The 55,461-nt window shown below is 71.7% G+C and carries 53 protein-coding genes, 9 tRNA genes, 1 pseudogene and 1 riboswitch; of the genes and pseudogenes, 37 read left to right on the top strand and 26 right to left on the bottom strand.

All coding sequences use genetic code 11. The features are described from left to right. Positions 1-427: 427 nt before the first annotated feature. From HCC30_RS28650 to HCC30_RS14730, 6 genes are all read right to left on the bottom strand, one after another. The gene (locus HCC30_RS28650) at positions 428-1,855 is read right to left on the bottom strand and encodes a histidine kinase (protein WP_206323837.1); all 1,428 of its coding nucleotides are present in this window, start codon (positions 1,853-1,855) and stop codon (positions 428-430) included. A 482-nt stretch (positions 1,856-2,337) separates the two neighbouring features. Next, on the bottom strand, positions 2,338-3,144 hold the full coding sequence (locus tag HCC30_RS14750) for an ABC transporter permease (RefSeq protein ID WP_169442970.1): 807 nt from the start codon (positions 3,142-3,144) through the stop codon (positions 2,338-2,340). After that, the gene (locus HCC30_RS14745) at positions 3,141-4,154 is read right to left on the bottom strand and encodes an ABC transporter ATP-binding protein (RefSeq protein ID WP_169442969.1); all 1,014 of its coding nucleotides are present in this window, start codon (positions 4,152-4,154) and stop codon (positions 3,141-3,143) included. The genes HCC30_RS14750 and HCC30_RS14745 overlap by 4 nt, the downstream gene beginning before the upstream one ends. A gap of 178 nt (positions 4,155-4,332) precedes the next feature. Next, positions 4,333-4,405 (bottom strand) — tRNA-Gly (locus HCC30_RS14740). A 75-nt stretch (positions 4,406-4,480) separates the two neighbouring features. Then, a tRNA-Gly gene (locus tag HCC30_RS14735) sits at positions 4,481-4,552 on the bottom strand. Positions 4,553-4,710: 158 nt separating this feature from the next. Next, on the bottom strand, positions 4,711-5,028 hold the full coding sequence (locus tag HCC30_RS14730) for an Lsr2 family protein (protein ID WP_169442968.1): 318 nt from the start codon (positions 5,026-5,028) through the stop codon (positions 4,711-4,713). A gap of 359 nt (positions 5,029-5,387) precedes the next feature. Here HCC30_RS14730 and purS point away from each other — a divergent pair, with 359 nt between their 5' ends. Genes purS through purL form a run of 3 tightly spaced genes read left to right on the top strand, consistent with a single transcriptional unit; the run spans position 5,388 to position 8,592 of the window. Next, positions 5,388-5,645 (top strand): phosphoribosylformylglycinamidine synthase subunit PurS, encoded by a 258-nt coding sequence (purS, locus tag HCC30_RS14725; RefSeq protein WP_169442967.1) that lies wholly within the window; start codon positions 5,388-5,390, stop codon positions 5,643-5,645. Further along, on the top strand, positions 5,642-6,319 hold the full coding sequence (purQ, locus tag HCC30_RS14720) for a phosphoribosylformylglycinamidine synthase subunit PurQ (RefSeq protein ID WP_169442966.1): 678 nt from the start codon (positions 5,642-5,644) through the stop codon (positions 6,317-6,319). The genes purS and purQ overlap by 4 nt, the downstream gene beginning before the upstream one ends. Continuing rightward, positions 6,319-8,592, top strand: a complete 2,274-nt coding sequence (purL, locus tag HCC30_RS14715) for a phosphoribosylformylglycinamidine synthase subunit PurL (protein WP_169442965.1) — start codon at positions 6,319-6,321, stop codon at positions 8,590-8,592. Before purQ ends, purL begins: the two co-directional genes overlap by 1 nt. Positions 8,593-8,667: 75 nt before the next feature. Here purL and HCC30_RS14710 read toward each other — a convergent pair whose 3' ends face one another. Beyond that, positions 8,668-9,168 carry a PH domain-containing protein gene (locus HCC30_RS14710; protein ID WP_169442964.1) on the bottom strand — a complete coding sequence of 167 codons (501 nt, stop codon included), beginning with the start codon at positions 9,166-9,168 and terminating at the stop codon, positions 8,668-8,670. Positions 9,169-9,418: 250 nt separating this feature from the next. On the opposite strand from HCC30_RS14710, the gene HCC30_RS14705 reads away from it, so the two are divergent. The 3 genes from HCC30_RS14705 to purM all read left to right on the top strand — a co-directional run bounded on the left by HCC30_RS14705 (position 9,419) and on the right by purM (position 13,192). Continuing rightward, complete coding sequence (locus HCC30_RS14705) at positions 9,419-10,273, top strand: maleylpyruvate isomerase family mycothiol-dependent enzyme (protein ID WP_169442963.1); 855 nt, start codon at positions 9,419-9,421, stop codon at positions 10,271-10,273. 109 nt (positions 10,274-10,382) lie between these two features. Continuing rightward, positions 10,383-11,945, top strand: coding sequence for an amidophosphoribosyltransferase (gene purF, locus HCC30_RS14700; protein WP_169442962.1), 1,563 nt, complete (start codon positions 10,383-10,385; stop codon positions 11,943-11,945). A 176-nt stretch (positions 11,946-12,121) separates the two neighbouring features. Further along, positions 12,122-13,192, top strand: a complete 1,071-nt coding sequence (purM, locus tag HCC30_RS14695; protein WP_169442961.1) for a phosphoribosylformylglycinamidine cyclo-ligase — start codon at positions 12,122-12,124, stop codon at positions 13,190-13,192. Between the two features lie 172 nt (positions 13,193-13,364). Here the strand turns inward: purM and HCC30_RS14690 are convergent, their stop codons facing one another. Then, positions 13,365-13,622, bottom strand: coding sequence for a DUF3073 domain-containing protein (locus HCC30_RS14690; RefSeq protein WP_169442960.1), 258 nt, complete (start codon positions 13,620-13,622; stop codon positions 13,365-13,367). A 341-nt stretch (positions 13,623-13,963) separates the two neighbouring features. Continuing rightward, the gene (locus HCC30_RS14685) at positions 13,964-15,094 is read right to left on the bottom strand and encodes a Glu/Leu/Phe/Val dehydrogenase (protein WP_169442959.1); all 1,131 of its coding nucleotides are present in this window, start codon (positions 15,092-15,094) and stop codon (positions 13,964-13,966) included. Between the two features lie 266 nt (positions 15,095-15,360). Between HCC30_RS14685 and HCC30_RS14680 the strand changes: the two genes are divergently transcribed. Further along, a complete protein-coding gene (locus HCC30_RS14680) occupies positions 15,361-16,236 on the top strand; it encodes a hypothetical protein (protein ID WP_169442958.1) in 876 nt (291 codons plus the stop codon). 503 nt (positions 16,237-16,739) lie between these two features. Next, positions 16,740-16,946, top strand: coding sequence for a developmental transcriptional regulator BldC (gene bldC / locus HCC30_RS14675; protein WP_033321412.1), 207 nt, complete (start codon positions 16,740-16,742; stop codon positions 16,944-16,946). 631 nt (positions 16,947-17,577) lie between these two features. Here bldC and HCC30_RS14670 read toward each other — a convergent pair. The 3 genes from HCC30_RS14670 to hrpA all read right to left on the bottom strand — a co-directional run bounded on the left by HCC30_RS14670 (position 17,578) and on the right by hrpA (position 22,392). Continuing rightward, complete coding sequence (locus tag HCC30_RS14670; protein ID WP_169442957.1) at positions 17,578-17,757, bottom strand: DUF6274 family protein; 180 nt, start codon at positions 17,755-17,757, stop codon at positions 17,578-17,580. 304 nt (positions 17,758-18,061) lie between these two features. Continuing rightward, positions 18,062-18,136: transfer RNA gene (locus HCC30_RS14665), tRNA-Asp, on the bottom strand. Positions 18,137-18,261: 125 nt separating this feature from the next. Continuing rightward, the gene (hrpA, locus tag HCC30_RS14660; RefSeq protein ID WP_169442956.1) at positions 18,262-22,392 is read right to left on the bottom strand and encodes an ATP-dependent RNA helicase HrpA; all 4,131 of its coding nucleotides are present in this window, start codon (positions 22,390-22,392) and stop codon (positions 18,262-18,264) included. Positions 22,393-22,648: 256 nt separating this feature from the next. Here hrpA and HCC30_RS14655 point away from each other — a divergent pair, with 256 nt between their 5' ends. From HCC30_RS14655 to HCC30_RS14635, 5 genes are all read left to right on the top strand, one after another. Next, positions 22,649-23,044: a hypothetical protein gene (locus HCC30_RS14655; RefSeq protein ID WP_169442955.1), complete on the top strand. Its 396-nt coding sequence runs from the start codon at positions 22,649-22,651 to the stop codon at positions 23,042-23,044. Positions 23,045-23,334: 290 nt separating this feature from the next. Next, a complete protein-coding gene (locus tag HCC30_RS14650; RefSeq protein WP_346776634.1) occupies positions 23,335-23,808 on the top strand; it encodes a hypothetical protein in 474 nt (157 codons plus the stop codon). A gap of 109 nt (positions 23,809-23,917) precedes the next feature. Continuing rightward, the gene (locus tag HCC30_RS14645) at positions 23,918-24,748 is read left to right on the top strand and encodes a thioredoxin domain-containing protein (protein WP_169442953.1); all 831 of its coding nucleotides are present in this window, start codon (positions 23,918-23,920) and stop codon (positions 24,746-24,748) included. Next, a complete protein-coding gene (locus HCC30_RS14640; protein WP_169442952.1) occupies positions 24,745-25,668 on the top strand; it encodes a cytochrome c biogenesis CcdA family protein in 924 nt (307 codons plus the stop codon). Before HCC30_RS14645 ends, HCC30_RS14640 begins: the two co-directional genes overlap by 4 nt. 73 nt (positions 25,669-25,741) lie before the next feature. Beyond that, complete coding sequence (locus HCC30_RS14635; RefSeq protein WP_169442951.1) at positions 25,742-26,836, top strand: DUF3533 domain-containing protein; 1,095 nt, start codon at positions 25,742-25,744, stop codon at positions 26,834-26,836. 90 nt (positions 26,837-26,926) lie between these two features. Here the strand turns inward: HCC30_RS14635 and HCC30_RS14630 are convergent. Both HCC30_RS14630 and HCC30_RS14625 read right to left on the bottom strand, forming a co-directional pair. Then, positions 26,927-26,987 (bottom strand) — tRNA-Ser (locus tag HCC30_RS14630). Positions 26,988-27,113: 126 nt separating this feature from the next. Next, on the bottom strand, positions 27,114-27,635 hold the full coding sequence (locus HCC30_RS14625) for a hypothetical protein (RefSeq protein ID WP_169442950.1): 522 nt from the start codon (positions 27,633-27,635) through the stop codon (positions 27,114-27,116). Between the two features lie 183 nt (positions 27,636-27,818). On the opposite strand from HCC30_RS14625, the gene HCC30_RS14620 reads away from it, so the two are divergent. Then, positions 27,819-28,601 (top strand): NUDIX domain-containing protein, encoded by a 783-nt coding sequence (locus tag HCC30_RS14620; protein ID WP_169442949.1) that lies wholly within the window; start codon positions 27,819-27,821, stop codon positions 28,599-28,601. On the opposite strand, the gene HCC30_RS14615 is transcribed toward HCC30_RS14620, so the two are convergent. Then, positions 28,585-29,682, bottom strand: coding sequence for an XRE family transcriptional regulator (locus tag HCC30_RS14615; protein WP_240979598.1), 1,098 nt, complete (start codon positions 29,680-29,682; stop codon positions 28,585-28,587). The two genes, HCC30_RS14620 and HCC30_RS14615, sit on opposite strands and share 17 nt — an antisense overlap. 730 nt (positions 29,683-30,412) lie before the next feature. On the opposite strand from HCC30_RS14615, the gene HCC30_RS14610 reads away from it, so the two are divergent. The 17 genes and pseudogenes from HCC30_RS14610 to HCC30_RS14540 all read left to right on the top strand — a co-directional run bounded on the left by HCC30_RS14610 (position 30,413) and on the right by HCC30_RS14540 (position 41,938). After that, positions 30,413-30,625: a hypothetical protein gene (locus HCC30_RS14610; protein ID WP_169442947.1), complete on the top strand. Its 213-nt coding sequence runs from the start codon at positions 30,413-30,415 to the stop codon at positions 30,623-30,625. A gap of 174 nt (positions 30,626-30,799) precedes the next feature. Beyond that, on the top strand, positions 30,800-31,057 hold the full coding sequence (locus HCC30_RS14605) for a DUF6284 family protein (protein ID WP_169442946.1): 258 nt from the start codon (positions 30,800-30,802) through the stop codon (positions 31,055-31,057). Continuing rightward, entirely contained in the window at positions 31,054-31,248 is a 195-nt protein-coding gene (locus HCC30_RS14600; protein WP_169442945.1) for a hypothetical protein, read from the top strand. The genes HCC30_RS14605 and HCC30_RS14600 overlap by 4 nt, the downstream gene beginning before the upstream one ends. Then, complete coding sequence (locus tag HCC30_RS14595; protein ID WP_169442944.1) at positions 31,245-31,706, top strand: Pycsar system effector family protein; 462 nt, start codon at positions 31,245-31,247, stop codon at positions 31,704-31,706. The genes HCC30_RS14600 and HCC30_RS14595 overlap by 4 nt, the downstream gene beginning before the upstream one ends. Beyond that, positions 31,703-32,776 carry a conjugal transfer protein gene (locus HCC30_RS14590; protein ID WP_169442943.1) on the top strand — a complete coding sequence of 358 codons (1,074 nt, stop codon included), beginning with the start codon at positions 31,703-31,705 and terminating at the stop codon, positions 32,774-32,776. The genes HCC30_RS14595 and HCC30_RS14590 overlap by 4 nt, the downstream gene beginning before the upstream one ends. Next, positions 32,773-33,207 (top strand): annotated as a pseudogene (locus tag HCC30_RS28645) (DNA cytosine methyltransferase); the annotation flags it as partial. The gene HCC30_RS14590 and the pseudogene HCC30_RS28645, both read left to right, overlap by 4 nt. A gap of 408 nt (positions 33,208-33,615) precedes the next feature. Then, positions 33,616-33,780, top strand: coding sequence for a hypothetical protein (locus HCC30_RS28640; protein ID WP_240979629.1), 165 nt, complete (start codon positions 33,616-33,618; stop codon positions 33,778-33,780). Further along, positions 33,777-34,100, top strand: coding sequence for a hypothetical protein (locus tag HCC30_RS14580; protein ID WP_169442941.1), 324 nt, complete (start codon positions 33,777-33,779; stop codon positions 34,098-34,100). The genes HCC30_RS28640 and HCC30_RS14580 overlap by 4 nt, the downstream gene beginning before the upstream one ends. 16 nt (positions 34,101-34,116) lie before the next feature. Next, positions 34,117-34,497, top strand: coding sequence for a DUF6251 family protein (locus tag HCC30_RS14575; protein ID WP_240979597.1), 381 nt, complete (start codon positions 34,117-34,119; stop codon positions 34,495-34,497). A 20-nt stretch (positions 34,498-34,517) separates the two neighbouring features. Beyond that, the gene (locus HCC30_RS14570; RefSeq protein ID WP_169442940.1) at positions 34,518-34,685 is read left to right on the top strand and encodes a DUF6257 family protein; all 168 of its coding nucleotides are present in this window, start codon (positions 34,518-34,520) and stop codon (positions 34,683-34,685) included. 90 nt (positions 34,686-34,775) lie between these two features. Further along, the gene (locus tag HCC30_RS14565; RefSeq protein ID WP_169442939.1) at positions 34,776-36,992 is read left to right on the top strand and encodes a DUF3631 domain-containing protein; all 2,217 of its coding nucleotides are present in this window, start codon (positions 34,776-34,778) and stop codon (positions 36,990-36,992) included. Between the two features lie 176 nt (positions 36,993-37,168). Continuing rightward, positions 37,169-37,303, top strand: coding sequence for a hypothetical protein (locus HCC30_RS29015; RefSeq protein ID WP_277347990.1), 135 nt, complete (start codon positions 37,169-37,171; stop codon positions 37,301-37,303). 44 nt (positions 37,304-37,347) lie between these two features. Then, positions 37,348-37,554: a hypothetical protein gene (locus tag HCC30_RS14560; RefSeq protein WP_169442938.1), complete on the top strand. Its 207-nt coding sequence runs from the start codon at positions 37,348-37,350 to the stop codon at positions 37,552-37,554. Positions 37,555-37,634: 80 nt separating this feature from the next. Then, positions 37,635-38,519 (top strand): bifunctional DNA primase/polymerase, encoded by an 885-nt coding sequence (locus HCC30_RS14555; RefSeq protein ID WP_169442937.1) that lies wholly within the window; start codon positions 37,635-37,637, stop codon positions 38,517-38,519. Between the two features lie 3 nt (positions 38,520-38,522). Then, positions 38,523-39,998 (top strand): ATP-binding protein, encoded by a 1,476-nt coding sequence (locus tag HCC30_RS14550; RefSeq protein ID WP_169442936.1) that lies wholly within the window; start codon positions 38,523-38,525, stop codon positions 39,996-39,998. Positions 39,999-40,532: 534 nt separating this feature from the next. Then, positions 40,533-40,730, top strand: a complete 198-nt coding sequence (locus tag HCC30_RS14545) for a helix-turn-helix domain-containing protein (protein WP_169442935.1) — start codon at positions 40,533-40,535, stop codon at positions 40,728-40,730. Next, positions 40,730-41,938, top strand: a complete 1,209-nt coding sequence (locus HCC30_RS14540; protein ID WP_169442934.1) for a site-specific integrase — start codon at positions 40,730-40,732, stop codon at positions 41,936-41,938. Before HCC30_RS14545 ends, HCC30_RS14540 begins: the two co-directional genes overlap by 1 nt. 89 nt (positions 41,939-42,027) lie before the next feature. On the opposite strand, the gene HCC30_RS14535 is transcribed toward HCC30_RS14540, so the two are convergent. From HCC30_RS14535 to HCC30_RS14520, 4 genes are all read right to left on the bottom strand, one after another. Beyond that, positions 42,028-42,101 (bottom strand) — tRNA-Phe (locus tag HCC30_RS14535). Between the two features lie 20 nt (positions 42,102-42,121). After that, positions 42,122-42,196, bottom strand: a tRNA-Asp gene (locus tag HCC30_RS14530). A gap of 36 nt (positions 42,197-42,232) precedes the next feature. Next, a tRNA-Glu gene (locus HCC30_RS14525) sits at positions 42,233-42,305 on the bottom strand. A 113-nt stretch (positions 42,306-42,418) separates the two neighbouring features. Then, on the bottom strand, positions 42,419-44,005 hold the full coding sequence (locus HCC30_RS14520) for a metallophosphoesterase (protein WP_240979612.1): 1,587 nt from the start codon (positions 44,003-44,005) through the stop codon (positions 42,419-42,421). Positions 44,006-44,267: 262 nt separating this feature from the next. Between HCC30_RS14520 and HCC30_RS14515 the strand changes: the two genes are divergently transcribed. From HCC30_RS14515 to HCC30_RS14490, 6 genes are all read left to right on the top strand, one after another. Continuing rightward, entirely contained in the window at positions 44,268-44,630 is a 363-nt protein-coding gene (locus tag HCC30_RS14515; protein ID WP_346776643.1) for a metallopeptidase family protein, read from the top strand. Positions 44,631-44,686: 56 nt separating this feature from the next. After that, positions 44,687-45,139, top strand: coding sequence for a CrcB family protein (locus tag HCC30_RS14510; RefSeq protein WP_206323859.1), 453 nt, complete (start codon positions 44,687-44,689; stop codon positions 45,137-45,139). Next, positions 45,136-45,510 carry a fluoride efflux transporter CrcB gene (gene crcB / locus HCC30_RS14505; protein WP_169442932.1) on the top strand — a complete coding sequence of 125 codons (375 nt, stop codon included), beginning with the start codon at positions 45,136-45,138 and terminating at the stop codon, positions 45,508-45,510. Before HCC30_RS14510 ends, crcB begins: the two co-directional genes overlap by 4 nt. 86 nt (positions 45,511-45,596) lie before the next feature. Continuing rightward, the gene (locus HCC30_RS14500) at positions 45,597-46,202 is read left to right on the top strand and encodes a hypothetical protein (RefSeq protein WP_169442931.1); all 606 of its coding nucleotides are present in this window, start codon (positions 45,597-45,599) and stop codon (positions 46,200-46,202) included. Between the two features lie 318 nt (positions 46,203-46,520). Further along, positions 46,521-48,482 carry a DEAD/DEAH box helicase gene (locus HCC30_RS14495; protein WP_240979596.1) on the top strand — a complete coding sequence of 654 codons (1,962 nt, stop codon included), beginning with the start codon at positions 46,521-46,523 and terminating at the stop codon, positions 48,480-48,482. Positions 48,483-48,544: 62 nt separating this feature from the next. After that, positions 48,545-48,617, top strand: a tRNA-Lys gene (locus HCC30_RS14490). A 635-nt stretch (positions 48,618-49,252) separates the two neighbouring features. On the opposite strand, the gene HCC30_RS14485 is transcribed toward HCC30_RS14490, so the two are convergent. The 7 genes from HCC30_RS14485 to HCC30_RS14455 all read right to left on the bottom strand — a co-directional run bounded on the left by HCC30_RS14485 (position 49,253) and on the right by HCC30_RS14455 (position 55,238). Further along, positions 49,253-50,263 carry an aldo/keto reductase gene (locus HCC30_RS14485; RefSeq protein ID WP_169442929.1) on the bottom strand — a complete coding sequence of 337 codons (1,011 nt, stop codon included), beginning with the start codon at positions 50,261-50,263 and terminating at the stop codon, positions 49,253-49,255. Between the two features lie 238 nt (positions 50,264-50,501). Continuing rightward, a tRNA-Met gene (locus HCC30_RS14480) sits at positions 50,502-50,575 on the bottom strand. 48 nt (positions 50,576-50,623) lie between these two features. Further along, positions 50,624-51,364, bottom strand: coding sequence for a hypothetical protein (locus HCC30_RS14475; RefSeq protein WP_169442928.1), 741 nt, complete (start codon positions 51,362-51,364; stop codon positions 50,624-50,626). After that, positions 51,361-52,179, bottom strand: a complete 819-nt coding sequence (locus tag HCC30_RS14470) for an ABC transporter ATP-binding protein (RefSeq protein ID WP_169442927.1) — start codon at positions 52,177-52,179, stop codon at positions 51,361-51,363. The genes HCC30_RS14475 and HCC30_RS14470 overlap by 4 nt, the downstream gene beginning before the upstream one ends. Then, the gene (locus tag HCC30_RS14465) at positions 52,176-53,126 is read right to left on the bottom strand and encodes an iron ABC transporter permease (protein ID WP_169443124.1); all 951 of its coding nucleotides are present in this window, start codon (positions 53,124-53,126) and stop codon (positions 52,176-52,178) included. Before HCC30_RS14465 ends, HCC30_RS14470 begins: the two co-directional genes overlap by 4 nt. Before the next feature lie 116 nt (positions 53,127-53,242). Next, entirely contained in the window at positions 53,243-54,199 is a 957-nt protein-coding gene (locus tag HCC30_RS14460; protein WP_169443123.1) for an ABC transporter substrate-binding protein, read from the bottom strand. Between the two features lie 88 nt (positions 54,200-54,287). Further along, a riboswitch (cobalamin riboswitch) is annotated at positions 54,288-54,366 on the bottom strand. 77 nt (positions 54,367-54,443) lie between these two features. Further along, on the bottom strand, positions 54,444-55,238 hold the full coding sequence (locus HCC30_RS14455; protein WP_169442926.1) for a hypothetical protein: 795 nt from the start codon (positions 55,236-55,238) through the stop codon (positions 54,444-54,446). Positions 55,239-55,461: the final 223 nt, after the last annotated feature.

Raw genomic sequence — 55,461 nt, 5'->3', positions numbered from 1 at the left:
TGGGGAGTTGCGGATGCCGTCGGGGTGGTGGGGCGCTCGTCGGGTTTCTCGCCTTCGGCCAACGGGGCGGCCTTGTCCGGTGAGGGGCGGTCCGGGGCTGTGGGCGGCCTCGTGCGGGTGAAGTGCCCGTCCCGGCCGTCGGCCCTTTCGGCTCGGGGCAACGGGGCGGCCTCGTCCGGCGGGCCGCCCGGGTTTGCGGATGCCCTCGTGCTGGTGGAGTGCTTGCCGTGGTCGTCGGACTTCGCGGGTCGGGGCGACGGGGCGGCCACTTCCTGCGGGGATCGGGACGCCCCCGAGCCGGCGGAGCGCTCGTCCCGGGCGTCGGCCTTCGCGCCGCGGGCCAACAGGGCCGCCTCGTCCGCGTGTTGAACCGGACGGCCTCGTGGCTCGCCGGTCCGGGTGGGCTCGGTGGGGCTGGTGGGGTCGGTCACTGTGTCTTCTCCGCTGGTTCCACTGCGTCCGGGGCCGTCGACGCATCCTGTCCCCCGGGCACGTCCAGAGGCACCTCGGCCGTGAGCCGGAAGACCTCCGTGCCCGGAGCGGGGCCCGTGCCGTCGGTACCCGTGGCCACCGTGAGGGTGCCGCCGAGCGAACCGATACGTTCCCGCAGCCCCGCGAGCCCCGAACCGCCCTTCCCCGTACGGCCGGTGAGCCTGCCCGTCGCCCCGGGGCCCGGCTTGCCGGACCCGCTTCCGTCCCGTCCGCGTACGCCGTCGTTCTCCATCGTCAGCCGCGCCGTACCACCACGGGACGCACCGCCGCTCGGGTCCACGTCCACGCGCACGGTGCAGTACGAAGCGTCCGCGTGCATCAGCACGTTGGTCGCCCCCTCACGCACCACCCACCCCAGCGCGGCCTGCACGGGACCGGGCACCTCGACCGCACCGCGCCCGGCGCCTTCCCCGGGCCCGTCGCCGCCGTAGCCCTCCACGCGGCAGTCGACCCCGGCGGCACGCAGAATGCCGCGCGCGCCCGCGAGTTCGGTCCGCAGACCCGGGTCGCGGTAGCCGCGGACGACGGCCCGGATCTCCGTCTGCGAGGCCCGGGCCAGCTGCTGCACCTCGTCCATCTGCTCAGCGGCCGCGACCGCACCCGCCTCACCGCCGCGCGTCGCGAGCTGCGTCGCCAACTCGCTCTTCAACGCGATGGCGGACAGGTTGCGGCCCATCACGTCGTGCAGGTCCCGCGCGAAACGCAGCCGCTCCTCGGCCACCGCCAGCCGCGCCCTGGTGCCCTGCGCCGCGTCCAACTCCCGGAGCACGCTGATGTACCAGGCCGAACTGCGCGTGGTGAACACCGCCGAGGCCGTCGCCACCGCCAGCACCAGAAACGTTGCGATCACACTCGCAGGCCCCACCCCCGCCCACACGAGCGAGGACGCCGCGAGCAACGCGTAGGCCCCGAAGCTCAGCGCCGCGACCAAAGGCCGCACGACCAACCCGTACGTGACGGCGAACGGCCACGCCGTCGCGAACAGCACCAGCGCCGGGACCCCTTCGGCGTCCACCCCGTTGGTCGCGAACAGCACGGACATCAGCCCCAGCACGGCCAGCAGCAGAGCCGCCAGCACCGCCAGCCCCGCCACGGGTACGGGCCTCGTCCCCAGGTACGCGTCGACACAACGCTGCATCACCGCCGTCGCCAGCACACACTGCACGAGGCTCAACCCGCCGGCGACCAGGACCAGAACGAGCGGCTGCGTCCCCTCACGGACGTACGGCGTGGCCTGGAACAGGGCGCCGGCCACGATGATCCACGGCAGCGCGCCCAGCATCCAGCGCGTCGACGCCTCGACCTGCTCGCGGCCACTTCGCCGACGCCACGCACGGCGCTTCGCCAGTCCCCAGCCGATCACGTCCGCCCGCCTCCTCTCATCGCCCACTTCCGCCGCATCGGGGGCCCACCCCCACCCCTCCCAGAAACCTACGGCTCGGATCCGGCGCCGGCTCGGGTTCCGGAGTCGGTCCCGGCTCTGGTTCCGGTCCCGACTCAGGTTCCGGAAATCGGCTCCGACTCGGGATTCGGCGCCGCTCCCGGTCCCGACTCGGGCTCCGGCACCGGCCCCGACTCCGGTTTCGGGCCGGCCGCCTGCTCCCCAACCCGCGCCGCCGTGCGCCCGGCCTGCCCCGGGGCTCGCGACCCGATCCGGAGCGAGCCCCGCCCCGGAACGAGCCCCACAGCCCGCACCGAACGCCCGCCCCGCGCAGCCCGTACGAGCACCGCACCCAGCCTCGTACGCGCCCCCGCACCCGGCCTGTAGCCCGCCCCGCACCCACCCTCGTACGCGCCCCCCACCCCAGCCACCAGAGCACCCAGCCCCGGAGAGACGCCGAGGACTCACCTCCGCGGCTCCCACCGGAACCAGCGGCGTACCGCGAGCCCCGCGAGTGCTGTCCACACGAGTGCAACGCCCGTGGCCTTCAGTACGTCACCGCCGGTCATGCCGCCGACCCAGCCGCCGCGTACGAGTTCCGTCACGGGGGAGAGGGGCAGGTACGAGGCGAATGTGGCCAGGGTGTCGGGCAGTACCTCCAGTGGGACGACGATGCCGGAGCCGAGCATCGAGACCATGATGAGTGGCATGACCGTGAGCTGGGCCGCCTCCGGTGTGCGGGTCACGACTGCTGAGGCGGCCGCCATTGCCGTCATCATGGCCATCCCCAACACCAGCCCCAGCAGGACGAGTAGAGGCTGTGAGGGGGACGCCAGGGACAGTACGGCACCGCCTCCGCCGAGCAGTACGGCGCACTGCAGCAGGGCTATGACGGCCGACGGCAGTGCGGCGGCCGCGAGTATCTCGCCGTCTGTCGGTTCGCCCGTGCGCAGTCGCTTGAGTACCAGTTCTTCGCGCCGTACGACGTAGGTGCCGACGAGCGTCGCGTAGACGGCGAAGAGGAGGACGAAGCCGACGGACATCGGCAGGAGCACCGTGCCTGTGGTGAGCCCGGTGCCGTCCAGTTCCATCTGGCCGACCATCTGGCGCATCCCGACCGTGAGCAGGACGGGGGTGAACAGGGCGAGGAACAGGGCGGACTTGTTGCGCAGCAGCAGCGTCAGTTCGGCGCGGCCGAGGGCGAGGAGCCTGCGCGGCGAAGAGCCGCCCGTGACGCGTGCCCCGGGCTTGGTGGTCTCGATCGTGGTCATGCGCTCCGTACCTCCGCCTTGTCGTCCGAGCCCGTCCGTCGCCGTGCGGGCCGGCCCCGGCCCGCACCGGCGGACGGTCCGGTGTCGTCCCCCGCCGGGTCGTCCTCCGACTGCGCGATCTCCAGGAACGCCTCCTCCAGCGAGGCGGAGCGTGCCTGCAACCCCTCCAGTTCGACGTTCTTCTCCCGGGCCCACAGCAGGAGTTCGGTGAGTGCGTGCTGGAGCTGCTGCGTACGGATCTCGACGGTCTGTCTGCCTCCGCGTTCGCCGACCGCCGCGGGGACGGACAGGGGCAGCTGTTCCGGTGTGACGCCGTCCGGGAGGACGCAGCGGATGCGGGAAGGACGCTGTGCGACGACCTCAGCGGGTGTGCCGGAGGTGACGATGCGGCCGGTGTGCATGATGGCCAGCCGGTCCGCGAGCTGTTCGGCCTCCTCCAGGTAGTGCGTGGTGAGCAGAACGGTGGTGCCCTCGGCGCGGAGCTGCCGCACCAACTCCCAGGTGTCGCGCCGCCCTTCGGGGTCCATGCCGGTGGTCGGCTCGTCCAGGAACAGCACCTCGGGCCGGCCCAGCAGTGCCACCGCCAGGTCGAGCCGCCTGCGTTCGCCCCCGGAGAGCTGCTTGACCCGCACCTGTGCGCGCCGTCCGTCCAGCCCGACGAGGGCCAGCACCTCGGCGTACGGGCGGGCCTCGGTCGTGCAGCCCGCCCACATCCGCACCGTCTCCGTCACCGTCAGCTCGGAGGGGAAGCCGCTCTCCTGGAGCATCACACCCGTACGCGGGCGGACGGAGGCGCGCTCGGCGAACGGATCGGCCCCCAGCACCCGCACCTCACCGGCGCTGGGCGCGGCCAGCCCCTCGAGGAGCTCGACGGTGGAGGTCTTGCCCGCGCCGTTGGTGCCGAGCAGGGCGAAGATCTCGCCCTGGCGCACGGAGAAGGAGATGCCGCGCACGGCCTCGAAGCCCTGCGCGTAGCGCCGCTTCAGTCCGACGGTCTCGATTGCGTCCATGCCTCCAGCTTTCCGCCGGGAGGCGCGGGAGGGCAGTGCGAGCTGTCATGGGTGTGAATGACGAATGTCATCGGCGCAGTCGAGGGGGACTGTGACGACGGCCACGCCCCGGGTCAGGATCACGTCCGGGCACAACGAGAAGGGCCCCGGTCCGAAGACCGGGGCCCTTCTCTCAGAGAGCGGACGACGAGGCTCGAACTCGCGACCTCAACCTTGGCAAGGTTGCGCTCTACCAACTGAGCTACGTCCGCATGCTTCCACCCGGCTCTCACCGAGTGGCGCGTCCCCTACCGTACCTGATCGTTTCCGATGGTCCGGAAGGTGAGAGCGGGTGACAGGGATTGCACACTGCGCCTCCCCCTTGGAAAGGGGGCGCTCTACTACTGAGCTACACCCGCACGCTCCGGGAGGTGTTTTCCCCTCGCGGCGTGCTCCAGACTTTAGCCGATCACCCGGGGTGCATGGCAAGTCGGCTTCTGCGCCGCCCTCCTGAGCCCCGGTGCGCGCCTCACGCCCGCGGCCGTGGAGGCCCCGCACCGCCCCCGCCGGGGCGCCGTCAGCCCGCCGCGTTGAAGGCGTCGTAGACCTTCTTCGGGATGCGGCCGCGTGCCGGGACCTCGAAGCCGTTGGACTCGGCCCAGGCACGGACGGCGCGCGGGTCGGGGGCGACGGAGGTGCGGTGGAAGGCCTTGCCCGACTTCGCCCGCTTGCGCCCGGCCTCGATGAAGGGGGCGAGTTCCTCGCGCAGGCTCTTCGCGTTCTCCGCGTTCAGGTCGATCTCGTACGTCTTCCCGTCGAGTCCGAAGAGGACCGTCTCCGAGGCTTCTCCGCCGTCGATGTCGTCGGAGAGTGTGACCACTACGCGCTGGGTCATGGATATCGGTCCTTCCGTCAGGAACACGAAAGGGATCACTTCACATCCTCGCATCGGGAGGAAGATATACGAGCGATCCGGTTGTTGAGGGTCAATGCCTTTTCTATTGAGCGGCGCCCGCTATTGCGGGGCGGGAGGGGAATATTTCTTCCCGGGCTGCCCTGCCGTAATACGGACCCTACGTTTTCCCGGGCGATTTTCCCAGTGGCTTGTGCCGGCAGGCGTCGTGAGCTCGGCATATCCACACATATCAACGCGCGTAGATTTCTCGGACGGGTAGGCTGGGCGCCGCGTTGCCGCGCACCGCGCAGGCAGTACGCGTCAGCGGTCAAGCACCACCCACATCACCGGGAGTACCTGTGGCTCGCGTCGTAGTCGACGTCATGCTGAAGCCCGAGATCCTCGACCCGCAGGGGCAGGCAGTCCAGCGCGCGCTGCCGCGTCTCGGCTTCGAAGGCATCGCGGACGTCCGTCAGGGCAAGCGTTTCGAACTCGAGGTGGAGGGCCCCGTCGGCAGCGACGAACTCGCCCGTATCCACGAGCTGGCCGAGACCTTCCTCGCCAACACCGTGATCGAGGACTTCACGGTCCGCGTGGAAGAAGGAGCCCGGGCGTGACGGCCCGGGTCGGTGTCGTCACCTTCCCCGGCTCGCTCGACGACAGCGACGCCCGGCGCGCGGTCCGGCTGGCCGGCGCCGAGCCGGTGGCGCTGTGGCACCGCGAGGCGGATCTGCGGTCGGTCGACGCGGTCGTGCTGCCCGGCGGCTTCTCCTACGGCGACTATCTGCGGTGCGGCGCGATCGCCCGTTTCTCGCCCGTGATGGAGACGGTCATCGAGCGCGCGAAGGCGGGAATGCCGGTGCTCGGGATCTGCAACGGCTTCCAGGTGCTGTGTGAATCCCATCTGCTGCCCGGCGCGTTGACGCGTAACGACCATCTGCACTTCGTGTGCCGCGATCAGAAGCTCCGTGTCGAGAACGCGAACACCGCGTGGACGTCGGACTACGAGCAGGGGCAGGAGATCACCGTCCCGCTCAAGAACGGCGAGGGCGGTTACGTCGCGGACGAGCGGACGCTGGACGCGCTGGAGGCCGAGGAGCGGGTCGTCTTCCGTTACCTGGACGGCAATCCGAACGGCTCCCGGCGCGACATCGCCGGCATCACCAACGAGGCCGGGAACGTGGTCGGCCTCATGCCCCACCCCGAGCACGCCGTCGAGCTGCTGACGGGCCCGACGACCGACGGGCTCGGCTTCTTCACCTCTGTCCTCAAGAAGCTGGTCAACGCCTGATGACTGACGCGAGCACGAGCAAGCCCGTCCTCGACACCGTCGAGCACGCGGCGAAGACGCCCGGCACCGAGCAGCCGTGGGCCGAACTCGGCCTCAAGCCCGACGAGTACGAGCGCATCCGCGAGATCCTCGGCCGCCGTCCGACGGGCGCCGAGCTGGCCATGTACTCGGTGATGTGGTCCGAGCACTGCTCGTACAAGAGCAGCAAGGTGCACCTGAAGCAGTTCGGCGAGAAGGCCCCCGAGTCCGACGCGATGCTCGTCGGCATCGGCGAGAACGCGGGCGTCGTGGACGTCGGCCAGGGGTACGCGGTCACCTTCAAGGTCGAGTCGCACAACCACCCCTCCTACGTCGAGCCGTACCAGGGCGCCGCGACCGGTATCGGCGGCATCGTGCGGGACATCCTCGCGATGGGTGCCCGTCCGGTCGCCGTGATGGACCCGCTGCGCTTCGGCGCGGCCGACCACCCGGACACCAGGCGGGTGCTGCCCGGCGCGGTCGCCGGCATCGGCGGCTACGGCAACTGCCTGGGCCTGCCGAACATCGGCGGCGAGGTCGTCTTCGACTCCTGCTACCAGGGAAACCCCCTGGTCAACGCCCTGTGCGTGGGTGTGATGAAGCACGAGGACATCCACCTCGCGAAGGCGTCCGGCACGGGCAACAAGGTCATCCTCTACGGCGCCCGCACCGGCGGCGACGGCATCGGCGGTGTCTCGGTCCTGGCGTCCGAGACCTTCGAGAGCGAGGGTCCGGCGAAGCGTCCGGCCGTGCAGGTCGGTGACCCCTTCCAGGAGAAGCTGCTGATCGAGTGCACCCTGGAGGTCTTCCAGGAGGAGCTGGTCGCCGGTATCCAGGACCTCGGCGGCGCCGGTCTCTCCTGCGCCACCAGCGAGCTGGCCTCGGCCGGTTCCGGCGGCATGCGCGTCGAGCTGGACACGGTGCCGCTGCGGGACTCCTCGCTCTCGCCGGAGGAGATCCTCATGAGCGAGTCCCAGGAGCGGATGTGCGCGGTCGTCGAGCCGCAGCACGTGGACCGCTTCCTGGAGATCTGCGAGAAGTGGGACGTCATCGCCACCGTCATCGGTGAGGTCACCGAGGGCGAGCAGCTGGAGATCTTCTGGCACGGCGAGCAGATCGTCGACGTCCCGCCGCGTTCGGTGGCGCACGAGGGCCCGACGTACCACCGGCCCTACGCGCGCCCCGAGTGGCTGGACGCGCTCCAGGCGGACGACGCCGCGAAGCTCCCGCGCCCGCAGTCCGGTGACGAACTGCGCGCCGCCGCGCTGGCGTTGGTGTCCTCGCCGAACCAGGCGTCGAAGGCGTGGATCACCGACCAGTACGACCGTTACGTGCTGGGCAACACGGTGCTGGCGCAGCCCGAGGACGGCGGCATGATCCGCGTCGACGACGAGACGAACCTCGGCGTCGCGGTGGCCACCGACGGCAACGGCCGGTACGCCAAGCTCGACCCGTACACGGGCGCGCAGCTGGCGCTGGCGGAGTCGTACCGGAACGTCGCGGCGACGGGCGCGAAGCCGCTGGCCGTCACCGACTGCCTCAACTTCGGCTCGCCGGAGGACCCGGCGGCGATGTGGCAGTTCGCCGAGGCGTGCCGCGGACTGGCCGACGCCTGCCGGGAGATGGGCACGCCGGTCACCGGCGGGAACGTCTCGCTGTACAACCAGACGGGCGAGACGGCGATCCACCCGACGCCGGTCGTCGGCGTCCTCGGTGTGATCGACGACGTGACGCGGCGTACGCCGATGGCGTTCGCGGAGGAGGGGCAGCTGCTGTACCTCCTGGGCGACACCAGGGAAGAGCTGGGCGGCTCGGCCTGGTCGCAGGTCGCGCACGGGCACCTGGGCGGCCTGCCGCCGGCCGTGGACCTGGAGCGGGAGAAGCTGCTGGCCGAGATCCTGATCGCCGCCTCGCGCGACGGCATGATCGACGCGGCGCACGACCTGAGCGACGGCGGTCTGATGCAGGCGCTCGCCGAGTCCTGCCTCAAGGGCGGCAACGGCGCGCGGGTCGTGGTGCCGGACGGCATCTCGCCGTTCGTGCTGCTGTTCTCGGAGTCGCAGGGCCGGGCCGTGGTGTCGCTGCCGCGCAGCGAGGAGGTCCGGTTCAAGGACATGTGCGGTGCGCGGGGCATGCCGGCCGCGCGGATCGGCGTCGTCGACGGCGACGCGATCGAGGTGCAGGGCCAGTTCAGCCTGCCGCTGGCGGAGCTGCGCGAGGCGCACGAGCGCACGCTCCCGGAGCTGTTCGGCTGAACGGCCCGGCCGCGTACGGGCGTTGAGACGCGCCGAGGGCCTCCGGTACGTACCGGAGGCCCTCGGCCCGTGTGCTCAGAGCTGGTGCTGTTCCTCGTCCACCGCGCGGTAGATCTCGGCCTTGAAGTGCTCGGGCTGCGGTACGTGCCGCAGCGTCATCATCCCGTGCTCGGAGGCGGACTGGATGGTCAGCGTGCCGTAGCGCATGATCCGCTCCCACAGCGTGGCCTTGAAGCCGACGTCGTTGACGCGGGCCAGGGGGATGCTGCGGCTGGTCTTGGTGAGGAAGCCGCTGCGCTTGTAGATCCGCTTGGTGGTGAGGATGTACAGCTTGCTGCGCCACTTCAGCAGCGGTACGAGCCAGTACTTCAGCGAGGCGAGCAGGCCGAGCCCGACGATGATGTAGAAGGCCGTGGCCGACCAGTCCTCGCCGCTGGGGACGATCCACACGAGCACGGCCGCCGCGACCCAGATCAGGCAGAGCACCACGAACTCGCTGACCATCTCGGTCCAGTGCTGCCGCGTGACATGCACGAGCTGTTCGTCGTCGGCGAGGTAGCGCTCCGCGATAGCCATGCCAGGAATCCTGGCACACCCCCGCCGCCCGGCGGCAGAGCCGATTCCGGGCGGGCGGCGCGGCCCGCGGCGGCCAACACCCGGTGCACGCCGTCCCGTTGCGCCCGCACCCTCCGCGTACCCGCGCGACCCCACCGTCCGAAAATCGCCGTCCGGGGGCGCCCGCGCCGTTCCGGGACGGGGCGTGCGCCGGGGTGTGCGGGGTGGAGCGGCGGCGTGGGTGTCGTGGGGAGGGCCTAATCTCGTAGGTATGCCGTCCGCCAAACCCGCCAGAGCCGGTCAGAACCACTCCAGCCGTGGGAAGCCCCGCGCGCACGACCCGGCGAGGATCCGCAAGGCGCTCATCGGCCAGGTCGAGGCCGTGGCCGAGGCCGCGCACCGGCTCACCCCCGAGCAGCGCGCTCTGCCGTCCGGGCTGCCCGGCTGGGACGTTCACCATCTGCTGGTGCACATCGCGCTCCAGACGGACGCCGTGCCCCGGCTGCTGGCCGGCCCGGCCGTTCCGGCGGGCGCGAGCGCGCAGGCGGGGGTGCTGGAGTGGGCGCGCGCGTCCTCGCACCCGCCGGGGGTGCCCGCGGTGCCGGACGGCGCCCCCGAGGCGGCCGGCGAGGCGGCGACGACGGAGGACGGCGCGGCCCGGCTGGACGAGGCCGTGGCGCAGCTGGAGCCGGTGCTGGAGTCCGCGGTGCGCGAGGACGTGCTGGTCTCCACCCGCCTCGGCGTGATGCGGATGCTGGACTTCACGGTGACGCGCCTGGTGGAGCTGGTGGTGCACAGCGACGACCTGGCCAGGGCCACCGGCGCGCCGGTCACGCTGGACCGCCAGGCCCTGGCGGTCACGGTCCGGCTGCTCGCGGACCTGCTGGCGGTGCGGGCGCCGGGCGGCGCGGTGGAGGTCCGCGTCCCGCCGTTCGCGGTCGTGCAGTGCGTGGAGGGCCCGCGGCACACCCGCGGTACCCCGCCGAACGTCGTGGAGACCGATCCGCGCACCTGGCTGCGGCTGGCCACGGGGCGTACGCGGTGGGCGGACGCGGTGGCCGTCGGCGCGGTGTCGGCGAGCGGCGAACGGGCCGATCTGACGGGGCAGTTGCCGGTCCTGGGCTGATCCGCGCGGCCCCCGCCGATCATCACCCCAGGTAGCGACGGCGTCACCGCCCCCGGGGGCCCGGTCCCCGATTCTTCCCCCGCACGGCACCTGGCCTAGACTCGATGTCGTGCCACGTGGTGACGGACGACTCAACCACGACCTGCTCCCCGGCGAGAAAGGTCCTCAGGACGCCTGCGGCGTCTTCGGGGTCTGGGCTCCGGGCGAAGAGGTCGCCAAGCTCACATACTTCGGACTGTACGCACTGCAGCACCGCGGCCAGGAGTCCGCGGGCATCGCAGTCAGCAACGGGTCCCAGATTCTGGTCTTCAAGGACATGGGGCTGGTCTCCCAGGTCTTCGACGAAACCTCCCTCGGCTCGCTCCGCGGTCACATCGCGGTGGGCCACGCCCGGTACTCGACCACCGGCGCCTCGGTGTGGGAGAACGCGCAGCCGACGTTCCGCGCGACCGCGCACGGATCGATCGCGCTGGGTCACAACGGCAACCTGGTCAACACGGCCGAGCTCGCCGAGCTCGTCGCCGAGCAGGCCGCGGCGGGGAACGGCCGGGCCACCCAGGTCGCGGCGACCAACGACACGGACCTCGTGACGGCCCTGCTCGCGGGCCAGACGGCGGACGACGGCAGTCCGCTGACCGTCGAGCAGGCGGCCCCGGTCGTGCTGCCGAAGGTCAAGGGCGCCTTCTCCTTCGTCTTCATGGACGAGGGCACGCTGTACGCGGCGCGGGACGCGCAGGGCATCCGCCCGCTGGTCCTCGGCCGCCTGGAGCGCGGCTGGGTGGTCGCGAGCGAGACCTCGGCGCTGGACATCGTCGGCGCGAGCTTCATCCGGGAGATCGAGCCCGGCGAGCTGGTCGCCATCGACGAGGACGGCCTCCGCTCCACACGCTTCGCCGAAGCAAAGCCGAAGGGCTGCGTCTTCGAGTACGTCTACCTCGCCCGTCCGGACACGGACATCGCGGGCCGGAACGTCTACCTCTCGCGCGTCGAGATGGGCCGCAAGCTCGCCAAGGAGGCGCCGGCCGAGGCGGATCTGGTGATACCCACGCCCGAGTCGGGAACCCCCGCCGCGGTCGGGTACGCCGAGGCGAGCGGCATCCCCTACGGCTCGGGCCTGGTCAAGAACGCCTACGTCGGCCGTACGTTCATCCAGCCGAGCCAGACGATCCGGCAGCTGGGCATCCGGCTGAAGCTCAACCCGCTCAAGGAAGTCATCCGGGGCAAGCGCCTGGTCGTCGTGGACGACTCGATCGTGCGCGGCAACACCCAGCGCGCGCTGGTGCGGATGCTCCGCGAGGCGGGCGCGGCCGAGGTCCACGTCCGGATCTCCTCGCCGCCCATCAAGTGGCCGTGCTTCTTCGGCATCGACTTCGCCACCCGCGCCGAACTGATCGCGAACGGCCTGTCGGTCGACGAGATCGGCAAGTCGCTGGGTGCCGATTCCCTGGCGTACATCTCCATCGACGGCATGATCGAGGCGACGACGATCGCCAAGCCGAACCTCTGCCGCGCCTGCTTCGACGGTGAGTACCCGATGGAGCTCCCCGATCCGGAGCTGCTCGGCAAGCACCTGCTGGAGTCCGAGGTGGAGCACAGGGCCAAGCCGGACGCCGACGGTGTCCAGACGCTGACCGCCGGAATCGGCGGCGGGGACGCACTGCGCCGCCCGTAGCCGCGGCAGCCGCCGGCGGCCCGGGCTTCTGGCCCGGGGCTGCCGGGCCCGGCCCGTCCGGTGATCCGCGGTACGTCCCGGCACCTGCGTGAGGCAGCGGTGTGGCTGCCCGCCGCCGTCCCCTCCGTGGCCGTCAGCCGTCAGCCGTCCGTAACGACGACAGAAAAGACCCCGTCATGCCAGAAACCCCTGCGCCCGCCAGTTACGCCGCCGCCGGTGTCGACATCGAGGCCGGAGACCGCGCCGTCGACCTGATGAAGAAGTGGGTGCGCACCGCGCAGCGCCCCGAGTCCGTCGGTTCGCTCGGCGGCTTCGCCGGCCTGTTCGACGCCAGCGCGCTGAAGAACTACGAGCGCCCGCTGCTCGCCTCGGCGACGGACGGCGTCGGCACGAAGGTCTCGCTCGCGCGCCGGATGGACCTGCACGACACGATCGGCCACGACCTGGTCGCGATGGTCGTGGACGACCTCGTCGTCTGCGGCGCCGAGCCGCTGTTCATGACGGACTACATCGCGGTCGGCAAGGTCGTCCCCGAGCGCATCGCGCAGATCGTGAAGGGCATCGCCGAGGGCTGCGTGCTGGCGGGCTGCGCGCTCGTCGGCGGCGAGACGGCCGAGCACCCGGGCCTGCTGGGCGAGGACGAGTACGACGTCGCGGGCGCGGGCACCGGCGTCGTCGAGGCCGACCAGGTGCTGGGCGCCGACCGCGTCCGCAGCGGCGACGTGGTGATCGCGATGGCCTCCTCCGGCCTGCACTCCAACGGCTACTCGCTGGTGCGCCACGTGCTCCTGGAGCGCGCGGGCCGGTCGCTGGAGCAGCGGGTGGAGGAGTTCGGCCGGACCCTCGGCGAGGAGCTGCTGGAGCCCACCAAGATCTACTCGCTGGACTGCCTGGCCCTGGCCCGTACGACGCAGGTGCACGCCTTCTCGCACATCACCGGCGGCGGCCTGGCGGGCAACCTGGCCCGGGTCGTCCCCGAAGGGCTGCACGCGGTGGTCGACCGTTCGACCTGGGCCCCGGGCCCGGTGTTCGACCTGGTGGGCCGCGAGGGCGACGTCGCGCGCGAGGAGCTGGAGAAGACGCTGAACATGGGCGTCGGCATGATGGCGGTCGTCCCGGAGGACTCGGCGGACGCGGTGCTGCGCACCCTGGCCGAGCGCGGCGTCGACGCCTGGACGGCGGGTCGGGTCACCGAGCGGGCAGGGCAGCCCGAAGCGGTGACCCTGACCGGTGACTATGCGTCCTGACCTGGCAGCACGAGGCGACGGTGCGAGGGCGGGCGGCGCGTTCGGCGCTCCCGCCGCACCGTCGGCGGCTTCCGGAGATGTCAGCGGTTGATGTCAGTGGTGCCGACGAAAAGCCGTGAACAGCACAGAACCCGGCCCGGCCGAGGCCGGACCGGGAAGTGTCCTGTGGACGTCAAGCGTGACGTCGGTGCGACTGCGAGGAAGACGAGGAGTCCCGCTCGTCCTCTTCCTCGTCGTCGTTGTACTGGTCCGCGTACTTCGCGTACGGGTCGTCGTCCAGCTCGTCCTCGAACCGGTCACCGTTCGGAGACTGGTTCGACGGCGTTGCACCCAGCTCCTCAGCCAGGCGTGAGAGGTCCGTCCCACCGCTGTTGTACTTCAGCTGGCGGGCGACCTTTGTCTGCTTGGCCTTGGCCCGGCCGCGCCCCATGGCTCGACCCCCTCAACGACGGGGCTCGACGGCCCCAGAGTCTTGACACGCGTTCATGATTCAGAGCGGTCTCCCGAGTAGGCAGACCGGTCCGTAGGACTTCAACGGTACCTGCTTCCGCGGCCGTACGGTACGTCGCCCGCACGACACGGCAGCCCAGCCGTCTGTTTGCTGACCCTTGCTTCGCTGGTCAGCGGTGATTTTACCGTCCTGTTCCGGACCGACCCGCCGAGGGGTCGTGAGAAGACTCTCGCCCTCTCCCTTCCCGGGTGCGGCGGGGGCCGCCGGCAGACCGGGGCCGTCCGTCGACGGCTACCGGCGCGACGACCCGCGCGCGATCGCTACCCCTGGTCGCGGCCCGCCATGCGTGCTTCGGCGATCCGGTCGGCGGCGGCGGCCGGCGGGACGCCGTCGGTGGCCGCGCGTTCGAAGATGGCGAGCGTGGTGTCGTAGATCTTTTCCGCCTTTGCATTGGCACGTGCGAAGTCGAAGCCGTGGAGCTCGTCCGCGACCTGGATGACTCCGCCCGCGTTCACGACGTAGTCGGGGGCGTAGAGGATGCCGCGGTCGGCGAGGTCCTTCTCGATCCCCGGGTGGGCCAGCTGGTTGTTGGCCGCGCCGACGACGGCCCGGGCGGTCAGCACGGGCACGGTCTCGTCGTCGAGGGCGCCGCCGAGGGCGCAGGGAGCGTAAAGATCAAGCCCTTCTTGCCGGATCAGCGCATCGGTGCCGGAGACGGCGGTCACCTCGGGGTGCGCCTCCCGTACGCGCGCCACCGCTTCCGGGCGCACATCGGTGACGAGGAGCTCGGCGCCGTCCCGCAGCAGGTGTTCGACGAGGTGGTGGCCGACCTTGCCGACGCCGGCGATGCCCACCTTCCGGCCGCGCAGGCTCGGCTCGCCCCACAGGCGCTTCGCCGCGGCGCGCATCCCCTGGAAGACGCCGAGCGCGGTCAGTACCGAGGAGTCGCCCGCGCCGCCGTTCGCGGGGGAGCGGCCCGTCGTCCAGCGGCACTCGCGGGCGACGACGTCCATGTCCTGGACGTAGGTGCCGACGTCGCAGGCCGTGACGTACCGGCCGCCGAGGGAGGCGACGAAGCGGCCGTAGGCGAGGAGCAGTTCCTCGGTCTTGACCGTGGCGGGGTCGCCGATGATGACGGCCTTGCCGCCGCCGTGGTCGAGGCCGGCGAGGGCGTTCTTGTAGGACATGCCGCGGGCGAGGTTCATCGCGTCGAGCACGGCGGCGCGCTCGGGGTCGGCGGCCTCGGCGTAGGAGTGGAACCGGGTGCCGCCCAGGGCCGGGCCGAGGGCCGTGGAGTGGACGGCGATCACTGCTTTCAGCCCACTCGGGCGGTCCTGGCAGAGCACGACCTGTTCGTGGCCGCCCTGCTCGGTGTCGTGGAAGAGGGTCCGCAGAACACCCGTGTCACTGGCGCCGCCCGTTGCGGCGGCGGTGGTACGTACCTCGGTCACTGTGGTGACTCCTGAAGTCGCGGTGGACGCCCGCTCCGCCCTCCCCGCTTGTGGCGGGACGCGGCCGGAGTGGGCCGTGGTGTACACGGCCGGTTACGGCCGGTGGAGAGCATTATCAGCACGCGCCCCGCGAATGGTCACGAGCCTATGGCCGCCCGCCGTCCGCCGGGCTGCCTCATCGTTGCGGTGCCACGATCGGGGGTAGTCAACTGTCCCCCGGGGGTCTCGTCCGGGCGCCCCCGGCGCATCGAACTTGGAGGCAGTGCGTGGGTCAGCAGGCGGCGTTCACCGTCCCGTACACGGCGTATCTGCGGGTGTACGAGCCCCTGGCCGCCTTCCCCGAGCCCGAGCGCTCGCACTGGGTGGAGTACGCGAAGCGCGCGAGCTTCCCCTGTGCGCAGGACGAACTGCGGCGCTCCATCACGGACTTGGTGGCCACGCCGCCGGTGGTGGTGCCCGAGCGGGAGAGCGCGGAGGCGTTCGTGGCCGAGGTGGACGGCGTCACGTGCGTGTGCCCGTGGCGGACGCGGCTGCGCGGCTGGAAGGCGCTGGCGGCGCTCACGCACGCCGCGGGCAACCGCGAGCTGGAGCTTCCGCTTCCGGTGCTGGACGCGGCGCTGCCGCCGGTCGTGCGGCGGCAGGCGGTGGCGGACTACGAGCGGTGGCTGGAGCGGAACCCGGACGCGCGGCCCTGGATCCGTACGGCGGTCTGGCATGTACCGGTTCGGTGGTTCGTTCTCTTCTCCGACGAAGAGAAAGAGTTTGCGAAGCCCGAATCGGGTGAGAAGAGCGGACAGCAGTTCGTCCTCCGCTACCGGACGCCCATGGTGCAGGCGCGACGCCGTCTCGCCCGTGGCCTGAAGGTGCTCCGCGAGGAGCTGGAGGAGGGGCCGCTCGTCGATGGCCTGGTAGACGTGGGGCGCTGGCTCGAGGAGTTCCACCCGCGTTCACTCGTCGAACTGGACTACGGCGGTCTCGTGCACGTGATCCCCGAGGAGCAGCTCGCCGAGGACCATTCCGCCGCGGACGCGGCGGAGGGCATCGCGGCGCTGCGCGAGGGGGACTCGGACCGGGCCGGCGTGGTGTACGAGCGGCTCACGGACCGCTGGCGCGCGGTGCGGCACCTCCAGTTCGCGAACTGAACGCGGCCGGACATGTCCGGGCACGGAGCGGCTGGTTGGGCGCGGTCACGACCGGGATGGGACAGAAGTCCCGAACCGGTTCGAACCGCTCAAGGGTGACGGACAGCACGTACCGGGGCCTTGCTCTCAGACCTGTCCCTCGTGTCAAAATAGGACAAGGAGCTCACGATGGGCTCCTTCCGTCCAACTAAGGTCGGATAGATCGGTATTGCGTTCCTTGTTGGGTCTCATGGCGCCTGGTCACGTTGTGACTGATCGTCACGGTGGTGTGACTGTCCGCTATGGCACGGTCCATCGGCTTCCGTCGAGGTTGAACACCTGAGAGGGCAATTCCATCGGTTTGGCCGACGCGGCTGGACAGATGGTGTAGTTGTAGTGCCGAGGACAAGCCGTTCGTCCTATAACCGACTCGGCCCGCGTGCACCATTTCGGGCAACGCGGGTCAAGGTGCAGAATTTAGAGGAAAGAACCGTGATGGTTCGGTTCTCCCGAGGAGGCCGCTCATGACCGCTCGCACCCCTGATGCCGAGCCGCTGCTGACCCCGGCTGAGGTCGCCACGATGTTCCGTGTGGACCCCAAGACGGTCACGCGCTGGGCAAAGGCGGGCAAGCTCACGTCCATCCGCACGCTCGGAGGACACCGCCGCTACCGCGAGGCAGAGGTGCGTGCACTGCTGGCGGGCATCCCGCAGCAGCGCACCGAGGCTTGATCAGGCGAAATAACCGCATAACCAGGCGTTTTCGGGGCCCCCACTCCGCAATCGCCGCATTGGCACCAGACGTCAGGTCGCTGTCCCCAGCAGTGCTTGGTCGTGTGATCGCGCCGGACTCCGCCGGGTCCGGCGCGATCTTTTTTGTGCCCGCGCCTCCGCGTCCGTGAGGCCCTCCGGGGCCTACCGGCGGGTTTCGGGTTCCAGGGGGTCCGGCGCGGCGCTCAGACGTCGACTGACGGCTCTCCAGGGGGACTTGGGGGAACCGTGAGGGGCTCTCGGGCGATCCGGGAGGGTCGGCGCCCCGTCGTCCCGGGAGGGGCCGGCGGAGCCCTTCGGGGACAGTGCAATTGCACATATTAAATTGACAGCCTGTAGGGAGCCCGTAAGTTCCCCGGTTTCCGGGCGAACTTCGGTGACGACCGTCACAGCGGGTTTCCCTTGAGCGCCGCTCGATAGCTGCGGTAGAGGGGATTCCGGTCCGATGGCGCCGTCGCCGCCTCGCCCAGCCTGTCACTCAACGACCCCGGCCGGGGGCGGCTTTGGTCACTTCGCCGGGGGACCTTCGTCCTTTTCGGGGACACTCCCGCCGCACGGGCGTCCCGAGGGGGAGTGAACCCTCGGCTCCGCCTCAGCGGTCCCGTCGTGGGTCCGTGGCCGGCGGCGGTGGTGCGGCCAGGGCGAGCCGCAGCAGGCGGTGGCAGACCGGGCAGTGGCGGGTCGAGTGCCGGTAGCGCGTGGCCGCGGCCAGATGGGCGCGCAGCAGTGCCCGGGTCTCGTGCCGCGGGTGCGGTGTCTCGCTCGCCTTCATCGGAGCCCCACCTCCTCCCGCAGGGGTACCCCCGCCGCCGGTGGACGTCAAGGCGCGTGCGCGAGTGCGGAGGAGCGCGCGTACGGGCGGAGGCGGGCGTCTGCGCGCCCCGCGGCGGGCGGAAGCACCGCTTCCGCGTGCGGGCGGCCGTACGGGCGTCTCAGGGCCGTGTGCGGGGTTCTGTGGGTGCCGAGGCCCGAACGGGCCGCGTACGCAGGGGAGTTGAGGCCCGAAGGGGTGGCCGGGGAGAGGGTGGGAACAGCAGAAGAGCCCGCCCCTTGCGGGACGGGCTCTTCAACATGTGCGGTCCTGACGGGATTTGAACCCGCGGCCTCCACCTTGACAGGGTGGCGAGCACTCCAAACTGCTCCACAGGACCTCGTGGTGCCGCGCCCGGTTCGTTGGGCGCGAGACGAGACTCTACAGCAGGTCAGCCCGTGGACGCGAACTCACGCAGCGCGACCGTCTCGTGACACCCGTGCGGCCCGGCGGGACCGGTCCGGATCACGGCGCCGCCGCGTCCACGGCCTTCATGATCCGCTTGTCGGAGACGGGATACGCGGTGCCCAGCGCGTGCGCGAAGTAGCTGACGCGCAGCTCCTCGACCATCCACCGGATCTCCCGCGCCGCCTGCGGCACCGGACGCCCCTGCGGGAACTGCTCCAGCAGCCACAGGTACTCGTCCTGCATCTCCCGGACCTTCGCCATCCGCGTCCGGTCCCGCTCCGCGTTGGTGGGCAGCTGCTGGAGGCGGCGGTCGGCGGCGATCAGATAGCGCAGCAGGTCCGGCAGCCGGCGCGCGCCGTGCAGGGTGACGAAGCCGGGGCAGATCAGCGCCGCGAGCTGCTCCTTCACGTCCGTCAGCGAGGGCAGCAGCACCGGGCTCTTGACGCTCCGCAGCCGCTGCTCGCAGGAGTGCCAGGCGGCCAGGACCTCCTGGACCTGCTGGACGGTGCGGAGGGTGGCGTCGACCAGGTCGGCCCGTACCGAGTCGAAGAGCTTGCGGAAGGACTCCTCGTCCCAGGCGGGGCCGCCGTGCGCGGCGATGAGCCGGTCGGCCGCGGCCGTCACGCAGTCCTCGAACAGGGCCTGGACGCTGCCGTGCGGGGAGCGGGAGAGGGCGAGCTTCTGCTGGTTCGACAGCTTGGACTGCGCGAACTTGGCCGGATCCGAGGGGATGTTGAGCAGGATCAGCCGCCGGGTGCCCAGCCGCATCGTCTGCTGCTGCTCGGCCTCGGTGTCCAGGAGCCGTACGGAGACTCTGTCGCCGTCGTCCACCAGCGCCGGGTACGCCTTGACGGGCTGGCCCGCGCGGCGGGTCTCGAAGGTGCGCGGGAGGGTGCCGATCGTCCAGGTGGTGAGGCCCTTGCGCTGGGAGAGCGGGAGCTCGGCCGGTGCGCCGGCGCCCTCGGCGGGGGCGGGGGCCGGGGTGTCGGGCGCGCTCTTGCCCTTGCCCTTGGCGGCCTTGCGGGCCTTGGCCTGGGTGGAGGAGTCGAAGGCGCGGGCGATCGCGGCCTGCGTCTTGTCCCGCAGCTTCAGCTGGAGGGACTCCAGGTCCTTGGACTCGGCGAGCTTGCGCTGCCGTTCGTCGGTCACCCGGAACGTGATCTTCAGGTGGTCCGGGACGCGGTCCGGATCGAAGTCCTCCGCCGCGACCGGAGCGCCGGTCATCCGCTTCAGCTCGCGGGCCAGCGCCGTCGTCAGCGGCTCCTGCGAGGGGGTGGCCGAGGCGAGGAAGCGGGAGGCGTAGTTCGGCGCGGGGACGCAGTGCCGGCGTACCGGCTTCGGCAGGGAGCGGATCAGCTCCGTCACCAACTGCTCGCGCAGGCCCGGGATCTGCCAGTCGAAACCGGCGCCGTGCTCCCCGTCGGTGCCGCCGGGGGTGACCTGGTTGAGGACGTGCAGCGGGATGTGCACGGTGACGCCGTCCGCGTCCGAGCCCGGCTCGAACTGGTACGTGACCTTGAAGGTCAGGCCGCCCTGCCGCCACAGGTCCGGGTAGTCGGACTCGCTGACCGTCTCCGCACGCTCGTTGATGAGCATGGACTTCTCGAAGTTCAGCAGGTCCGGGTCCTCGCGGCGCTTCTTCTTCCACCACGAGTCGAAGTGCGCGCCGGAGACGACGTGTTCGGGGACGCGCTGGTCGTAGAAGTCGTACAGCGTCTCGTCGTCCACGAGGATGTCGCGGCGACGGGCCCGGTGCTCCAACTCCTCGACCTCGCCGAGGAGTTTGCGGTTGTCCGAGAAGAACTGGTGGTGCGTCCGCCAGTCGCCCTCGACCAGGGCGTTCCGGAGGAACAGGTCCCGCGAGGTCTCCGGGTCGATCCGGCCGAAATTCACCTTGCGCTGCGCGACGAGCGGTACGCCGTACAGCGTGACCCGCTCGTACGCCATGACCGCGGCCTGCTTCTGCTCCCAGTGCGGCTCGCTGTAGGTGCGTTTCACCAGGTGCTCGGCCAGCGGCTCGATCCACTCGGGCTCGACCTTCGCGTTGACCCGGGCCCACAGCCGGGAGGTCTCCACCAGCTCGGCCGACATGATCCAGCGCGGCTGCTTCTTGAACAGCGCCGAGCCGGGGAACACCGCGAACTTCGCGCTGCGCGCGCCCAGATACTCGTTCTTGTCGCCTTCCTTCAGGCCGACGTGCGAGAGCAGACCGGCCAGCAGCGACTGGTGCACCGCGTCCGCCGGGATCTCGTCACCGGAATCCTCGGTGAGCGTGATGCCCATGCTCTTGGCGACCTGGCGGAGCTGTACGTAGATGTCCTGCCACTCGCGTATCCGGAGATAGTTGAGGAATTCCGACTTGCACATGCGCCGGAAGGCGGATGAGGAACGCGCCTTCTGCTGCTCGCGCACATAACGCCACAGATGGAGAAAGGCGAGGAAATCGCCGCTCTCGTCCTTGAATCTGGCGTGCTGCTGGTCCGCCTGCTGCTGCTTGTCCGCCGGGCGCTCGCGCGGGTCCTGGATCGACAGCGCGGCCACGATCACCATGACCTCGCGGGCCACGCCGTTCCGCTCGGCCTCCAGCACCATGCGGGCCAGCCGCGGGTCGACGGGCAGCTGGGCCAGTTTCCGGCCCGTTCCCGTCAGCCGTTTCTTCGGGTCCTTCTGCTTGCTGTCGAGCGCGTGCAGCTCTTCCAGCAGCTGGATTCCGGCCTTGATGCTGCGGTGGTCGGGGGCGTCGATGAACGGGAACTTCTCGATGTCCCCGAGCCCGGCCGCCGTCATCTGCAGAATCACGGAGGCCAGATTCGTACGGAGGATCTCCGGGTCGGTGAATTCCGGGCGGGAGAGGAAGTCCTCCTCCGAGTACAGCCGGATGCAGATGCCGTCCGAGGTACGCCCGCAGCGGCCCTTGCGCTGATTCGCGCTCGCCTGGCTGACCGGCTCGATCGGCAGCCGCTGCACCTTGGTGCGGTGGCTGTAGCGGGAAATGCGGGCCGTGCCCGGGTCGATGACGTACTTGATGCCGGGGACGGTCAGCGAGGTCTCGGCCACATTCGTCGCGAGGACGACGCGGCGGCGCGAGTGCTTCTGGAAGACGCGGTGCTGCTCGGCGTGCGACAGCCGCGCGTACAGCGGCAGGATCTCCGTGTCGGCCGCGACGGCGCCCTTGCCGCGCAGCCGTTTCTCCAGCGCGTCCGCCGTGTCCCGGATCTCCCGTTCGCCGGAGAGGAAGACGAGGACGTCACCGGGGCCCTCGGCCCGCAGCTCGTCCACCGCGTCGCAGATCGCGGTGATCTGATCGCGATCTTTCTCTTCCGAGTCCTCCTCCAGCAGCGGCCGGTACCGCACCTCCACCGGATAGGTACGCCCCGAGACCTCGACGATGGGGGCGCTCGGGCGGGCGTCGCCGTCCTCGGCCGCGGGCTCGCCGCCGTCGCCGCCGACCGTGGCGAAGCTGCCGAAGTGGCGGGCGAAGCGTTCCGGGTCGATCGTCGCCGAGGTGATGACCAGCTTCAGGTCCGGGCGGCGGGGCAGGAGTTGGGCGAGATAGCCGAGCAGGAAGTCGATGTTGAGGCTGCGCTCGTGCGCCTCGTCGATGATGAGGGTGTCGTACTGGCGCAGATCGCGGTCCTGCTGGATCTCGGCCAGCAGGATGCCGTCCGTCATCAGCTTCACGAGGGTGTGCTCGCCGACCTGGTCCGTGAAGCGGACCTTCCAGCCCACCGTCTCGCCCAGCGGCGACTTCAGCTCCTCGGCGACCCGTTCGGCGACCGTACGCGCCGCGATCCGGCGCGGCTGCGTGTGCCCGATCCGGCCGAGGACGCCGCGCCCCAGCTCCATGCAGATCTTCGGGATCTGCGTCGTCTTGCCCGAGCCCGTCTCGCCCGCGACGATCACGACCTGGTGGTCTCGCACCGCGCGCAGGATCTCGTCCTTCTTCTGGCTGACGGGGAGCTGCTCGGGATACGTGATCTCCGGCACGGAGGCGCGCCGGGACTCCGCCCGCAGCTCGGACTCGTCCATGGCACCCGACAGCTCCGCGAGCACCGCCTCCCGGGCGGACGGCTTGCGGATCTTCCGGGCGCCCTCGATGCGACGGCCCAGCCGGTGCTGGTCGACCAGCATCAGCCGGGGCAGGCGTTCGCGCAGGGCTTCGACGGAGAGGGGCGTGGAAGTTGACATACCTGGCCCAGGATCTCACCTCCCCGAATCGGCTGGCGAACCATTTGCCGCCCGGGGGCCCGGGACGAGGCCCGAACGCGGGGCGGGCCACCGGGAGGAACCGTCGGCTTCCGGGACACGTTGACTAGACTCCGGCGCGAGCCGCAGCATCGTCAGGTGGCGCGGACTCCGGCGACGGACCGTCCCGGACCGGACCGACCGGACGAGCCGGAGAGCGAGAAGCCCGGACAGCCGACGAGCAGCAGAACGGACCCCCATGATCAGCAGCCGCGCAGGGCAACGGCGCACCGCCGTCGTCGCCGCTTCCGTGGCCGTGCTGGCCGCGGTCTGCGCTCTGCTGTTCACACATGCGAAGCATGTGGACGGCGGGAAGGCGCCGGGCGCCCCGTCGCTCTCGGCCGCCGCTTTCTCCGGCGACGGCGTATGGGACGACAGCCCCGGCTCGGAGCCGAGCTGCCACAAGTCCAAGGACAAGGACGGGCCGATGCCCGCCCCGCGCGCGGCCGCGGCCGACGCCTGGCAGCTGACGCTTACCTGCCAGGCCCCCGCCTCGCAGGACGCGTCCAGCGACGCCCACGCCACACCACCCGTGCGCGGGCCGACGCCGATACCACCGCCCAGCCCCGTCAGCCTCTCCGTCCTGCGGGTGTAGCCGCGCCCGGAGCGCGCGTACCCCTGCCCGGCCCCGGCCCCGGCCCCTGCCCGGCCCCGGGCGCGACCCCGCAGGTCCCGGCCCTCGCCGGCCCGTACGCGCTTCTCCCGGCAGCGACTCGTTCCGTGCCCGGACAGAAGAGGTTCCGTATGCGGCTTCGGCCCCCTCCCTCAGCCAGTCCTCCCGACACTTCCCGTTCCCCGGCCGGTGCCGGGGCCCGTCCGTCCGCCCGTGCCCTTCTCTCCCCGCGCGCCTGGGCGGGGTCGGTGCGGCTCGCCGCCCGTGCGCCGGTGAACTGGCCGCCGGTGCGCTGGGCCGTCGCGTTCGCGGGCGCCGTGCTGTGCGCGCTGGCCGTCGGGCTGCCCACGGCCGTGATCCCCAACCCGCTGTTCACCCGCGCCGTCCCCACCCAGTGGTGGAACTACCCGGTGCTCGTCCTCACCGCCGTCCTCGGCGGCGCGCTGCTGGCCACGTACGTGCGCCGGGGCGGCCCCGACGAGGTGGCCGGTCCGGACGATCCGGCGGCGGAGGACCGGCGGCCCGGGCGGCTCGGGGCCGTCGGCGGCGTGCTGACGTTCTTCGCCGTGGGCTGCCCGGTGTGCAACAAGCTCGTGCTGTTGCTGCTCGGCACCTCGGGCGCGCTGACGCTGTGGCAGCCGCTGCAACCGCTGCTGGCCGTGGCCTCGGTGGTGCTGCTCGCGATCGCGACCGTCCGCCGGCTCGCGGGCGAGGCCGCCTGCCCCGTCCGGGGCGCGGGGGCCTGACCCGGCACGGGACGCCCGCACCGCACCCGTTCTCACCCGTACTTTCCGGCGCCGGCCGCCGTTCCGCAGGCGACGGCCGGCCGCCCGTTCCTTCGTCAGGAGACCTGTCATGAGCAATTCCCCGTCCAAGCCATCGAAGATCACCCAGAAGTCCTCGTCCCCGTCGGCGAAGCGCCCCCCGTCCGGCGGCTCCTCGCGCTGGAAGATCGTCCTCGGCGTCTTCGTGGCCGTCGCCGCGCTGCTCGCCGGCTGGCTCACGCAGAACAACGGCGGCTCCGGCGACCAGGCCGGCTCCGGCCAGAGCTCGCAGAACGAGAACGCCACCGTCGAGCAGGACCCGCAGGACGGCGGCGGCTCCGAGGCCCTCCAGTCCCTCGCCCGCCGCGACGCCGACGACGCGCTGGCGATCGGCGACAAGGACGCCCCGGTCGTGATGATCGAGTACGCCGACTTCGGCTGCTCGTTCTGCGGCAAGTTCGCCCGGGACACCGAGCCCGAACTCGTCGAGCGCTACGTCGACAAGGGCGTGCTGCGCATCGAGTGGCGGAACTTCCCGATCTTCGGCAAGGGCTCCGAGCGCGCGGCGCTGGCCGCGTGGGCCGCCGGTGAGCAGGACCGCTTCTGGCAGTTCCACGAGGCCGCGTACGCCGACAAGGGCGCCAAGGAAAAGGGCTTCACCGACGAGCAGCTGAAGGGGTACGCCGAGGAGGCCGGCGTCTCCGACCTGAAGCGCTTCGACCGCGACCGGGCGAGCTCGGCCGCCAAGAAGGCCGTCGGCCGCGACCAGAACGAGGCGTACTCGCTCGGCGCCAGCAGCACCCCCGCCTTCCTGATCAACGGTGAGCCGATCGCGGGCGCCCAGCCCGACCAGGTCTTCACCGACGCCATCGACCGCGCGGCCGCCGCGGCCGAGAAGAAGGAGAAGGGGTCCGGCAAGTGAGCGACATCGGCTACTTCGCGGCATTCCTGGCGGGGCTGCTCGCCCTGCTCAGCCCGTGCAGCGCCCTGCTGCTGCCCGCCTTCTTCGCGTACTCCATCGACTCCACCGGCCGCCTCATCGCCCGGACCGGAGTCTTCTACCTGGGCCTGGCGACGACCCTCGTCCCGCTGGGCGCGGCCGGTTCCTTCGCCGGAAAGCTGTTCTACGGCAACCGTGACCTCATCGTCCTGATCGGCGGCTGGACGATCATCGCGCTCGGGGTGGCGCAGATCCTCGGCATGGGCTTCGCGCCGAAGAAGCTGACCGAGATGTCCGGCAAGATCAAGCCGACCTCGACGCTGTCCGTCTACGCGCTCGGCGCCGTCTACGGCCTGGCCGGATTCTGCGCGGGCCCGATCCTCGGCAGCGTGCTGACCGTGGCGGCCGTCAGTGGCAGCGCGGTCTACGGCGGGATGCTGCTGGCCGTGTACGCGCTGGGCATGGCCGTACCGCTGTTCCTGCTGGCGCTGCTGTGGGACCGCTTCGACCTCGGCCGGCGCCGCTGGCTGCGCGGCAAGCCGCTCACCCTCGGCCGGTTGCGGCTGCACACCACCTCGCTGCTCTCCGGCGCCTTCTTCATCCTGCTCGGCGTGATCTTCCTGGTCTTCGACGGGACGGCCGCGCTGCCCGGACTCCTCGACGTGGACACCGCGTTCACCGTCGAGACCTGGGCCGGCGGCCTCAGCGAGAAGGTCCCGGACTCCGTCCTGCTCGCCGTCCTCGCGGCCGTCGCGGGCGCCGTCGCCCTCGGCATGTGGGCCCGCCGCCGCAAGCAGACGGCGGACGAGGCGGAGCAGGACGCCCCGGCGGACGGGAGCACCGAGGAGCCGGCGGACGACGTCGCTCCGGTACGCGAGGGGGCGGCGCGACAGGCCGAGTGAAGCCGGAGGAACACACCCCGGCCCCGCCGGTAAACGCCGCTCATCGGAATTGACGGACTCTAGGCTGCGTCGCATGAGCGACCAGCCCGAGCGTCCCGACGACTCCGGCGGGCACGGCGCGCACGCGCGGCCGCGCGGCGCGGGGGAGAAGTGGCACGCCTTCAAGCACTCGCCCTTCTTCCCCGCGTCCGTGCTCGTGATGATCCTGGCGGCGGCCGCCGGGCTCTTCGCCGGCTCGTACACCTACGCCATGGCCGACCCGGCCCCGCGCCGCATCCCCACCGCGGTCGTCGGCCCCGCCCAGGACCCGCCGGAGGCCGCGAAGTTCATCCAGGGCATGGAGAAGGCCCTCGGCTCCTCCCTCGAACTCCACCGCTACGACAGCTACCCGGAGGCCGAGGAGGCCGTCGAGGCACAGCGGTCCTTCGCGGTGCTGCGGGTGCGCGAGGCCGGACGCGTCGAACTCGACGTGGCGAGCGCCTCCGGAGCCTCCGTGGCCCAACTGCTCCAGCAGGCCGGACCGAAGGTCGGCAAGGCCGTCGGCGTCCAGGTCTCGGTACGCGACCTCAAGCCGCTCGACGAGGGCGATCCGCGCGGGCTCGCGATCTTCTACATCTCCCTCGCCGCCGTCATCATCGGCTTCGTCGGCGCCATCCAGCTCAGCGTGCACGCCCGCGCCCTCAACCCGCCCGAGCGGATCGCCTTCACCGCCGCGTACGCGCTGCTCGGCGGCTTCGTCATCGCCGCGGTGGTGGACTGGCTGCTGGACGCCGTCCAACTTCCCTTCGTCCACTCCTGGATGCTCCTCGCGCTGACCATGTTCACCTCGGGCATGGTCTTCACGATGTTCAACACCCTCTTCGGGCGCTGGGCGATGATCCCCACCTGGGGCGTGATGGTGCTGATCGGCAACCCGTCCTCGGGCGGCGCCGTCTCCTGGCCGCTGCTGCCGTCGATCTTCGGCACCATCGGCCGCTGGCTCCCGCCGGGCGCCTCCGTCAACGCCCAGCACACCGCCGTCTACTTCCCCGGCAACCTGCACGTCCAGCCGTACCTGGTGCTCGCCGCCTGGTCCGTCCTCTCCTGCACCGTCTTCTGGCTCTGGCGCCACCGCCACCCGGGCGGCCGCGACCCGAAGCCCCCCGGCCACGCGGCGGCGGCCACCTGACGCCCCGAACTCCGCCTTCGGAGCACGGAGTTGGGCCCGCACACACGAAGAAGCCCCACCGGGCGGACCTGGTGGGGCTTCTTGCTGCGGTGGCTGGGGCCGGGGTCGAACCGGCGACCTTCCGCTTTTCAGGCGGCCTGAGGGCCTTGCCGTACACCGGTGCGTCCGGAGCCGGGAGCCTCGTCCGTATGCGGTCGAACGCTGTTGGTCGTGGACGTTGATGTCGGCATTGATGTCAGACGTGTTCGACTGCCTGACCCAGCTGAGGTGTCTCCGCTCACGATGCTGAGTCGGGACCCGCAGGGGCAGACGAGGGTGAGGCCGGGCTGTCGTCGATGACGACAGTGGGCACCGCCTTCGGTCGCTCCCCCTTCTTGATGGAGTCGACTACAGGTGCCAGCGCGTCATACGTGCGAACCGCGATCGGGTCACTGTTGCCGCCCCACTCGCCGCGGTGCGCTTGGTGGTCGAGATCCCGTAGGTACTGCACGAGCTGCGTGCCAGTGAGGTGGACGTCGACCAAGTATTTGCTCTCTTTGGAGCGGGTTACCTTCGCCTTGCTCAGGTCGGCGATCGGCTTACCGCTGCGAGGGCTGTCCCGAGTGTGGTCCCACAGGTCACGGGAGGTGGTGATCTTGAAGTCTGAGACGCCGGCGGCCTTCTCCAGCCTCTCAGAGTGCCCTTCTGGACTCTGAGTCTGGAGCTTGCTGCAGGCGGTTGCCGACACCGTAAGGGCCGCAACGAGGGCGGCTGTGCATGCACCGCGAAGAAGGCCATGAAGAGGCACTTGAGCAATCACCAGATCAGTCTTGTCCAGGCATAGACGTGTCCGAGGGTGAATGGTCGGATACGGCCGGATGCTTTCGGTCTCGCATGCCTGCGCTTACGTCACGGGAGGGGTATCACCATGGCGCTGTGTCAGGTTGAACCACGCGATTACGCTGATGAGCATCAGCTGATGAGAGTGGAGAGTGCTCCGAGGATGGGTCCGAACTCGACGGCCGCGTACAAGGAGATCCGCAGGTGGATCGAGTCAGGGGAGTACGAGCCCGGCGAGAAGCTGCCGAGTGAGCGGAAGCTCGAAGACCTGCTGCCCGTGCGGCGCACGGCCTTGCGTCAGGTCCTGGCTCGTCTCGTGTCGGAGGGGTACATCGAGGTCTACGACCGCAGCTCGTACCGTGTGGCCGGCGGCGTGAGCACGCCGACGCCGGAGGGGCTGGAGCCGTGGACCATCCACGGCGAGCGCAGGATCTACGACAACAAGTGGATGGCCACCGACCTCGTGGACGTCGAGCCTCCCGGCGTTGAGCGCTTCGAGCACCACGTCGTGCGGCTTCAGCATGTCGTGATCACAGCGGTTCTGGACGATCAGGACCGGGTGTTGATGCTCTGGCGGTACCGGTTCGTCCCGCAGGCGTGGGGCTGGGAGCTGCCGGGCGGCATCGTGGACGCCGGTGAGGACTCGGCGGAGGCCGCTCGCCGTGAGGTCGAGGAAGAGACCGGCTGGCGGCCCGAGTCGTTGGAGCACGTGGTCACCTTCCAGCCCATGGTGGGCATGGTCGACTCGCCGCACGAGATCTACGTGGCCAGGGGTGCCAAGCGCATCGGTGAGCCGACGGACCGCGAGGAGGCCGGCCACATCGAGTGGGTCCCCCTCGCCGATGTCCGGGGCCTGATGAAGCGGGGCGACCTCATGGGGTCGGGCACGCTCGTCGCCCTGCTCCACATCCTCGCCAACCGCGGCCGTTTCACGGCTGCTGAGTAAGCAGGTCGATACGGCGTTGGTGTCGCACTGACCCGGTGCGCTTCGCCAAGAGCCGGGCCTCACGCAGGTGTTCCACGGCCTGGTCGTGCTCGTCCCGCACCAGGTGTGCTTGCGCCAGGTCGCATCGCAGTCCCGCCTGCGCACGGATGAAGCTGGGGTCGACGGCGTCGAGAGCTTCGTAGAGGTCGCTCACGGCGCCGTCGTCCCCGAGTAGGGCGAGCGCGTTGCCGCGCCACCGGATCAGGTGGCCCTGGTTCAGGAAGACGCTCGGCATGTCGTCGTCCCGTGCCAGCTCTCCGGCGGGGAGGCAGGCGAGCGCGTTGTCCATCGCGCGGTGGCAGTCGTCCGGCATGCCGGCCTTCGCGCACAGTTCGGCTTCAGCGGCGTGCAGCCATGCCTGAAGCCTCGGCGACAGCCGCTGACCTCCCGCCTCCTGTGCGTGCCGCACGAGGGCCACGGCGTCGTCCGGCCTCCCCGCCTCCCCCAGCACGTACGCCTGCTCGCCCATGGCGTGAGCGAGGAACATCGGCGCGTCCGCTTCCTTCGCCGCGTACTTCGCCAACTCGTAGTTCCGCCAGGCGCGTTCGACGTACCCGCCGTCCAGCGCCTGCCAGGCGGCCAGGGTCGACGCTCCCGTCAGCGCGGCGGCCACCGGGCGCCGAGTGTCGGGCAGCACCGCGAAGGTGAGCGCTTCCTGAAGCGTGCCCAGGTGGTTCGTCATCTGGTCGACGATGCTCGCGGCGCCCATCTGACGGTCCATGGTCCGCAGGAGTTCGGTCTGGTCCATGAACGTCTGCACCATCGACTCGCTGACGTTCCGCGCTGAGTCGATGCGGTTCAGCAGCTCGTCGTACCCGTCCGCCCGTGCGTCCGGCGGGCGCGGGGCGACTTCTTGACCTCGGAGTTCGCTGTCCGTCGTGCCGAGGATCGCGCGCAGGGCGGCCGCGTAGTGGTCATTGATCCGGCGCTTGTCGTTCTCCCACTCGGAGACGTACGTACGCAGGCTGCTGACGCTCGCGACCTCGATCCGCTTCTGCCTGGCGTACGCCTCGATCGAGCGTACGAGCCGCTCCTGAGACATCCCCCGCGCCGCTCGCGCGGCCCGCAATCCGTTCGCCATGTCATCCGCCCCTGAGCGGTCGGCCGAGCAGTGGCTCTCCAGCATGCCGCACAAAGCCGCAGGTCGTCATGGGTTAACAGCCGACTTAACCACCTTGCGGTGAAGCCCAGTTGGCTACCGGCGCGCGCTCTCGCGCAGTCCCATGGAAGCGCACCAAGGGGGCCGCCGAGCGGGGAATCCGCGAAGGGGCTTGCATCTGGTGCGCACCAGATGCATTCTATTGGTGCGCACCAGATGAGGCTCCGGTCTCACCGGGTGCAATGCCTAGCCCGGAGGGCGAGGTGGTGGGCCTAGGTGCCTGCTGTCGGACCCGAAGGAAGCGGTTGTTGCTTGAGGTGTACCGGCCTGTTGTGCAGGTCTGAATGGCGGCCGGGGAGGCCAGGACATCCCCGGGCATGCGGGCGGTGGCCGTATCTCGGGGAGACCTGGGGCGGCCGGCCGAGCGAGCGGCGCATCCCCATACCGGCTTGGTCCGGCAGATGGGCGCGATGACCTCGGCAGCCTCCGCATGAGACGCGTTAGGGCGGCACACGGGCACCTGGAAAGGGCCTGTCTGGATGCCGCACCTGCGAGAGGCAGACCGGGGCCTGATGTTCCCCACCGTGCTGCCACTCGTCATGCGGGCAGGACGCCGAACTCGGCACGCCTGCCCGCTTGATGAGCACTCTCCAACCACATCAGAGGAGCCCCGATGTTCGAGTCCCGTGGCGAGATCGTCGCCGAGCAGCTGGCGACCACGACCAAGCGCGTTCTGCGGGCCGGGGGTACCCGGCAGGAGGCCGAGTACGCGATGCGGCAGGACATCAAGAAGTACGGCTACACCAAGGACGACCTGGAGGCCGCTCGTAGCCACCAGTTCATCGAGGAGTTCGCGAGCGGGTTCGCGAAGCTGCTGCGTCGCTGACCCTCGGCAACTTGTTGAACCAGCCCCGGCAGGAGCCGTGAGGGTGCGGGATCGAATCCCGACCGGGGCGCTCCGGCATATCGCCGGCATCCCCAGAAACTGCGCGCGGCCCCGGTGAGGCAACACCGGGGCCGCTGTGCTGGGCCGTTCCACCAGAGAGGAGCACGACCCGTCATGAGGTACATCGGAGCTGTTGAGGCGGTCGTTACCGCCGATGTCCCCGACCGTGAGCCCACGGTCGCGGAGCTGGACGCGATCGAGCGGGAGATGCCCGTCATCGAGGCGGGCGTCGCGCTGCTGGAGGCGCAGATCGTGGCCCTTGACCGGCCCGCGAGCGAGCTGGACGAGCGGCGTATCCGCCGGGCCCGCCGGAAGCTGCTGGCCGCTCGCCGTGACGCCGCGAACGGCGTGGAGACGGGGGCGGCGGCATGAGCCCCACTCCGAACCCGCTCAAGGGCCTGGCGCTCGTCCTCGTCCTGGTCGGCATCGTGCTGGCGACCGCGGGTGCGGTCGGGGCGATGGTGACCGGCAACCAGCGGCTGATGTTCGCCGCCGCTCTCGGATTCGCCCTGCAGTTCGCCGGTTGGCACCGCCACAACGCTCGTACGGGAGGCCGTTCATGAACCCCAACCAGGACCACACGGATGCGGCGCTGTCTGCGGCTCACGCGGATGTGAAGGCGGAGATCTCCCGCACCGACTCCAAGTCGTCGCTGCTGCTGGCGTTCGCCGGTGCGCTGCTGGCCGGCGCGGTGAGCGTGGCCACCAACGTGACCCTGCCGACCGAGGCGGCCGCCGTCGGCGTGCTGGGCGTGATCGCTCTCGCGGCGGCGGCCGGTCTGCTGCTGCGCACCGTCCGCCCCAACCTGTCCGGCCGGGTCGGCATGCCGAAGTGGGCCACCCTCGCCCCCGGCGAGATCCGCGCCGATCTGGCCCAGGACCAGCGGGCCGAGCACATCCAGGCCCTGGCCCGGATCGCGGTCGCGAAGTTCGGCAACCTGCGCCGCGCCATCGACCTCATCTGCCTCGCCGGCGTCCTCTTCGGCATCACGGCCGCGATCGCCCTCGGGGGCGCGTCATGAGCGAGGGAAATCCGCTCAGCACGCTCCAGAAGATCGTGCTGGGGCTGGCGTTCGCGCCGATGCTCGCGACCGGCGTCGCGGGCGGGATCGGGACCTTCAGCAACATCTCCGCGAAGTACGGGGAGGGCACGGCGGTGGGCGCGGTCGCCGCGGGCGAGGGTGCCACCGCTGTGCTGGCGCTGGTGCTGCTCGGGCTGACGATGCTCGGTCAGTCCTCCCCGCTGGTGATCCGCATCGGGCTGTGGGTCCTGCCCGCCGCCGCCTCGGCCATGGCCTGCACGGCCGCCACGGATTTGGGGCAGGCCGTGATCTACGCCGTCACGCCGATGGGCATGACGGTCTCCGCCGAGGGCATGGCCTTCCTCGCCCGGCGCATCGTCGTCCACCAGGACGGGCGCGACGCCGAGGCCGAGGAACGCGCCGCCGCCCTCGTCCGCGAACTCGCCTACCACCGGGCCTGCGCCGCCAACCACCCCGATGAGGACGTCCGCGCGGAGTCGGAACTGAAGTCGTGGAAGCTCGCCCGCAAGGTCGGGTCGGGCGACTCGACGTTGGGCGGTCGACTGCTGGAGATCCAGCGCGAGCGCGTCACCGGCGGTGCGAACGCCGCCTTGCAGTCGATGTTCACCCCCGGGCAGTCGGCCGACGAACCGTCCCCGACCGAAGCGGCCGAGACTACGGAACCCGTCGGCCCGGAGTCGACCCCTGAGCTGGAAGAGTCCGCCCCTCCGGCCCCCGCTCTCGCGGTGGCCCGGGCGCCGCTCGCGCTGCCTGAGCCGGTCGACCCGGTGAAGCCGGTCGAGCCGCCCCGGGCCCGGGCCACGGTGCCCGCCGAGTCGACCCGACCGCGACGGGCGACCACGGTCGTCCCGGACGCCGCGAAGTCGACCCGCCCCCGACGCACACCCGACCAACTCCTCACCGAGGCACGGAAGTTGACGGCCGACTGGTCGACCGAGGAACTGACCGCCGAGGCCATCCGCAAGGCCGTCCGCACCTCCGCCGAGAAGGCCCGCGGGCTGCGCGAGACCCTCCGTGCCGAACGCGCCGAGGGAAAGGCGGCGGCATGACGGCGCCGCTGCGGATCGGTTCGCTGTGTACCGGATATGGCGGCCTGGACATGGCCGTCCAGGACGTCCTGGGCGGCGATGTGGTGTGGGTGGCAGATCCCGACCCGGGTGCCTCCCGCGTCCTTGCCCACCATCACCCCGACGTCCCCAACCTCGGGGACTTGACCGTCACCGACTTCGGCCATGTCGAGCCGGTGGATGTGGTGTGCGGGGGTTACCCCTGTCAGCCGTTCTCCACCGCCGGGCTCCGGAAGGGAGTAGAGGATGAGCGGCACATCTGGCCCCACATCGCCCGTGCCCTTGGCGTTCTACGACCCCGCTACGCGGTGTTTGAGAACGTCGCAGGGCACCTTCGACGAGGATTCGATGTCGTCCTCGCCGACCTTGCCCGCCTCGGGTTCGATGCGGAATGGGTGTGTGTACCCGCGTCCGACGTCGGCGCCCCGCACGGCCGCCGGCGGCTCTTCCTCCTCGCCGTCGCTGCTGCCGACACCCCGCACCTCCGACACCAACGGGCCCGGACGACACGGGACGGGCGGCCCCGACCTGCGCACGGCCGTCTCGCTCCTACCGACGCCGGCAGCCCGGGACTGGAAGTCGGGCCGATCGAACCTGATGGACCGCAACGCCCGACCCCTGAACGAAGTCGTGGTGAACCTGCTGCCGACACCGACCGCGTCCGACGGGGACCGCACCAGCCCCACCTACGGGCGGGGCAACCCGACTCTGTGTGGGGCCGTTACGCCCCCGCGATCCGACGGTGGGAGCACGTCACCGGACGGGCAGCACCCCGAGCAACTGACCTTCGAGATCGGCTGAACCCCGCGTTCGTCGAATGGATGCAGGGCCTGGCGGCCGGCCACGTCACCGACGTCCCCGGCCTCACCCGCACCCAGCAACTCACCGCCCTGGGCAACGGAGTCGTCCCGCAGCAGGCCGAAATGGCCTTGGTTCACCTGCTCGGCAACGCCGTCCGCGTGGACGAGGGCGGGATAGCGGCATGAGTGAGCCGATCGTCTGCGCTCGCCAGTGGCGGCGCGTGATGCGGGTCGCCGGCTACCGGTGCCAGTGCACCGGGGCCTGCGGCGCCGACCATACCCAGGGCGGGGGCCGGTGCTCGCGTGAGCACGACCGGCCCGCCGACAAGGGCCCGCAGCGCAACCGGCTGCTCGCGGCCCCCGCTGATCCCACCCTTTCCCCCACCCTCGCGGCTCGCGCCGAGCTGCGGGCGTGGTGCGGCCCCTGCCACGCCACCGCCTGCCGTACCGCCCGACGCGCCCGCAACGAACCCGATCCCGCTCAGGGCGCTCTCTTCTCGCCCTGAAATTCGAGGAGGAGCGATGAGCGACCTTCTGCCCGCCCACCAGCACAGCGCCACCTGCGGCTGCTATCCGACCGGTTCGGCCGGGGTGTACCAGCCGGTGCCGCTCACCAGCCAACCGCAGTCGCCGCAGGTGGTGCACGTGCACCAGGCGCCGCCGGACCGCACCACGCAGCGCATCGCGCTCGGCACCGGGATCGGTGCCGGGACGGTCGCCGCGGGGGTGTACTTCGGCCCCCTTCTCGTCGGCGTGCTGACCGCCATGGCCGCGAACCTCGCGGTCCTCGCCCTCCTGGTCGCCTTCGTGGTGTGGGGCGGCGTGACCGTCATCCGCACCGTGGGCGGCAAGGACGGCCAGGCCGCCGCCGACACCCTCTCCCGCGCCCGTAAGTCCCGCTGAGACCAGAGGAGTTCAAGCCCGTGGCTGACCCGAAGCTGACCGCCAAGGAGAAGTCCCAGATCGCCTACTACACCGGCCGGATGTGCAAGCAGTCCCTCGCCGAGGGCGCCGACCTGTCCGACTGGGAGAAGAAGATCGACCGCGTCCTGGACGGTGCCCGCGAGCGCGAGCAGGACGGCAAGAAGTAGCTGCCCCCGGGGCGACCGCCGGTGCCTGCCAGCAATGCCGGTCGCCCCGGGCCCCCACCCCGCGCGTAGACGAGACAGGAGGAGCCCAGCATGACGCAGATCGCGGAGGCGCACGAGATGGGCACCGTGCACGACCTCGATGAACACCGCGCCTCCCGCGAGGAGACGCCGCCCAAGGTGAGCCTGGTCAAGCAGCCCGCCCCGTCCGGCACCGCGCCCGAGGAAGGGGCGGGCGAGGTGGAGGCGGTCGACCGGGCGGACAACCCCCTCGCGGACTGGCTGACCGTGCCGGATGCTCCGGTGCTGCCGGCGTGGGCACAGTCGTGGAAGTCGATCCGGGCCAACTTGGGTGCGCTGGGGCGGCTGACGTGGTGGCACACGCGCTACCACGGCGTGCGGGTGCCGAAGTACCTGATGAAGGCTGTGCTGTTGGCCTGCCGCGGCTTCTACCGGGCGGTCAAGGGCATCTGGCCCACCCTCTCGGCACAGGAACACACCGGCACGGTCAAGGCCCTGCGCGCGGAGGCGAAGGCCCGGCCGGAGGATGTGGAGCTGGCCATCCGGCATCAGATCGCCCACGCGGCCCGTACCCAGACCCGGCGGTGGCGTTTCGGGATCGCCGCCATCGGCGTCGCCGCCGCCGCGGCCGGCGTCTACCTCGCTGATCCGGTCTTTCAGGCCGGTGTGGCCGCGGCTGTGGTCACCCCGCTCGCCTACCTCGGGCGCGGCGAGGAGACGCAGCTGCTGGACCAGGGGACGCCGCCGCTGAAGGTGGACATGTCCGCCAAGCAGCTCAACGACGCCCTGCGCGCCGCCGGGCTGCTCAAGGCCCCGGGCAAGGGCGAGGACGAGGGCCCGAAGGTGCACTGCGTCATGGGGCCGGTCCGCGACGGCCGCGGCTGGGCGGTCGTCTTCGACCTCCCCCGCGGCGGCGGCAAGACCGCCTCGGACGTGCTGGCCAAACGGGAAGTCCTCGCCCAGGAACTGGGCGTGGACGAGATCCAGTTGGTGATGTCCCGCGTCCGCGCGGCGAAGGGCGGCAACGCCGGCCGGGTCTCGCTGTGGGTGGCCGACGACGACCCCTACCTGGCCTCGCCTGTGCCCTCGCCGCTGGCGAAGATGGAGAAGTTCTCCATCTGGGACGCGGTCCCCTTCGGGCAGGACGCGCGCGGCAACCGCATCGACGTGCCCGTGATCTGGCAGTCGATGTTCTTCGGCGGCCTGCCCCGCCGGGGCAAGACCTTCACCCAGCGCCTGATGACCGCCGCCGGACTGCTCGACCCGTGGGTGCGGCACTACGTCGCGGACTTCAAGGGCGGGCAGGACTGGATGGGCATGCGGCACGTCGCCGCCCGCCTCGTCCTGGGGGCCGAGCAGGACGCCATCGAAGCGTTCAAGGCCATGCTCAAGGAACTGCTGGCCGAGATGGAACGCCGCTTCGCGCTCTTCCGCGGCCTGCCCACCTCCATCTGCCCCGAGGGCAAGCTCACGCCGCAGATCGTGGAGAAGTACCAGATGCCGTTCATCTTCCTCACCGTCGATGAGCTGCAAGAAGCCTTCCTCGCGATGAGCGATCAGGAGCGGGAGGAAGTGGTGGACGACCTCGGCCGCATCGCCCGCCGTGGCCCGGCCGCCGGGTTCATCTCCAACTACGCCTCCCAGCGCCCCGACGCCAAGTCCGTGCCGACAAAGCTGCGGGAGATCATCACCATCCGCTGCTGCACCCAGGTCACCGACAAGACCTCCTCGGACATGGTCCTGGGGCAGGGCAAGGCCGCTATGGGCGCCGACGCCTCCCTGCTCTCCGAGGAGCACAAGGGCGTCACGGTGCTGGTCACCGGGCCCGCGAGCTACGCGACGGTGAAGAACGACATGCTCACCACCTCCGAGTTCAACGCGCTGTGCCTCAAGGGCCGCGCCCTGCGCGAACCCCTCGGGCAGATCGCCGGCGACGCCGCGGGCGACGTGACCGCCCAGGCCGACCAGGCCGGGATCGTCATCGCCCCCGTCCTCTCCGACTGCCTGGACGTGATGCGGCACGCCGACCGCATGCACACCACCACCCTGCTGGACCGGCTCGTCAACGCCGACGAGGACCGCTACGGCGACTGGGACGCCGAACGCCTCGCCACCGAACTCGAAGCCGCCGGCGTCACCCGCACCACCCGCCAGGTCAAGGTCGAGGGCAAGAACCTCGCCGGATGGCGCCGCTCCGACCTCGAAGCCGCCGTCCCCGAAGAACTCCTCCTCGCCGCCCGCGCCACCAACCCGGTAGAGGCCACCCCCACTACCGAAACCGCCTCCTGACCCCCTCCGACACCCCGCTACCCCACCCCCGCCCGTAGACGGGGCCCGCTACCCAGGTAGATCCCCCCGTAGACGCGCCCTGACCTGCGAAGTAGCGCCCCGTAGAGGGGGTACAGCGACCCCCGCCGCACCCCTCCACAGGCCCCGAGAACGACCCTGCTGAAGGAGCCACACCCGTGCACGACGAGTCCGAGTTCATCGACTGCGAGCTGTGCCTCCCGTCCGACGACGGCGAGACCTACACCTACCCGCACTGCTGCGGCTGCGGCGCCAACGGCAGCAGCGAACGCCCCGACTGCACCTGCGAGTAGCCCGCACCGAGAGCACCAGCTCTCACATCTCTGGAAGGAGCGTCATGGACTCCGTCCCCGACGGCCCGCTCGATGCCGAGCCGCGCGGCTTCACCTCTCAGGAGGAGCAGCACGCGGTGCTGCTGGCCGAACTCGACGCCGCCGGTGTGCACCTGGGCACCTACGACGCGCGGATCGTGCAGTGGCTCGCGGGCTGGGACTGGTCGACCGTCGCGGTCGTCGCCAGCCTCATCCGCCGCGCCGCCCAGTAACACCGAGGGCGGCCCACGTCTCGCCAAAGCCTGGGCCGCCCTCGTCTGCCAGAACCCAAGAGAACTGGAGGCCATCCAGCATGACCCAACCCACCGACATCCGGCGAGAGGTCCGCTCGCCGTCACCGCAAGAGGAGCACCGGTTTGCCGCTCTTCGCCTTGCAGCCGTCGGCGTGCCGGTGCTGCCGCTGAGGGCCGGGAAACTGCCGGTCGGAAACTGCTCCGACTGCACCGGCGCCGCGTGTGGCGGCCGGCCGAACATGCGCGTCGCGGGCGAGTGCAGGTGCCCGGCCCCGTGTCACGGCTGGGCCGCCGCCACCACCGACCCGCACGTCCTCACCTCCCCGGCCTGGGCGCGTGCGTGGCGTGAGGCGGCGGCGGTGGCGTACCACCCTGGCGGCGCCGGTCTCACGGTCGTGGACCTCGACCACGCGGAGGCTGTCGCCTGGGCTCGTGCCGCGCTCCCGGCGACGCGGACGGTGCGCTCGCCGCGGGGTGAGCACTGGATCTACCGGGGCGCCATGTCTTCGGCGAACGCGGTCCGTGACGGCGTGGACGTCAAGTCCCGTATGTCCTACGTCCGTTGGCTCGGCCCCGGCACCGGCCTCTTGGCCGAGCTGCCGGACGCGGTGCGCGCGCTGGCCGTGAAGGAACCCACGGCCCGCCCCGCGCCGCTGACTGTCACCGTGCCGGGGCAGGCCGCAGGCGGGCAGTGCCGACACCGCACGCCGGTGTTCCTGGAGCGCGGCATCGCCATGGCGGAGCAGCGCATCAGCGAGGCGTCCGGGGCGGTGCACAACACCGTGTACGGCACGTTCTTGGCGGTGCTGTCCGCGCACGGCCGGTGCGGCTGCCTGACCGAGGGCCACGTCGCTCGGCTGTTCACGGCCGCGCAGGCCAGGGGCGAGAGCGCCCGGCACTGCACCGAGGCGTGGGCCAACGCCCGTGCCAGGTTGGGGATGTAGCCGATGTCGGATGAGGAGAAGACTCCGGCGCGGGAGGTCATCGCCGAGTACGCGCAGGCGCACTTCCGGTACTTCCGCACCGCCGACGGCACCGTCTACGCCCAGCGCAACGGCCAGCCCGTGGCCCGCCCGATCCGCTCCCAGGGCACATCCGGAAGCCACCGGCAGGAACTCATGGTCGGCCTCTTCCGAGACGGCCTCGGCGTATTCAACGGCACCGCCCTCAAGGAGGCCCTGGACTTGATCGAAGCACTCGCGATGAACCAGCCCGCGCAGCAGGTGCACATCCGCGTCGCCCCGGGAACGGACGGTGCGACGTGGCTGGACCTGGGCCGTAGCGATGGGCAGTCCGTCCGCATCCACCCCACCGGCTGGGACATCCTCACCCCGGCCCCGGAAGAGGTGTGCTGGCGGCGCACGCAGCTCACCGGCGAACTCCCCCTCCCGGCAAGGGACACGGACGGCAAGGGCATCGACCTGCTGCTGCGGCTGACCAACTTCGCCAGCGCGGAGACCGAGTGCCTGGCCATCGCCTGGCTCATCGGCTGCCTCGGCCCGCACGTCCCCGTGCCCGCCCCGTTCCTCACCGGTCCCCAGGGGGCGGGGAAGTCCACGGCGGGCCGCATGCTCATGCGGATCATCGAGGGCATGAGCGGGGACCTGCGCCGCGCCCCGAAGGACGAGGAGAACCTGATCGTGCCGGTCGCGGCCGGATGGGTCACCGCCCTGGACAACCTGAGCCACCTGACGCCGGACTTGTCGGACGCGATGTGCTGCATCGTCACCGGCGCCGAGAACACCAAACGCGCCCTGCACACCGACGGGGACGTCTACCGCGTCGGCTACCGCCGCCCCCTGCTGATGACTGGCATCGACGTCGGCGTCATCCGCCCCGACCTCGCCGAACGCCTCCTCCCCCTCCGCCTGGAACGGCCGAAGGTGCGGCGGACCGAGGCCGAACTCTGGGCGGACTACGAACAGGCCCTGCCCGTCATCCTCGGCTCCCTCCTCGACCTCACCGTCCAAGTCCGCGCCGCCGAAGCCGACATCCCCACCGACCTGCGGATGGCCGACTTCGCCCACCTGTGCGCCCAGCTCGACGCCGCCACCGGCTTCAAGTCCCTGGCCGCCTACCGGGCCAGCCTGGACGACCTCAACGACGACGTCATCGAGGGCGACCTCCTCGCCCAGACCGTCCTCAAGCACGCCGCCAGCCTCACGCCGGGCACGCAGGAGCGGATGACGTCCTCGGAGTGGCTGCACGCCCTCACCCAGCTCTACACCGGGGACGAGCTCCGGCCCCTGCCCAAGGGCTGGCCGACCACGGGCAAGGTGCTCTCCGACCGGCTCAAGCGTCTTCAGCCGACCCTGGCCGCCCGTGGCGTCCTCATCGACTGGGGCCGCATCAACAAGAGCCGGTACATCGAGATGTCCCGGACGGCGGCCCGGGCCGTGTCCGAGCAGGCATCGCTGCTCTGACCGGGGCGCCGGTTCGGACACAGGCAAGAAGAGCACGACGTCGCCCGCGAAGGAACGGGGTGCTCTTCTTGCTGTTCGGCGCCACGCGCCGCCCAAAGGACGCGCCGCGAAGCGGCTCCTTCTTCACGCCGTAACGCGCACCACAACCACAACAGACACCCCCTCTCTTTTTCCTAAGAGAAGAGATCCTGCGTCACCCACGTCACCCAGGCACCACAAACGGCGCCTGACCTGCCGCGATACCGGTGACGCAGGACGGCCACGGCTGCGTCACCCCGCGTCACCCGCGTCACCGGGACGCGGGCCTGCGTCACCGGTGACGCGCCCCAAACCCCCTGCGTCACCACAAACCCGCAGCTCAGAGCCACGAAGTGACGCAGGTGACGCGATGACGCAGAAATCCGAACCTCGGACACACGGCGCCGCCCGGCACGTGCTGCCCCACCCCCCCCCGGCCGCGCCAGCCGCACCGCCGGCGCAGCAGACCTGAGAACGGGGAGGGGACAGCCCTCCCCGTGCCGAGGAGGCAACCGCATGAAGGTCGCACTTCCCCCGACGCACGAAGCCCTCACCGTCGACGAGGTCGGGACGGCTCTGCGGCTCAGCCGCTTCAAGGTCTACGACCTCATCCGCTCCGGAGCCCTCCCCAGCTTCAAGGAGGGCCGCTGCCGGCGTATCCCCGCCGACGCCCTCGCCACGTACATGAACAACAAGATGAAGGAAGCCGCGTAATGCCCCGAGGACGCAGGAACCCCAACGGCGCGGGTTCCATCACGCTTCGCAAGGACGGCCGGTACATGGCGGCCGCCTACGTGACCACGGCATCCGGCGTCAGGAAGAGGAAGTTCGTCTACGGCAAGACCTGGGACGAGGCGCACGAAAAGCTCGTGGAGCTGCACTCCATGGAGCACAGTGGCGTCCCGATCCCGGACACGAACTCGACGGTCGCGCAGTACCTCCGGTACTGGCTGGCCGAGGAGGTGAAGCCGAACCGTCGGCCCAAGACGTACCAGGGGTACGAGAGCGTGGTCCGCACGCACCTCGTCCCGGGTCTCGGGAAGAAGAAGATCCGGACCCTGCGGGCCCAGGAGGTCCGGGCCTGGGTCAACCGCGTGCGCATCGAGTGCCAGTGCTGCAAGCACGGTTGGGACCAGGGGCGCGACGAGAAGTGCTGCACGGTGAAGAAGTGCTGCAACGCGACGCTGTCCCCGCGCATGGTGCAGGTCATCCACGCGGTGCTGCGCAACGCGCTCCAGCACGCCGTGCGGGAGGAGCTGATCACGAGGAACGTGGCCAAGCTCGTTCAGGTGACCACGCCGACGTACGGCACGGGCCAGGGTCTCTCCGCCCCCATGGCGAAGCTCGTCCTCAAGGAGCTGCACGAGCACCGGATGTACGCGCTGTACGTCCTTGCCATGACGCTCGGGATGCGCCGCGGCGAACTGCTCGGGCTGTACTGGGACGCGGTCGACTTGGAGAAGGGCACGCTCACGGTGGCAACCAACCTTCAGCGAGTCGGGGGCGAACTCCGCATCGTCCAGCCCAAGACGCGGACTTCAGTCCGCACCCTGCCTCTCCCGTCCCTCGCCGCACGGGCGTTGACGGAGCATCGGGAGCGTCAGGCGCAGGAGCGCGCGGACGCCGGCATGGAGTGGAGGGAACACGGGTTGGTCTTCCCGTCCCGGATCGGCACTCCGTACGAGCCCGACAACCTGCGTCGGAGCTGGGGGCCGGTGCGCCGGAAGTTCGGGCTCACGCACCGCTTTCATGACCTGCGTCACACCTGCGTCACGCTGCTGCTCGATCTCGGGGTGCCGCCGCACGTGGTCATGCAGATCGCGGGGCACAGCGACCTGGACGTGACGATGGGGGTGTACGCGCACGCCTCGCTGGACGAGAAGCGGCGGGCGCTGGAGAAGCTGGACGAAGCCCTTTGCTGAGCGGCTGATGTCAGTTGGTGCTGTCACGGGCACGAAAGAGCCCCCTCCGAAAGCCTTCGGAGGGGGCTCAAGCCCTGGTAGGGCTGCGGTGGCTGGGGCCGGGGTCGAACCGGCGACCTTCCGCTTTTCAGGCGGACGCTCGTACCAACTGAGCTACCCAGCCACGCGATCCGGAGATCGCAGCGGTCCTGACGGGATTTGAACCCGCGGCCTCCACCTTGACAGGGTGGCGAGCACTCCAAACTGCTCCACAGGACCAAGCTCGTGCGAGACAAGTCTCGCACAGGTTGTGCGTGCCCCCAACGGGATTCGAACCCGTGCTACCGCCTTGAAAGGGCGGCGTCCTGGGCCACTAGACGATGAGGGCTGATGGCCCACCTGGGCGCCGTTCCTGCTCCGTAGCGCCTCGGGGACGTGTGAAGCATATGGGATACCGGGAGCGTTCGCCAAAACGGTTGCCGTCCGCATCCGGCGGCGGCCTCAGCCGGGGCTCCCCGGCGGGCTCGTGACGGGGCCGGGGGACGGGCCGGCCGGGGTGGATTCCGCGTCCACCCCCGTGGGCCGGACGGTGGGCGCGGTGGACGGGGAGCCCGAGGGGCTCGGCGACGGGGAGGTGCCCGGCTCGGCGTCGTCCGGGAGGTGGCGGGCGACCTCGGCGGAGCTGAGGCCGAGGCCGCCGAGGGTGATCTCGTCCCACGCCTGGAGCCGGTTGGTCTCCCGGTCGAGGTAGAGCACGGAGGCGGCGACCTTCTGCGGCTCCTCGTCCTCGACGGCCCGCAGCCCGCCGCCGCCGGTGGTGCCCTGGACCATCAGCCGGGTGCCGCCGTCGAGCACGGTGGTGGCGCGGCGGTGGGTGTGGCCGGCCAGCGCGAGCGGCACCAGCCCGTCGGCCTGCCGGGCCAGGACGGGGTTGTGGCCGACGGCGATGTCGACGGGGGTGCCCGCGGCCTTCTGCGCGCGCAGCGCCGTGGCCAACTGGCGGCCCGAGCGGATCTCGGCCGGGTCGCCCGCGGGGACGACGGAGCGGTCGGGGGTGAACTGCGGGTCGCCGCGGCCCGCGAGGCGGAGTCCGGCGACGTCGACGGGGACGCCGTCGTCCAGGACGTGGACCCGGTCGCCCTTGCCGGCTCTGGCTGCCTTCCCGGACTTCGCCGCGAGTTCCTCGACGGCGCGCTGGGTGTCGTCGGAGTCGTGGTTGCCGCGGACCCAGACGTAGGGGGCGCCGAGGCCGGTGACGGCGCTGAGGAAGCCGTTCTCGGCGCTGGTGCCGTGGTCCATGGTGTCGCCGGTGTCGATGATCACGTCGATGTCGTACTGCTTCACCAGCGACTTGATGATCTGCCAGGCGGCCGGGTTGAGGTGGATGTCCGAGACGTGCAGGACGCGCCGGGTGCCGGTGCCGGGCTCGTAGGCGGGGAGGGTGGAGGCGGTGTCGTACAGCTTGGAGACGTTGGTCACCAGGCGGGCCAGTTCCTGCTGGTAGACGTCGAAGTCGCTGACGATGCTGCGCGCGTCGCCGACCACGGACGGGGCGCTGGCCAGCAGGCCGGAGAAGCGCGGCTCCAGTACCGACTTCGGGTTCCAGGTCGCCCAGGCGGCCGCGCCCGAGGCCGCCATCAGGGCCAGCGCGAGCCCTCCGGCGGCGAGGGCCCGGCGGGGTCGGCGGAGGACGAGGAGGCCGAGCGTCGTGGCGCCGAGCACGGCGGCGACGGCGGCGCGTACGGCCAGGTCGGCGGTGCCGGAGCGGACGTCGGTGGTGATCTCCGCCTCCAGGCCGCGGAGCCGTTCGGGGCGGTCGACGAGGGCGGCGGCGCGTTCCTGGTCGATCTGGTCGAGGTCGACGTCGAGGCGGAGCGGGGCGCGGTGGCTGTCGAGTTCGAGCGCGCCGAGCGGTGAGACGTTCACGGTGGTGCCGCCGTCCGCTGAGGGCCGCAGCGCCATCGTCGTGTCCACCGGCCCGACGGGGGTGGCGACGGCTCCGGCGACGAGCAGGCCCAGCCAAGCGCCCAGCAGGGTGACGGCGACGAGGCGCAGCGCCCGCCAGTACGGGTGGGCGGGGCGTTCCAGGGTGAGCCGCGGGGCGGGGGTGAGCGCGCGGTAGCGGCGGACGAAGGGGGCGGTGAGCGCGGCGGCCACGGCGCGGGGCTCGGGGAGGCGGCGCGGGGTGTCCCCTCTGTCGCGTCTATCGCGCTTCTGAGCTCTTCCCGTTTCCTGGGGCTTTCCGGCGTCGCGGGCCATGTGGCCCCGTATGCCCCTCCGGCGGGGCGACTATGCGGACCGGGCGCGAGGGCCCCTGCGCGGGGGAACCCGGGTGGCCGACAATGGCGGCGTGCTGGAGATGACGCGCGAGGACTTCGAGGAACTGGTCGCCGAGGCGCTCGACCGGATCCCGCCCGAGCTGACCAGGCTCATGGACAACGTCGCGGTGTTCGTCGAGGACGAGCCGCCGCCCGAGGACCCCGAGCTGCTCGGGCTGTACGAGGGAACCCCGCTGACCGAGCGCGGCGAGTGGTACGCGGGCGTGCTGCCGGACCGGATCACCGTCTACCGCGGGCCGACGCTGCGCATGGTCGAAGCGGAGGGCGGCGAGCGGGAGTTGGTCGTCGCGGAGGTCGAGGTGACCGTCGTGCACGAGATCGCGCACCACTTCGGCATCGACGACGAGCGGCTGCACGCGCTGGGGTACGGGTGAGCGTGCCGGGCGCCGGTGCGGCGCCCCCGCCCGAGGCCGTCGACCCGGACGTCGACCTGCACGTTCCCGCGCAGCGCGCGGAGACGGAGGGGCGCCGGGCCTGGGGCGTGCTCGGGGCGGTCGCGGCCGGCGGCGCGCTGGGCGCCCTGGCGCGCTTCGGGCTGACCCGCCTGCTGCCGCCGGACGCGAGCGGCTTCCCGTGGGGCGTGTTCGTGGTGAACCTGCTCGGCTGTGCGCTGATCGGTGTGCTCATGGTGCTGGTCAGCGAGGGCGGCCGGGCGGGGCGCGCGCACCCGCTGGTGCGCCCGTTCCTCGGGGTGGGTGTGCTGGGCGGCTTCACGACGTTCTCGACGTACGCGGTCGACGTGGCCCTGCTGCTGGAGCGCGGCCCCGCCGCGGCTGGCGCCGCGCTGGCGTACCTCCTCGCGACGCCGGTCGGGGCGCTCGCCGCGGTGTGGGCCGCGGCGGCCGCGACCCGCGCCGTCCTGGCCCGCGGCGGTGCGCCGTGACGTGGCTGTACGTGATGCTCGGCGGGGCCGTCGGGGCGCCGTTGCGGTACCTGGCCGACCGGGCGGTGCAGGCCAGGCACGACTCGGTGTTCCCGTGGGGCACCTTCGTGGTGAACGCCGTCGGCAGCTTCGCGCTGGGCGTGCTGACGGGGGCGAGCGCGGCGGCCGGGACGGGTTCGGTGCTGTTCGCGCTGCTGGGCACGGGCCTGTGCGGGGCGCTGACCACGTACTCGACGTTCAGCTACGAGACGCTGCGGCTGGCCGAGCGGGGCCGGCGGTTCCTCGCGCTGGCGAACGTCGTGGCCTCGCTGCTCGTCGGTCTCGGCGCGGTGTTCCTGGGGCTGACGCTGACGCGTGACCTGTTGGGGTGAGCGGGAGTTGGGCACTGCGCCCCCCGGGCCCGCCGGGCCGCCGCTGAGCCCCGCCGGGCCGCCCGCCCCCTCGCCGGAGGTGCCGTGTGCGCCCGTTCCCCAGCCGTACCGCCAGCCCCGCTGCCGCCCGCCGCTCTTCTGCGGGCCCGTCCCCCGCGGGCCGGGTCGCCGTCCGTACGGCCGCGAGCGCGTTGCTGCTGGTGACCGTCAGCGGGTGCATGACCGTCTCCGGCGAGGACGGGCCGCGCGAGGCCACCGTCCCGGCCGGGCACGAGGCCGGTGCCGGGGCGGACCGGCCCTCCGGCGGTGGTGGGCCGTCGGCCGACAGCGGGCGGGAGGTGTCCGGCGGTGCCTCGGTGGGCGGGGCGGCCGGGGTGCCGGGTTCCGCCGGGTCGGTGGACGGGACGGGCGGGGGTCCGGCGGTGCCGGACGCGCCGGTGGCCGGTTCCGGGGGCGGTGCGGACGGTGTGCAGGCGGGGACGGGCGGTGAGCCCCGGCCCTCCCCGGGGGACGGGAGCACGCGGCCGCCGTCGCCGGACGAGCCGTCCAACTCGCCCTCGCCCCGGCCGAGTTCCACGCCGCCGAGCCCGGACCCGTCGTCGCCGGTCCCCGAGCCGTCGGAGAGCGAGCCGGAGCCGTCGCCGTCCCAGGAGTCGCCGTCGTCGGGCGGCTCCCCCTCGGGCGGCGAGTGAGGTACGCCTCGGACGCTCGTCCGGTACGGAGCAACTGCCGTATGCCGGGCGGGAGTTGAGACGGCAGGGTTCCGGCGCGCGGGAACTCGGGTGACCGGGGTCACGGGGGCGCGGTGCGGGGGAGGTCGCCCATTTGCGCCGTGCGTCGCTGGGTGCGTATGCTGGTAGATCGTTTGATCCCATTTGCCCGGCGCCATCTCAGAGCGCGCCGCGTGGCGCGTTCCTGCCGACCGTGGTTGACCGCATTGAGGCGGTTTTTTGCGACTTCACGGAGTTCTGGGCGCGTGCCGAATGACTCCGGAAGGTTTCGCATTTCGCATGTCCATCACCACGCCTGACACCGCCGTCCTGCCCGAGGACGAGCCCACCGTCACGTTCGCCGATCTCGGTCTCCCCGAGCCGGTCGTCCGCAAGCTGGCGCAGAACGGTGTGACCACCCCGTTCCCGATCCAGGCCGCCACCATCCCGGACGCCCTCGGCGGCAAGGACATCCTCGGCCGCGGCCGCACCGGCTCCGGCAAGACCCTCTCCTTCGGTCTGCCGCTGCTGGCCCGCCTCGTCGACGGCCGCACCGAGCGCAAGCGCCCCCGCGGCGTGATCCTCACCCCGACCCGTGAGCTCGCGATGCAGGTCTCCGACGCGCTCCAGCCGTACGGTGACGTGCTCAACCTCCGTTTCAAGGTCGTCTGCGGCGGCACCTCCATGGGCAACCAGATCTCCGCCCTGGAGCGCGGCGTCGACATCCTCGTCGCCACCCCCGGCCGCCTCCGCGACCTGATCAACCGCGGCTCCTGCTCCCTGGACGACGTCGAGGTCGCGATCCTCGACGAGGCCGACCAGATGGCCGACCTGGGCTTCCTGCCCGAGGTCACCGAGCTGCTCGACCTCGTCCCCGAGGGCGGCCAGCGGATGCTCTTCTCCGCGACGATGGAGAAGGAGATCGACGGTCTCGTCCGCCGGTACCTCGTCGACCCCGTCTCGCACGAGGTGGACGCGGCCCAGGGCGCGGTCACGACGATGACGCACCACGTCCTCATCGTGAAGCCCCGCGACAAGGCCCCCGTGACCTCGGCGATCGCCGCGCGCAAGGGCCGCACGATCATCTTCGTCCGCACCCAGCTCGGCGCCGACCGGGTCGCCGAGCAGCTCTGCGAGACCGGCGTCCGCGCCGACGCGCTGCACGGCGGCATGACCCAGGGCGCCCGGACGCGCACCCTCGCCGACTTCAAGGACGGCAAGGTCAACGTGCTCGTCGCCACCGACGTCGCCGCGCGCGGCATCCACGTCGACGGCATCGACCTCGTCCTCAACGTCGACCCCGCCGGTGACCACAAGGACTACCTGCACCGCTCCGGCCGTACGGCCCGCGCGGGCCAGTCCGGCACCGTCGTCTCGCTGGCCCTGCCGCACCAGCGCCGCCAGATCTTCCGGCTGATGGAGGACGCGGGCGTCGACGCCTCGCGCCACATCATCGGCCGCGGTGACGTCTTCGACGAGGACGTCGCCCGCATCACCGGCGCCCGCTCGCTGACCGAGGTCCAGGCCGAGTCCACCGCCAACACCGCCAAGCAGGCCGAGCGCGAGGCCATGCAGCTGGCCCGCCAGCTGGAGCGCGCGCAGCGCCGCGCCGCCGAGCTCCGCGAGGAGTCGGAGAAGCTGACGGCCCGCGCGGCGCGCGAGCGCGGCGAGGACCCGGACGAGGCCGTCGCCGAGGCCGCGGCCGCGCTGAAGGCCGAGATGGAGGCCGAGGCGATCGAGGAGGAGCGGCGCGAGCAGCGTCGCCAGGAGCGCGAGCGCCGCGACGCGGCCAAGCGCGAGGAGCGGGACCGTGGTGACCGCGGCGGCGACCGTGGCGGCTTCCGCCGTGACGACCGCCGGGACGACCGGGGCGGCCGTCCGCAGCACCGCGGCGACCGTGACCGCGGCGAGCGCCGGGACAACGACCGGGGCCCGCGCCGTGACGACCGCGGCGGCTTCCGCCGTGACGACCGTCGCGACGACCGCGGTGGCGACCGTGGCGGTGACCGCGGCGGGTTCCGCCGTGACGACCGCGAGCGCGGCGAGCGCCGGGACGACCGTGGCGGCTTCCGCCGTGACGACCGTCGGGACGACCGCCGTCCGCACAACCGTGACAGCCGCGACAGCCGCCCGAACGACCGTCGCCCCTACGGCCGTCGGGACGACCACCGCGGCGGCGAGCACCGTGGCAGTGACCACCGCGGCGGCGGCCGCTCCTTCGAGCGCCGCAACGACAAGCCCCGCTGGAAGCGCAACGGCTGACCCCTCCTGAAAGAGGGAATGCCTTCGTAGCGCGACAGGTGCGCGGGCTATGCTGCGGGGGCGGGCCGTTAGCTCAATTGGCAGAGCAGTGGACTTTTAATCCATTGGTTGTGGGTTCGAGTCCCACACGGCCTACAGACTGAGACCGGGTCAGCACATCGCTGACCTGGTCTTTTTCTTTGCCCCGGTGGCTCGGGCCGGGGAACGGGACGACCTTCGCACCCTCATGCGGGCCCATCTGCGGGCACGGGCTCCTCGACGGCCGTGCCGGCCGAGACCTGCCCGGGTTTCTCGGCCGAGTTGACCCGCGGTGCCGCGGAACCTCGCCAGCACTCGCCGGGGGCGGCCCCGTTCGCGCCACATGTGCTGAAGCAGCGCTGCACAGTGAGGAGTTCGAGGATGCAGCGGAGTGCTGACTCGGGGAGCCCGTGGTGGTCGTTGCCGGGGGTTTTTCGGCACCCCTCGGCCAGGGTCGAAGCCCAGCGCCTGGCGGTGCTCGTGACCGCCATCGGCGCCGTCCTGCCCGCTCTGACCGGCCGCCCCTGGTGGCGTGCCGCAACCGCGTAGACGGCCAGGCGCCAAGGGGGCACGGGGTTATACGTCGGCGCAGCACCCGAACCCCACCGAAGTGGGCCCGGGCGCTGCGTCGTTTCCGGCGGCTTGGGTGGACGGGGCGTCAGGAAGGGGCGGGTGGCGGGAGTCCGGGGTGTGCGGCGGCGACGCGGCTGACGGAAGTCGAGGCCCTGGTCTTTCTCCTGCGGAGTACGGGTTCAGGCGCCGTGCGGCAGCGGGGCGGCCGGGCTGACCAGGCCGGCCGCGCGCAGCTCGGTCCAGAAGGCGGCCGGGATGGTCTCGTCGAGGGCGGCGGTGTCCTCGGCGATGCGGCTGGGCCGGGTGGCGCCGGGGATGACCGCGGCCGAGGCCGGGTGGGTGAGGGAGAACTGGAGGGCGGCGGACTTGATGCTGATGCCGTGCTCGTCCGTGAGGGCCCTGAGGCGCTTCACCCGCTCGATGATCTCCGGCGGGGCCTCCTGGTACTCGAAGTGGGTGCCGCCCGCGAGGATGCCGGAGCTGTAGGGGCCGCCGACGACCATCTCGACGTTCTGCTCCTGTGCCATGGGCAGCAGGCGCTGGAGGGCGTGGTCGTGGTCGAGGAGGGTGTAGCGGCCGGCGAGGAGGAAGCCGTCGGGCTGCGGCTCGTCCAGGGCGAGGGTCAGCTCGATCGGCTCGGTCTTGTTGACGCCGAGGCCCCAGGCGCCGATGACGCCCTCCTCACGCAGCCGGGAGAGGACGCGGAAGGCGCCGGTGCGGGCCTCCTCGAACGTGCCCAGCCAGGCGTCGCCGTGGAAGTCCTGCGCGATGTCGTGCACCCAGACGATGTCGAGCCGGTCGGTGCCCAGGCGCTTGAGGCTGCCCTCGATGGAGCGCTCGGTGGCCTCGGCCGTCCACTCGTGGAGGACCTTGTTCGGGTTGCCGTGCTCGAACAGGCCGCCCTTCTCGCCGAAGTCGGGGAGCTCGGTCTCGTGCTCGTCGAGGATGACGCGGCCGACCTTGGACGAGAGCACGTAGGAGTCGCGGGGCTTGTCCGCGAGCACCTTGCCCAGGCGCTCCTCGGCGAGGCCGGCGCCGTAGAAGGGGGCGGTGTCGTAGAAGCGGATGCCCTGGTCCCAGGCGGCCTCGACGGTGGCGGCGGCGTCCTCGTCCGGGATCGCGCGGAACATGTTGCCCAGCGGCGCCGTGCCGAAGCCGAGTCGGCCGGGGAGGATTTCCTTGAGTGACATGGGGGTCCTCTGTACGGGGTGGGGGCCGGGGTCCGGCGGCGCGGCACCGGCGGTAGATGCGCACGCCCTTTACATGCATCGACAATACTTGCACACGCGGGCTAACGCAAGGGGCGCCGGGACCGGCGTCAGCGCGGCGGTTCACCGCGGGCCCGAGGACGGCGAAGGCCGACGGCGGCCGCGCGCAGGGAACACGAAAGAAGCCCCCGGCCGGATGGCCGGGGGCTTCTTTCGTGAGTAGCGGGGACAGGATTTGAACCTGCGACCTCTGGGTTATGAGCCCAGCGAGCTACCGAGCTGCTCCACCCCGCGTCGGTGAACCTCACTCTACGCCATCCGGAGGCCTGCCCGTGCACGCGCTCAGGTCCGCCGTGCGTACGCGCGCAGCCGTTCGGTACGCGGGGTGAGGCAGCAGCTGGCGCAGCGGACGGACTCGGCGCTGGTGTGGAAGAGGCAGCAGGTGCGCCGGAGGTAGACCGCGCGGGCGGTCCCGTCGGCGCGGACGACCCGTTCGACCTCGCCCAGCCGGGAGAGGCCGCCGGGTGCCCGGGCCACGAACTCGGCCCAGCGGGCGGCCATTTCCTCCGCCGGCGCCGAGGCGGCGCACAGCGCCGTCGCGCAGCCGTGCGCCACGCCGCCGCGCAGCTGCCGCAGCCCGGCGCGGGTGCGGGTGTGCAGCGCGTCGGCGAGCGGCAGCAGGTGGCCGTCCAGTACGGAGCGGTGGAGCGAGGCGAGCCCGGGCTCCAGCAGGCGCGGGCTGCGGACCCGGACGCCGCCGATGCCGTGGCCCGAGGGACGGACGAGGACGTTGCGCGGGCGCAGGTCGGGCACCTGGCCGTCCAGGGCCCAGCGCAGTACGGCGGCCGCCGTGACCCGGCCCGCGTACACGGCGATCAGGGTCAGCGCCGCCGCGTGCGCGGTGCGGTGGCCGCTGCCCCGGTGCTCGCTCTCCAGCAGGCGCGCCAGTTCGGGGGCGCCCGGGGAGAGGAGCCGGTCGGCGGGGAGCCAGTCGCCGTGTTCGCCGTCCGGGGGCGGGCCGTGCAGGAGCCGGTAGCGGGGGCCGTGGGTTGCCGAAAGGTCCGGTGTGGCGGGGGAGTTCACGGGCGCACCGCCGCGGGGGCGGTGTCCGGCGGGAGGTACACGACCGTCGGGGCCCGGGTGACGGGGTGGACGGTGACCTCGGCCCGTACGCCGTAGACCTCGGCCAGCAATTCCTCGGTCAGGACCTCGTGGGGCGGGCCGGAGGCGACCAGGCGGCCTTTGGCCAGCACGTACAGCAGGTCGCAGTGGTAGGCGGCGAGGTTGAGGTCGTGCAGGGCGATCAGGTTGGTGGTGCCCAGGGCGCGGACGAGGGCGAGGACCTCCCACTGGTAGCGCACGTCCAGGTGGTTGGTGGGTTCGTCGAGGATCAGCAGCGCGGGCTGCTGGGCCAACGCGCGTGCCAGCAGGACGCGTTGGCGTTCGCCGCCGGAGAGTTCGCCGAAGGGGCGGCCGGTCAGCGCTCCGGCGCCGACCCGGGCGAGGGCGTGCCGGACGAGCTCCTCGTCGGCCGCGCCGTCCGGTTCCCAGAAGCGCTTGTGCGGCGAGCGGCCCATCGCGACGATCTCGCGCACCGTCAGGCCGAAGCCGTCGGCGCCGTCCTGCGGCACGGTGGCGACGCGCCGCGCGCGCCGCTTCGGGCCGAGCTCCGCCATGTCCCGCCCGTCCAGCAGCAGCCGTCCCGAGGTGGGTTTCAGGGTGCCGTAGACGCAGCGCAGCAGGGTCGTCTTGCCGCTGCCGTTCGGGCCGACGACGCCGACCGTCCGCCCGGGGCGCGCGGTGAGCGAGACCCCGTCGACGAGTGGACGGCCGCCGGCGGCGCGGAAGCCGACGTCCTCGACGCGCAGGTCGGCGGCCCGTTCCCGGTCGGTGGTCATGCGGTTCCCTCCGCCTTGGTGGTGCGGCGCAGCAGCCACAGGAAGAACGGTCCTCCGGTCAGCGCGGTCAGCACGCCGACCGGGATCTCCTGCGGCGCCGCGACCGTACGGGCCGCCAGGTCGGCGAGGACGAGGAAGGCCGCGCCGGCCAGCGCGGCCACGGGCAGCAGGGCGCGGTGCCCGGCGCCGACGGCCATCCGGGCGGCGTGCGGCACCATCAGCCCGACGAAGCCGATCGCCCCGCTGACCGTCACCAGCACCGCCGTCACCAGCGAAGCCAGCACGAACACCCCGGTGCGGAACCGTCCGGTGTGCAGGCCGAGCACGGTGGCGCCCTCCTCGCCGACCAGCAGCAGGTCCAGCGGGCGGGCCAGCAGGACCAGCACCGTCAGGCCGGCGAGCAGCGCGGCGGCGGGCAGCGGCAGGCTGTCCCAGCGGGCCTGGCCCAGGCCGCCCAGCGTCCAGAAGAGGATCTCCCGCATGTGCTCGGCCCGCGCCGCGGTGACCAGGACGAGGCTGGTCACCGCCGACAGGATGTACTGCACGGCGACTCCCGCGAGCACCAGCCGCCCGGTCGTCATGCTGCCGCCCCTGCGGGCCATCGCCCAGACGACGAGCAGCGCGCCGAGCGAGCCGACGAAGGCGCCCGCCGGCATGCCGAGCGCCCCCGCGCCCACCCCGAGGACGAGGACGAGCACCGCTCCCGTCGAGGCGCCGGAGGAGATGCCGAGCAGGAACGGGTCGGCGAGCGGGTTCCGCACCAGCGCCTGGAGCACCGTGCCGACGACGGCGAGCCCGGCGCCGACGATCGCGCCCAGCAGCACCCGCGGCAGCCGGACGTCCCGCACGATCGTCGTGAACGGTCCCGGCGGCGCCTCGCCGGTGACGATGCGCAGCACCTCGTCGGCCGGTACGCGGACCGCGCCCAGCGCGAGCCCGCCGAGCATCGCGGCGGCCAGGACGGCCGTCAGGGCGGCGAGGGCGAGGGGGAGGCGGGCGCGCGGCGGGGTGCGGTCCCCGCCTGAAGTGGGCTTTCCGGGCGGGGACTTCAGCAGCACGCGGCTCACCCCTCGGCCGGGTGCAGCTGCTCGGCCAGCTCGCCGACCGCGGCGGGGGCGCGTACGCCGAGCACCGCCGAGGAGAGCGGCAGGACGGCGAACCGCTTGTTCCGCACGGCCGGTACGTCCCGCAGCGCCGGGTCGGACAGCAGCTTCCGCTTCTTCGCCTCGACGGGGGTGCCGCCGTAGTCGTAGATCAGGACGACCTCGGGCTTGCGCTGGACGACCTGCTCCCAGGAGACGTCGGCGAAGGGCTTGCGGATGCCGGAGAAGACGTTCCGCCCGCCGGCCCGTTCGATGATGTCGTCACCGATGCCCTTGCCGCCCGCGGTGAACGCCGAGCCGTCGCCGCTGTCGTACACGAAGACCGAGGGCCGCTCCTGCCCCTCGGTCCGCTTCCGCACGGACGCCAACTCGCGGTCGTAGCGGGCCAGAAGCTTCTCGCCGCGCTCCGGTACGCCGAAGGTCCTGGCCGTCTCGCGGATCTCCTGGCGGAGCTGGGCGACGCCCACCCGGCCCTCGGCGCACTGTTCGACGTTCAGCCGGGTGCGCACGCCGCTCTTCTCCAGCGAGGCGCGGTCGCGGCCCTGGGTCCGGTCGAAGGCGCTGCTGTAGCCGCCGTACACGAAGTCCGGGTCGGCGCCGAGCAGCGTCTCCAGCGACGGGTAGCGCTTGGCCAGCACCTTCAGTCCCCGGTACGCCTTCTCGTACCGGGGGAGGACCTTGTCGTCCAGGTAGGCGGTGCCGGCGATCCGGTCCTCCAGGCCGAGCGCGAGCAGCACCTCGGTGGCGTGCTGGTTGAGGGTGACGGCGCGTTCGGGAGGCCGCTGATAGGTCGTCTCCACACCGCAGTTGGTGACGGTGTACGGGAAGCCCTCGGCCGCCTTCCCCGGCTTCTCCCGCGCCTCGCCGGGGGCGGGGCCGCCGCAGGCGGCGAGCGGGGCGAGCACGGCGGCGGCCATGAGGGAGCGCAGGGCGTGGGACACCCGTGACAAGGTCGTGCCTCCTCCCGGGGATCCGCGTCCCCTGGTCGGTGCGGAGGCGGCGGACCAGTGTCTGACTCCCGTACGGCGGCTGGGGCCGTGCGGTCACAGTGGCGGGACCGTGCCGGAATCGCACCGGCTTCCTGGCGTCCGCCGCCTTGGTGATCACGGCGCAGTCTTCCACACGGCGGCGTGAAGTCCCGTGGTGTGCGCCCGAGTTGGGTCAGCGCCAGGCGGACTCGGGGATGTGGCGCAGCACTTCGGAGAGGTACGTCAGGTGCTTCATGACGTCCCCGGGGCGGAGGCGCTCCTCGTACCAGGTGATGACCTCGCCGTTCTCGAAGCGGAGCGGGCGGTCCGCCAGGAGGGGCTGCTTCGCGAGGTACCGGGTCAGCTCCGGTACGGCCAGCCGTTCGGCGGCCGCCGGGTCCTCGGCGATGACGTGGTGGTCCGCGTCGAAGGCGTCGTCCCCGGTGCCGACGACCTCGCCGCCGCCGAACACCGAGTCCATGAAGCCCTTGCCGCGGATCAGGGTGCGCGGCACCGTGCCCGGGGTGGAGACGGCGAACACCGCGTAGTAGTCGTGCTGCGTACGGCCGTTGACCTTGGTGCCGGCCGTCTCGTCCTCGTACTCGAAGTACCGGATGTTCCGGCCCCGGTGGCGGCCGTGGGTGTAGTGGCCGGCGAGTAGCCCCGTGCTCGCGTCCGGGAAGGGCTCGACGCCCTCGAAGGCGTCGATGACGCCGGACTCCGTCTCGCGATACGTCCAGCCGTGCTCGCGGGCGAGGGCGGCCAGCCCCTCCTGCTCCTCGGAGCTGAGCGAGTCCTCCTCCCGCCGGCTCTGCGTGAAGGACCAGACGCCGAAGATCCCGCCGAGCACGAGCGCGGCGAAGCCGCCGACGACCGGCAGGGCCACCCGCCGCGGGTACTCGGTGTCCCCGAAGACCAGCGTGTACTTCTGGTCGCTCAGGCCGTGTTCGCTGATGCTCCGGCCGCGGACCGGCAGCTTGTCGCTCACGGGCTCCCCCTTCGTGCTCCGGCGGCGGCCAGCTTAGGCGCGTGGGGAAGCGGCCGTCATGGCGGCCCGGCCCGCGCTCCGCCCGCTGCCCGACGCCGACCCCGCCGCCGCGGCCGGCCCCGGCGACGTCCGGGTGCAGGCGCGGAAGACGTACGTCTCGCCGGCCGGCCCGCGCCGCACCTTCGCGGTGCTCCGTGCCTCGGCCCGGACGCGGGTGGACCTG

Origin of the sequence: Streptomyces sp. HNM0574, from assembly GCF_012726235.1 — a bacterium.
Classification (GTDB): Bacteria; Actinomycetota; Actinomycetes; order Streptomycetales; family Streptomycetaceae; genus Streptomyces.
This window is presented reverse-complemented; position numbering and strand designations above follow the sequence as displayed.

Excerpts from the sequence above, each read along its gene's own strand:
- HCC30_RS14645 (WP_169442953.1), top strand. The coding sequence starts at position 23,918 with ATGAGCAATTCCCCGTCCAAGCCATCGAAGATCACCCAGAAGTCCTCG.
- HCC30_RS14470 (WP_169442927.1), bottom strand. The coding sequence starts at position 52,179 with ATGACCACCGACCGGGAACGGGCCGCCGACCTGCGCGTCGAGGACGTC.
- HCC30_RS14595 (WP_169442944.1), top strand. The coding sequence starts at position 31,245 with ATGAACCCCAACCAGGACCACACGGATGCGGCGCTGTCTGCGGCTCAC.
- HCC30_RS14590 (WP_169442943.1), top strand. The coding sequence starts at position 31,703 with ATGAGCGAGGGAAATCCGCTCAGCACGCTCCAGAAGATCGTGCTGGGG.
- HCC30_RS14550 (WP_169442936.1), top strand. The coding sequence starts at position 38,523 with ATGTCGGATGAGGAGAAGACTCCGGCGCGGGAGGTCATCGCCGAGTAC.
- HCC30_RS14580 (WP_169442941.1), top strand. The coding sequence starts at position 33,777 with ATGAGTGAGCCGATCGTCTGCGCTCGCCAGTGGCGGCGCGTGATGCGG.
- HCC30_RS14575 (WP_240979597.1), top strand. The coding sequence starts at position 34,117 with ATGAGCGACCTTCTGCCCGCCCACCAGCACAGCGCCACCTGCGGCTGC.
- HCC30_RS14705 (WP_169442963.1), top strand. The coding sequence starts at position 9,419 with ATGCCGTCCGCCAAACCCGCCAGAGCCGGTCAGAACCACTCCAGCCGT.
- HCC30_RS14635 (WP_169442951.1), top strand. The coding sequence starts at position 25,742 with ATGAGCGACCAGCCCGAGCGTCCCGACGACTCCGGCGGGCACGGCGCG.
- HCC30_RS14540 (WP_169442934.1), top strand. The coding sequence starts at position 40,730 with ATGCCCCGAGGACGCAGGAACCCCAACGGCGCGGGTTCCATCACGCTT.
- HCC30_RS14545 (WP_169442935.1), top strand. The coding sequence starts at position 40,533 with ATGAAGGTCGCACTTCCCCCGACGCACGAAGCCCTCACCGTCGACGAG.
- HCC30_RS14495 (WP_240979596.1), top strand. The coding sequence starts at position 46,521 with ATGTCCATCACCACGCCTGACACCGCCGTCCTGCCCGAGGACGAGCCC.
- HCC30_RS14485 (WP_169442929.1), bottom strand. The coding sequence starts at position 50,263 with ATGTCACTCAAGGAAATCCTCCCCGGCCGACTCGGCTTCGGCACGGCG.
- HCC30_RS28640 (WP_240979629.1), top strand. The coding sequence starts at position 33,616 with ATGCAGGGCCTGGCGGCCGGCCACGTCACCGACGTCCCCGGCCTCACC.
- HCC30_RS14565 (WP_169442939.1), top strand. The coding sequence starts at position 34,776 with ATGACGCAGATCGCGGAGGCGCACGAGATGGGCACCGTGCACGACCTC.
- purM (WP_169442961.1), top strand. The coding sequence starts at position 12,122 with ATGCCAGAAACCCCTGCGCCCGCCAGTTACGCCGCCGCCGGTGTCGAC.
- HCC30_RS14620 (WP_169442949.1), top strand. The coding sequence starts at position 27,819 with ATGGGTCCGAACTCGACGGCCGCGTACAAGGAGATCCGCAGGTGGATC.
- HCC30_RS14730 (WP_169442968.1), bottom strand. The coding sequence starts at position 5,028 with ATGACCCAGCGCGTAGTGGTCACACTCTCCGACGACATCGACGGCGGA.
- HCC30_RS14610 (WP_169442947.1), top strand. The coding sequence starts at position 30,413 with ATGTTCGAGTCCCGTGGCGAGATCGTCGCCGAGCAGCTGGCGACCACG.
- HCC30_RS14710 (WP_169442964.1), bottom strand. The coding sequence starts at position 9,168 with ATGGCTATCGCGGAGCGCTACCTCGCCGACGACGAACAGCTCGTGCAT.
- bldC (WP_033321412.1), top strand. The coding sequence starts at position 16,740 with ATGACCGCTCGCACCCCTGATGCCGAGCCGCTGCTGACCCCGGCTGAG.
- hrpA (WP_169442956.1), bottom strand. The coding sequence starts at position 22,392 with ATGTCAACTTCCACGCCCCTCTCCGTCGAAGCCCTGCGCGAACGCCTG.
- HCC30_RS14655 (WP_169442955.1), top strand. The coding sequence starts at position 22,649 with ATGATCAGCAGCCGCGCAGGGCAACGGCGCACCGCCGTCGTCGCCGCT.
- HCC30_RS14555 (WP_169442937.1), top strand. The coding sequence starts at position 37,635 with ATGACCCAACCCACCGACATCCGGCGAGAGGTCCGCTCGCCGTCACCG.
- purL (WP_169442965.1), top strand. The coding sequence starts at position 6,319 with ATGACTGACGCGAGCACGAGCAAGCCCGTCCTCGACACCGTCGAGCAC.
- HCC30_RS14600 (WP_169442945.1), top strand. The coding sequence starts at position 31,054 with ATGAGCCCCACTCCGAACCCGCTCAAGGGCCTGGCGCTCGTCCTCGTC.
- HCC30_RS14690 (WP_169442960.1), bottom strand. The coding sequence starts at position 13,622 with ATGGGGCGCGGCCGGGCCAAGGCCAAGCAGACAAAGGTCGCCCGCCAG.
- HCC30_RS14745 (WP_169442969.1), bottom strand. The coding sequence starts at position 4,154 with ATGGACGCAATCGAGACCGTCGGACTGAAGCGGCGCTACGCGCAGGGC.
- HCC30_RS14670 (WP_169442957.1), bottom strand. The coding sequence starts at position 17,757 with ATGAAGGCGAGCGAGACACCGCACCCGCGGCACGAGACCCGGGCACTG.
- HCC30_RS14560 (WP_169442938.1), top strand. The coding sequence starts at position 37,348 with ATGGACTCCGTCCCCGACGGCCCGCTCGATGCCGAGCCGCGCGGCTTC.
- HCC30_RS14465 (WP_169443124.1), bottom strand. The coding sequence starts at position 53,126 with ATGCTCGGCGGGCTCGCGCTGGGCGCGGTCCGCGTACCGGCCGACGAG.
- HCC30_RS14615 (WP_240979598.1), bottom strand. The coding sequence starts at position 29,682 with ATGTCTCAGGAGCGGCTCGTACGCTCGATCGAGGCGTACGCCAGGCAG.
- HCC30_RS14460 (WP_169443123.1), bottom strand. The coding sequence starts at position 54,199 with ATGGCCGCCGCCGTGCTCGCCCCGCTCGCCGCCTGCGGCGGCCCCGCC.
- HCC30_RS14605 (WP_169442946.1), top strand. The coding sequence starts at position 30,800 with ATGAGGTACATCGGAGCTGTTGAGGCGGTCGTTACCGCCGATGTCCCC.
- HCC30_RS14750 (WP_169442970.1), bottom strand. The coding sequence starts at position 3,144 with ATGACCACGATCGAGACCACCAAGCCCGGGGCACGCGTCACGGGCGGC.